The 57,671-nt window shown below is 60.0% G+C and carries 50 protein-coding genes (1 of these 50 running past the window's edge); 30 read left to right on the forward strand and 20 right to left on the reverse strand.

Annotated features, from left to right (window positions below):
• From GX444_08855 to GX444_08910, 12 genes are all read left to right on the forward strand, one after another.
• Window positions 1-395: hypothetical protein (locus tag GX444_08855; protein NLH48699.1), on the forward strand; the 395-nt coding region annotated here is incomplete at its 5' end.
• Window position 396: 1 nt separating this feature from the next.
• Window positions 397-948 carry a hypothetical protein gene (locus GX444_08860; protein ID NLH48700.1) on the forward strand — a complete coding sequence of 184 codons (552 nt, stop codon included), beginning with the start codon at window positions 397-399 and terminating at the stop codon, window positions 946-948.
• A gap of 36 nt (window positions 949-984) precedes the next feature.
• Window positions 985-2,139, forward strand: coding sequence for an acyl-CoA dehydrogenase (locus GX444_08865; protein ID NLH48701.1), 1,155 nt, complete (start codon window positions 985-987; stop codon window positions 2,137-2,139).
• Window positions 2,139-3,305 carry an acyl-CoA dehydrogenase gene (locus GX444_08870; GenBank protein NLH48702.1) on the forward strand — a complete coding sequence of 389 codons (1,167 nt, stop codon included), beginning with the start codon at window positions 2,139-2,141 and terminating at the stop codon, window positions 3,303-3,305. The genes GX444_08865 and GX444_08870 overlap by 1 nt, the downstream gene beginning before the upstream one ends.
• 39 nt (window positions 3,306-3,344) lie before the next feature.
• Window positions 3,345-5,138, forward strand: a complete 1,794-nt coding sequence (locus GX444_08875; protein ID NLH48703.1) for a long-chain fatty acid--CoA ligase — start codon at window positions 3,345-3,347, stop codon at window positions 5,136-5,138.
• 17 nt (window positions 5,139-5,155) lie between these two features.
• The gene (locus GX444_08880; protein NLH48704.1) at window positions 5,156-6,301 is read left to right on the forward strand and encodes a thiolase family protein; all 1,146 of its coding nucleotides are present in this window, start codon (window positions 5,156-5,158) and stop codon (window positions 6,299-6,301) included.
• Window positions 6,302-6,313: 12 nt separating this feature from the next.
• Complete coding sequence (locus GX444_08885; GenBank protein NLH48705.1) at window positions 6,314-7,516, forward strand: thiolase family protein; 1,203 nt, start codon at window positions 6,314-6,316, stop codon at window positions 7,514-7,516.
• The gene (locus GX444_08890; GenBank protein NLH48706.1) at window positions 7,513-7,983 is read left to right on the forward strand and encodes a hypothetical protein; all 471 of its coding nucleotides are present in this window, start codon (window positions 7,513-7,515) and stop codon (window positions 7,981-7,983) included. The genes GX444_08885 and GX444_08890 overlap by 4 nt, the downstream gene beginning before the upstream one ends.
• A gap of 13 nt (window positions 7,984-7,996) precedes the next feature.
• On the forward strand, window positions 7,997-8,452 hold the full coding sequence (locus tag GX444_08895; GenBank protein ID NLH48707.1) for a Zn-ribbon domain-containing OB-fold protein: 456 nt from the start codon (window positions 7,997-7,999) through the stop codon (window positions 8,450-8,452).
• Window positions 8,453-8,547: 95 nt separating this feature from the next.
• Window positions 8,548-10,140, forward strand: coding sequence for a GMC family oxidoreductase (locus GX444_08900; GenBank protein ID NLH48708.1), 1,593 nt, complete (start codon window positions 8,548-8,550; stop codon window positions 10,138-10,140).
• A 74-nt stretch (window positions 10,141-10,214) separates the two neighbouring features.
• Window positions 10,215-10,637 (forward strand): OsmC family protein, encoded by a 423-nt coding sequence (locus GX444_08905; protein ID NLH48709.1) that lies wholly within the window; start codon window positions 10,215-10,217, stop codon window positions 10,635-10,637.
• 24 nt (window positions 10,638-10,661) lie between these two features.
• On the forward strand, window positions 10,662-11,177 hold the full coding sequence (locus GX444_08910) for a GyrI-like domain-containing protein (protein ID NLH48710.1): 516 nt from the start codon (window positions 10,662-10,664) through the stop codon (window positions 11,175-11,177).
• Window positions 11,178-11,188: 11 nt separating this feature from the next.
• Here GX444_08910 and GX444_08915 read toward each other — a convergent pair whose 3' ends face one another.
• The 3 genes from GX444_08915 to GX444_08925 all read right to left on the reverse strand — a co-directional run bounded on the left by GX444_08915 (window position 11,189) and on the right by GX444_08925 (window position 15,750).
• Complete coding sequence (locus GX444_08915; protein NLH48711.1) at window positions 11,189-12,451, reverse strand: HD domain-containing protein; 1,263 nt, start codon at window positions 12,449-12,451, stop codon at window positions 11,189-11,191.
• An 83-nt stretch (window positions 12,452-12,534) separates the two neighbouring features.
• Window positions 12,535-13,356, reverse strand: coding sequence for a class I SAM-dependent methyltransferase (locus tag GX444_08920; protein ID NLH48712.1), 822 nt, complete (start codon window positions 13,354-13,356; stop codon window positions 12,535-12,537).
• A 33-nt stretch (window positions 13,357-13,389) separates the two neighbouring features.
• Window positions 13,390-15,750: a hypothetical protein gene (locus tag GX444_08925; GenBank protein NLH48713.1), complete on the reverse strand. Its 2,361-nt coding sequence runs from the start codon at window positions 15,748-15,750 to the stop codon at window positions 13,390-13,392.
• Between the two features lie 116 nt (window positions 15,751-15,866).
• Between GX444_08925 and GX444_08930 the strand changes: the two genes are divergently transcribed.
• Window positions 15,867-16,721, forward strand: coding sequence for a creatininase family protein (locus GX444_08930; protein NLH48714.1), 855 nt, complete (start codon window positions 15,867-15,869; stop codon window positions 16,719-16,721).
• Window positions 16,722-16,731: 10 nt separating this feature from the next.
• Window positions 16,732-17,457: a class I SAM-dependent methyltransferase gene (locus GX444_08935; protein ID NLH48715.1), complete on the forward strand. Its 726-nt coding sequence runs from the start codon at window positions 16,732-16,734 to the stop codon at window positions 17,455-17,457.
• A gap of 26 nt (window positions 17,458-17,483) precedes the next feature.
• Here GX444_08935 and ygiD read toward each other — a convergent pair whose 3' ends face one another.
• Entirely contained in the window at window positions 17,484-18,284 is an 801-nt protein-coding gene (ygiD, locus tag GX444_08940; protein NLH48716.1) for a 4,5-DOPA dioxygenase extradiol, read from the reverse strand.
• 223 nt (window positions 18,285-18,507) lie between these two features.
• Between ygiD and GX444_08945 the strand changes: the two genes are divergently transcribed.
• Window positions 18,508-20,289 (forward strand): hypothetical protein, encoded by a 1,782-nt coding sequence (locus GX444_08945; GenBank protein NLH48717.1) that lies wholly within the window; start codon window positions 18,508-18,510, stop codon window positions 20,287-20,289.
• Between the two features lie 86 nt (window positions 20,290-20,375).
• Here the strand turns inward: GX444_08945 and GX444_08950 are convergent, their stop codons facing one another.
• Window positions 20,376-22,238, reverse strand: coding sequence for a hypothetical protein (locus GX444_08950; GenBank protein ID NLH48718.1), 1,863 nt, complete (start codon window positions 22,236-22,238; stop codon window positions 20,376-20,378).
• Window positions 22,239-22,408: 170 nt separating this feature from the next.
• On the opposite strand from GX444_08950, the gene GX444_08955 reads away from it, so the two are divergent.
• Window positions 22,409-24,385 carry a hypothetical protein gene (locus GX444_08955; protein ID NLH48719.1) on the forward strand — a complete coding sequence of 659 codons (1,977 nt, stop codon included), beginning with the start codon at window positions 22,409-22,411 and terminating at the stop codon, window positions 24,383-24,385.
• Window positions 24,382-25,941, forward strand: a complete 1,560-nt coding sequence (locus tag GX444_08960) for a hypothetical protein (GenBank protein NLH48720.1) — start codon at window positions 24,382-24,384, stop codon at window positions 25,939-25,941. Before GX444_08955 ends, GX444_08960 begins: the two co-directional genes overlap by 4 nt.
• Before the next feature lie 7 nt (window positions 25,942-25,948).
• On the opposite strand, the gene GX444_08965 is transcribed toward GX444_08960, so the two are convergent.
• On the reverse strand, window positions 25,949-28,171 hold the full coding sequence (locus GX444_08965) for a hypothetical protein (protein NLH48721.1): 2,223 nt from the start codon (window positions 28,169-28,171) through the stop codon (window positions 25,949-25,951).
• Window positions 28,172-29,794 (reverse strand): hypothetical protein, encoded by a 1,623-nt coding sequence (locus GX444_08970; GenBank protein ID NLH48722.1) that lies wholly within the window; start codon window positions 29,792-29,794, stop codon window positions 28,172-28,174.
• A gap of 299 nt (window positions 29,795-30,093) precedes the next feature.
• Here GX444_08970 and GX444_08975 point away from each other — a divergent pair, with 299 nt between their 5' ends.
• The 3 genes from GX444_08975 to GX444_08985 all read left to right on the forward strand — a co-directional run bounded on the left by GX444_08975 (window position 30,094) and on the right by GX444_08985 (window position 32,726).
• Window positions 30,094-31,182, forward strand: a complete 1,089-nt coding sequence (locus GX444_08975; GenBank protein NLH48723.1) for a hypothetical protein — start codon at window positions 30,094-30,096, stop codon at window positions 31,180-31,182.
• 36 nt (window positions 31,183-31,218) lie between these two features.
• On the forward strand, window positions 31,219-31,791 hold the full coding sequence (locus GX444_08980) for a c-type cytochrome (GenBank protein NLH48724.1): 573 nt from the start codon (window positions 31,219-31,221) through the stop codon (window positions 31,789-31,791).
• A gap of 155 nt (window positions 31,792-31,946) precedes the next feature.
• Complete coding sequence (locus tag GX444_08985; GenBank protein ID NLH48725.1) at window positions 31,947-32,726, forward strand: class I SAM-dependent methyltransferase; 780 nt, start codon at window positions 31,947-31,949, stop codon at window positions 32,724-32,726.
• Here GX444_08985 and GX444_08990 read toward each other — a convergent pair.
• The 6 genes from GX444_08990 to GX444_09015 form a co-directional block, all read right to left on the reverse strand.
• Entirely contained in the window at window positions 32,696-33,175 is a 480-nt protein-coding gene (locus tag GX444_08990; protein NLH48726.1) for a GNAT family N-acetyltransferase, read from the reverse strand. The genes GX444_08985 and GX444_08990 overlap by 31 nt on opposite strands.
• A gap of 91 nt (window positions 33,176-33,266) precedes the next feature.
• Entirely contained in the window at window positions 33,267-34,517 is a 1,251-nt protein-coding gene (locus GX444_08995) for a (Fe-S)-binding protein (protein NLH48727.1), read from the reverse strand.
• 2 nt (window positions 34,518-34,519) lie between these two features.
• Window positions 34,520-35,236 (reverse strand): respiratory nitrate reductase subunit gamma, encoded by a 717-nt coding sequence (locus tag GX444_09000; protein ID NLH48728.1) that lies wholly within the window; start codon window positions 35,234-35,236, stop codon window positions 34,520-34,522.
• Window positions 35,237-35,253: 17 nt separating this feature from the next.
• Complete coding sequence (locus GX444_09005; protein ID NLH48729.1) at window positions 35,254-35,493, reverse strand: sulfurtransferase TusA family protein; 240 nt, start codon at window positions 35,491-35,493, stop codon at window positions 35,254-35,256.
• 14 nt (window positions 35,494-35,507) lie between these two features.
• The gene (locus GX444_09010; GenBank protein NLH48730.1) at window positions 35,508-35,999 is read right to left on the reverse strand and encodes an NADH dehydrogenase FAD-containing subunit; all 492 of its coding nucleotides are present in this window, start codon (window positions 35,997-35,999) and stop codon (window positions 35,508-35,510) included.
• A gap of 258 nt (window positions 36,000-36,257) precedes the next feature.
• Window positions 36,258-37,184: a lysophospholipid acyltransferase family protein gene (locus GX444_09015; GenBank protein ID NLH48731.1), complete on the reverse strand. Its 927-nt coding sequence runs from the start codon at window positions 37,182-37,184 to the stop codon at window positions 36,258-36,260.
• Between the two features lie 234 nt (window positions 37,185-37,418).
• On the opposite strand from GX444_09015, the gene GX444_09020 reads away from it, so the two are divergent.
• Window positions 37,419-38,915, forward strand: a complete 1,497-nt coding sequence (locus tag GX444_09020; GenBank protein ID NLH48732.1) for a hypothetical protein — start codon at window positions 37,419-37,421, stop codon at window positions 38,913-38,915.
• A 24-nt stretch (window positions 38,916-38,939) separates the two neighbouring features.
• On the opposite strand, the gene GX444_09025 is transcribed toward GX444_09020, so the two are convergent.
• Window positions 38,940-40,610 carry a radical SAM protein gene (locus tag GX444_09025; GenBank protein ID NLH48733.1) on the reverse strand — a complete coding sequence of 557 codons (1,671 nt, stop codon included), beginning with the start codon at window positions 40,608-40,610 and terminating at the stop codon, window positions 38,940-38,942.
• Between the two features lie 158 nt (window positions 40,611-40,768).
• Between GX444_09025 and GX444_09030 the strand changes: the two genes are divergently transcribed.
• From GX444_09030 to GX444_09065, 8 genes are all read left to right on the forward strand, one after another.
• Window positions 40,769-41,746 carry a HAMP domain-containing histidine kinase gene (locus GX444_09030; GenBank protein ID NLH48734.1) on the forward strand — a complete coding sequence of 326 codons (978 nt, stop codon included), beginning with the start codon at window positions 40,769-40,771 and terminating at the stop codon, window positions 41,744-41,746.
• The gene (locus GX444_09035) at window positions 41,743-42,429 is read left to right on the forward strand and encodes a response regulator transcription factor (protein NLH48735.1); all 687 of its coding nucleotides are present in this window, start codon (window positions 41,743-41,745) and stop codon (window positions 42,427-42,429) included. The genes GX444_09030 and GX444_09035 overlap by 4 nt, the downstream gene beginning before the upstream one ends.
• 82 nt (window positions 42,430-42,511) lie before the next feature.
• Window positions 42,512-43,840, forward strand: coding sequence for a hypothetical protein (locus tag GX444_09040; protein NLH48736.1), 1,329 nt, complete (start codon window positions 42,512-42,514; stop codon window positions 43,838-43,840).
• A gap of 33 nt (window positions 43,841-43,873) precedes the next feature.
• Entirely contained in the window at window positions 43,874-44,860 is a 987-nt protein-coding gene (locus GX444_09045; GenBank protein ID NLH48737.1) for an NAD(P)-dependent oxidoreductase, read from the forward strand.
• A 26-nt stretch (window positions 44,861-44,886) separates the two neighbouring features.
• The gene (locus tag GX444_09050) at window positions 44,887-46,431 is read left to right on the forward strand and encodes a hypothetical protein (GenBank protein ID NLH48738.1); all 1,545 of its coding nucleotides are present in this window, start codon (window positions 44,887-44,889) and stop codon (window positions 46,429-46,431) included.
• Window positions 46,428-47,489, forward strand: a complete 1,062-nt coding sequence (locus GX444_09055; GenBank protein NLH48739.1) for an MBL fold metallo-hydrolase — start codon at window positions 46,428-46,430, stop codon at window positions 47,487-47,489. The genes GX444_09050 and GX444_09055 overlap by 4 nt, the downstream gene beginning before the upstream one ends.
• A gap of 88 nt (window positions 47,490-47,577) precedes the next feature.
• The gene (locus GX444_09060; protein ID NLH48740.1) at window positions 47,578-48,516 is read left to right on the forward strand and encodes an ExsB family transcriptional regulator; all 939 of its coding nucleotides are present in this window, start codon (window positions 47,578-47,580) and stop codon (window positions 48,514-48,516) included.
• 96 nt (window positions 48,517-48,612) lie between these two features.
• Window positions 48,613-49,002 (forward strand): nuclear transport factor 2 family protein, encoded by a 390-nt coding sequence (locus tag GX444_09065; GenBank protein ID NLH48741.1) that lies wholly within the window; start codon window positions 48,613-48,615, stop codon window positions 49,000-49,002.
• A 1-nt stretch (window position 49,003) separates the two neighbouring features.
• Here GX444_09065 and GX444_09070 read toward each other — a convergent pair whose 3' ends face one another.
• From GX444_09070 to GX444_09095, 6 genes are all read right to left on the reverse strand, one after another.
• Entirely contained in the window at window positions 49,004-49,954 is a 951-nt protein-coding gene (locus GX444_09070) for a class I SAM-dependent methyltransferase (protein NLH48742.1), read from the reverse strand.
• 117 nt (window positions 49,955-50,071) lie between these two features.
• Entirely contained in the window at window positions 50,072-52,390 is a 2,319-nt protein-coding gene (locus GX444_09075) for a hypothetical protein (GenBank protein NLH48743.1), read from the reverse strand.
• 215 nt (window positions 52,391-52,605) lie between these two features.
• Window positions 52,606-54,741, reverse strand: coding sequence for a hypothetical protein (locus GX444_09080; protein ID NLH48744.1), 2,136 nt, complete (start codon window positions 54,739-54,741; stop codon window positions 52,606-52,608).
• Window positions 54,742-54,881: 140 nt separating this feature from the next.
• On the reverse strand, window positions 54,882-56,057 hold the full coding sequence (locus tag GX444_09085) for an acetyl-CoA C-acetyltransferase (GenBank protein ID NLH48745.1): 1,176 nt from the start codon (window positions 56,055-56,057) through the stop codon (window positions 54,882-54,884).
• 200 nt (window positions 56,058-56,257) lie between these two features.
• Complete coding sequence (locus tag GX444_09090; GenBank protein ID NLH48746.1) at window positions 56,258-56,908, reverse strand: MBL fold metallo-hydrolase; 651 nt, start codon at window positions 56,906-56,908, stop codon at window positions 56,258-56,260.
• A 13-nt stretch (window positions 56,909-56,921) separates the two neighbouring features.
• Window positions 56,922-57,542 (reverse strand): LUD domain-containing protein, encoded by a 621-nt coding sequence (locus tag GX444_09095; protein NLH48747.1) that lies wholly within the window; start codon window positions 57,540-57,542, stop codon window positions 56,922-56,924.
• A 102-nt stretch (window positions 57,543-57,644) separates the two neighbouring features.
• Between GX444_09095 and GX444_09100 the strand changes: the two genes are divergently transcribed.
• A protein-coding gene (locus GX444_09100) for a hypothetical protein (protein NLH48748.1) crosses the window boundary here: on the forward strand, window positions 57,645-57,671 show its 5' portion. The gene runs 534 nt beyond the window's last position; 27 of the gene's 561 nt are visible here — the first part of the coding sequence; it begins with the start codon at window positions 57,645-57,647; its stop codon lies off the right edge, out of view.

The following is a 57,671-nucleotide window of genomic DNA, read 5'->3' on the forward strand; positions in this document are numbered from 1 at the left end:
AGGCGTTCCAGCGCGAAGGGCCGCCGCTCGACCGGTTCGAGCGAGCCGGCCGCGCCTTTTTCAACCGCTTCTGCCGCCGCCATCACGAGCTCGTGGTGCTGATCCTGCGCGAGGCCGTGGGCGTCAACGCGGCCATCGAGGAACAACGCAAGGCGATCTTTCAAGGCTTGATCGACGACATCGTCGGCGCGATTTTCAGCGTCACCGGACGGCGCGACCGCGCCACCGCGCGACGCGCCCAGGTGGTGGCGGTCAGCCTGCTGGGCATGCTCGAACGCGTCGCTTATCACTATTACATCTGGGAAACCGGTTCGAAGGATCGCCGCAAAGTGGCAGAGGAAGCCGTCGCTTTCATCCGCGCCGGCCTGAGCAGCGTCCTGGCGGCGGAGCACTGACATGCCGCCGTTGAAAATCGCCCTCCACGCCCATTCGACGATGTCCGACGGCCGGCTGGCGCCCGCGCAGCTCGCCGACCATTACCAGCACCTGGGGTTCGACGTCTTGGCGATCACCGACCACGACTACCTGTTGCGTCCGAACTGGCGCGACCTTTTGCCGCCCTCGCGCGACGGGCTACTGATTCTGCCCGGCGTTGAGTTGACCATTCACGAGCGCGGCTACATTCACGTTAATTGCATTTACGGCGAGCGGGAAACGTTGCACGTTTTCAATCATCCGGCCGAGTACGACCTGCCCTTCGGCGATTTGCAACAAATCTTGGCGGCCGTGGCGAAGAAATTGCCGCTTGACGCGATCGAAATCAGCAGCAAAGGTTTTTACACCCCGCAATGGAACGATCCGCGTCTGCCTTATCCCAAGGTCGCGTCCGACGACAGCCACACCGCTTTGGGCTGCGGCCGCGCCTGGATCGAGCTCGAATGCGCTCGCGATCCCGATGAAATCATCCGCGCCATCCGCGCGGGTAAAGCCGTGCCGCGATTCGTCTGAACCGCGGCCGATCCACATTCTAGCGGGGAGAACTCCATGGAATTTTCGTTTACGCCGGAACAACTTGCGTTTCGCGAACAGGTGCTGAAGTTCGCCACGAAGGAACTGGCGCCGTTGGCCGAGGAAACGGACCTGAACGCCGAATGGAGCTGGGATGCCTGGCGCCGGATGGGCGAGTTCGGCATGCTCGGCCTGCATTTTCCCGAGGAATTCGGCGGCAGCAACGCCGACGTCGTCACCGCCTGCCTGGCGGGCGAGGCGCTGGCCGAGGGCGGCGCGGACGGCGGCCTCTGCCTCGCCTACGGCGCGCATTCGTTTTTGTGCGGCGACACCATTTTGCGTTACGGCACGCCGGAACAAAAACAGAAATTCCTGCCCGGCCTCGCCTCCGGCAAACTGGTCGGGGCGATGGCGTTGACCGAACCCGACGCCGGCTCCGACGCCGCATCCATTCGCACCCGGGCCGAGCGTCAGGGCGACCTCTGGAAGCTCAACGGTACGAAGATGTTCATCACCAACGGCCCGATCGCCGACGTGATCGTGGTTTTCGCGGTCACCAACAAGGATGCCGGGCCGATGGGCATCAGCGCCTTCATCGTCGAGAAAGGGACGCCCGGGTTCTCGGTCGGTAAGGTTCTGCACAAGATGGGCGTGCGCACCAGCCAGACCTCCGAACTGATTTTCGAGAACGCCCAAGTGCCGGCCGCGAATCTGCTCGGCCAGGAAGGCATGGGCTTTCTGATCGCGCTGGGCACGGTGGAATGGGACCGCTCGGCGCTGCTGGCCCCGGCGGTCGGGGCGGCGCTGCGCAGCCTGAAGGCGGCGACGAAATACGCCGACGAGCGCAAGCAATTCGGCAAGCGCATCGCCGAATTTCAAGCCGTGCAGCACAAACTGGCCGATCTGCGGATTTACTGCGAGGCCGCCCGTTTCCTGGTCTATCGCGTCGCCTGGAAGAAGGACCAGGGCGAACCGCTCAACCACCTCGATGCCTCGGTCGCGAAGCTGTACGTCGGTGAAACCGGCATGCTGGCCGCCAACGACGCGGTGCAGATCTTCGGCGGCTACGGCCTGATGCACGAGTATCCGGTCGAACGCTTTTTCCGCGACAGCAAACTCGGCGCGATCGGCGGCGGCACCAGCGAAATCCAACGCATGATCATCGCCCGCAGTCTCCCGGGAGGTAAATAATGAACTTCGACTACACCCCCGCCATGAATGCCGACCTGAAGGCCTTCGCCAAATTTTGCCGCGAGCAGATCGCCCCGCACGCAATGGAACTCGACCAGATGCCGGCCGAACGCGCCCAGGCCTTGTTGCGCGAAAACCTTCAAAAATTGGCTGCCGGCGGCTTTTTAGGTCGGCAATATCCCACCGCGTTCGGGGGCCAGGGCCAGCCGTCGGTGGAGACGGTCGCGCTGCAAGAGGAACTGGCACAGGCTTGCCCCGCGACGTTCTTGTCCGCCAGCGTTTCCGTCGATATCTGCGGCGCGGCGTTGCTGGCCTACGGTTCCGGGGCGCAAAAAGACCGCTACCTGACTGCCTTGGCCCAGGCGCAAAAAATCGGCTGCTTCGCACTGACCGAACCCGAAGGCGGCACCGATCTGCACGCCGTGCAAACCCGCGCCGAACCGACCGCCGACGGCTGGGTGATCAACGGCACGAAGTCGTTCATCACCAACGCGCCCATCGCCGATTTCGCGATTCTATTGGCCAAGATCGTCCGCGACGGCAAGGAGGACGGCACCGGCCTGTTTGTCGTCGACCGCGACACGCCCGGATTTTCGCGCGGCGAACCGTTGAAAAAAATGGGGTATCGCGGTTCGCCCACCGGCGAATTGCGGTTCGCGGATTGCCGGGTTCCGGCCGACGCGCTGCTCGGCGAAGCCGGCAAAGGCCACGACCAGGCGATGAAGGTGCTGGTCGGCAGCCGGATCGGTTTCGCCGCCGGCGCGATCGGTCTCGCCCGCACCTGCTTCGACGAAGCAACGAAATACGCGCATCGCCGCAAGGCCTTCGGGCACAAGATCATCAGTTTTCAGGAGGTCGGCTTCAAGCTTGCCGACATGAAAATGCTGATCGACACCGCCACGCTGCTCGTGCGCCGCGCGGCCTGGCTGCTGGACAACCGCGATCCGGAGGCCGATCCGGTCGGCCGCTGCGCCAAGGTCTTCGCGACGGAAGCCGCGACGAAAATCAGTTCGTGGGCGGTGCAGGTCCATGGCGGCAACGGCTATTTGAGCGAATTTCCGGTCGAGCGCCTGTATCGCGACGCCCGGCTCGGCGAGATCGGCGAAGGCACCAACGAGATTCAACGAGTAATGATCGCCAAGGACTGCCTGTCCCGTTGGACTTAGAAACCCTGGAAGTCGGCCATCCCGAGGCAAGGAGGGAACATGGCTGAACCGCGAAATCTCGTTGAACTGTTCCTGGAGGTCGTCCGGCGGCGCGGCGACGCCGTCGCCCTGCGCTACAAGCGGGACGGCCGCTGGCTCGGCATCACCTGGAACGAGTGGGCCGCCGAGGTCAAACGCCTGGCCTGGGCATTCGTGAAAATGGGGCTGCCGCCGCGCGGCGTGGTCACCATCGCGGCGAAAAACCGCCACGAATGGGTCACCGTCGATCTGGCCGTGCAAATGGCCGGCGGCATCCTCGTGCCGATATACCCGACGCTGCTGGCCGCCGAGGCGCAGTACATCACCAACAATTGCCAAGCGCGCATCGCCGTCGTTGAAGACGCGAAACAGTTGGCCAAGGTGGCGGTCGGCGCGGACACTCTGCCGCACCTGCAACAAATCATTTTAATCGACGGCGCGGCGGACGATCCCCGCGTCCTTTCCTACAAAGCCTTCCGCCGTCTGGGCGACGATCTCGACGAAACGGACCTGGCCGCGCGCTATCGGGACATCGGTCCGGGCGACATTGTCACCATGGTTTATACGTCGGGCACCACCGGCCTGCCCAAGGGGGCGATGCTGACGCACGACAACTTCCTGTTCATCAGCGACGCCGTGCTTCATTTCTTCGAGATCGCTCCCGGCGACGTGGTGTTGAGCTTCCTGCCGCTCAGCCATATTTACGCGCGGGCCGGCGAATTCTATCCGTCCCTGCGCGCCGGCATCGAAATCTGTTTCGCCGAAAGCATCGACAAACTCTCCGAGAACCTCGTGGAGGTTCGACCGACGATCCTGTGCACCGTCCCGCGCGTGCTGGAAAAGGTTTACGCCGCGATCATCGCGAAAACCGCCGTCGCGCCGGCGATCACCCGAAAGCTGTTCACTTGGGCGCTGGCCGTCGGCCGCGAATCCGCCCCGTATCGCGAAAAGAACCAGCCGTTGCCGGCCTGGCTGTCGCTCCAGCATCGCCTGGCCAAAGCGCTGGTTTACGACAAAATCGCCGCCCGCTTCGGCGGGCGCGTCCGGCTGCTGGCGGTCGCCGGCGCGCCGATGAGCCGCGAAATCGCGGAATATTTTTATGCCCTGGACGTGCTGACGCTCGAAGCCTACGGCATGACCGAGTGCTCGGACCCCGCGACGCTCAACACCCTGCGCCGGCACCGCTTCGGCACCGTCGGCCTGCCCTTGCCCGGCGTCGAGATCAAAATCGCGCCCGACGGCGAAATCCTGATGCGCAGCCGGGCGGTGTTCGCCGGCTACTTCAACCTGCCAGAGGCCACCGCCGAGACCCTGGTCGACGGCTGGCTGCACACGGGCGACATCGGCGAATTCGATCCGGACGGTATGTTGCGGATCACCGACCGCAAGAAGGACCTGATCGTCACCTCGGGCGGAAAGAACATCGCCCCGCAAAAAATCGAAAGCATGCTGATCGCCGATCCGTTCATCGCCCAGGCCGTCGTGCTGGGCGACAAACTGAAATACCTCACCGCCCTGATCGTCCCGGCCATGGACGCCCTCGCGCCGGTCGTCCGGGAGCAAGGATTCGCCCTGCCCGAGCGCGCGGCGATCGCGACCTGCCAGCCGGCCGTCGACCTGATCCGCGGGCGGATCGCGGAAATCAACCAGCGGTTGGCAAAGTTCGAGACGGTGAAGGATTTTCGTTTGCTGGATCACGACCTGACGCTGGAGAGCGGCGAACTGACGCCGACGCTGAAGGTCAAGCGCAAGGTCGTGCAGCAGAAATTCGCGTCCCTGATTGCTGAAATGTACCCGGAAATCCCTTCCGATTGACAAAGGAGGTAAGGCGGATGACCAGACGAGCAGCGATTTGCGCCGTGGCCCAAACGGCCTTTGAGCGCGACAAATGGTATCAGCGACAACAGAACATGGGCTGGGAGGTGGTGGAGCCCCTGCTGAAAGCCACCGGCCTGGATTTCGCGGAAAACACCGGCATCAATCACATCGTCACTGTCTCCGACGATCTGTTCGACGGGCGCACAATCTCCGACGGCGCGATGACCGACACCGTCGGCGCGCACTATCGCTGTGAAGAGAAGGTGTCGCAGGACGGCGCGCAAGCCGTCTACTACGCCATGGCGATGGTTTTGTCCGGCCAGGCCGACGTGGTGATGATCGTCGCGCACTGCAAGGAAAGCCAGCCGGGCAGCCGCAACCTGGTCACCCACATGGCGTTCGATCCGTTCTTCACCCGGCCGGTCGGGCTCGATTACCTGACGGCGGCGGGCCTGCAGGCCGAAGCGTATGCCCGCAAAACCGGCCTGACCGAAGCGCGGCTGGCGGACCTCGTCGTCCGGGCGCGGCGCAACGCCGCCCGCAATCCATACATCAAGGACCTGCCCGCGGTCACGGCGGCGGAAGTGCTCGCTTCGCCCTACCTGGCGGCGCCGCTCCGCGAACTGATGACCTACCCGGTCAGCGACGGCGCCATCGGAATGATCGTCGCCTCGGAAGAACGGGCGCGCCAACTGACCGACAAACCGGTTTGGCTCACCGGCGTCGGCAGTTGCTACGACAGCTTTTTCCTCGGCGACCGCGATCTGACCGCGAATTTTTCGTTGAAAAAAGCGGCGGCGCGCGCCTACGGCATGGCCGGGCTGACCGATCCGGCGAAACAAGCCGATCTGTTCGAGGTCAGCGATCGCTACGCCTACGAATTGCCGCTCTGGGCCGAAGGGCTCGGTCTGTGCGGCGACGGTGAAGGCGATCGTTGGCTGGCGGCGAACGGTCCGGATGCCGCGAATCTGAACCTGACCGGCGGCACGCTGGCCGGCGTTCCGATGTTGCTCGGCGGCCTGGCGCGCGTGGCCGAGGCGGCGCGGCAGTTACGGCACGAAGCCGGCGCGGCCCAGGTCAAGAACGCCAAACGGGCGGTCGCCCAAGGAACGACGGGGCCGGCCGGACAGCACCACACCGTCGTGGTCCTCGAAAGCTAGGAGGGCAGCACCATGAAACGAAATCGCAATGTTGGTATTGTCGGCATTGGCCAATCCATGCATTCGAGTCACCGCGAAGAGGTCAACCAACCGGAGATGATCCACGAAGCGGTCGTGCTGGCGCTGCAAGACGCGGGGCTGACTATCGACGACGTGGACTGCGTCGTACACGGCAACATGGAACTGTTTGAAATGGTGCACCAGCCCGACCTGTGGCACGTCATCGGCGACGGCGCCTATGGCAAACCGGGCCTGCGCGTCACGACCGGCGGCACCACCGGCGCGACTCTCGTCTGCGTCGCCGACGCACTGGTCTGCAGCGGGTTGCACGACATCGTCCTGGCCATCGGCTTCGAAAAACTACAGGAAGGCCACACCACCGGCGGCATCACGAACATGGCCGATCCGCTGTGGGGCCGTGAAATCCAGACCGGCGCGCTGACCGGCATGACTGCCGACCAGGTCATCGAGGAATTCGGCGCCGACCGGGCCAAGCACGCGGCGATGAAGCATCGGGTCATCATGGACAAGCACGCGATGAAAAATCCCCACGCCCATCGCCGGCTCAGCCTCGCCGACGAGATGATTCCGGCGATGATCGCCAACACGCCGCCGCTGGTCGGCGAACTGCGCCTCGTCCATATGTGCTCGCAAAGCGACGGCGCCTGCGCGATGATCTTCGCCTCCGAGGCGGCGATCGAGAAACACCACCTGGACAACCCCGCCTGGATGGTGGACCACGTCACCGTGCACCGCGAGGAAACCTTCAACCTGTTCGTGAAAAGCGCGGAACCCACGACGCAGCGTTACGCCGCGCAAAAGCTCTTCGCGCGCAACGGTATCACCGATCCCCGCCGGCAGATCGACGTGTTCGAAATGTACGATCCGTCCAGTTGGTGGGGGCTGGATTGGCTCCGCGAATTTTACCTGCTGGAAGGCGATGAGCACCTCAAGATGATCGAAAACGAGGAAATCGCCCTGGACGGCCCCTATCCGATCAACCCGTCGGGCGGCGTGGTCGCCACCAATCCGATCGGCGCGACCGCGATGCTCCGGGTCGCCGAGGCGGCGCTGCAGGTGCGCGGTCAGGCCGGCGAGCACCAGGTTAAAAAGCCGGTCCGTCGCGCCCTCGCCTCTGGTTTCGGCGGCACCCTGTGGACCGTTCTCGTGCTCCTGTCGAAGGACAAGCCCAATCTCGGGGAGGAACAAGCATGACCGACGTCAAACAAAATCTCATCGTTCTGCGCCAGGTGCTGTCGATCCCGATGCGCTTCGCCACCGGCCCGGTGATGGGGCGCTTTCTGCGGGAGTTGCGCGACAACCAGCGGATCATGGCCAATCGCTGCGGCGTCTGCGGGCGGTTCCAGTTGCCGCCGCGCGAGGTTTGCGCGATCTGCCGCGCCCCGGTGACGGAATTCGTCGAAGTCGGTCCGGAAGGCGTCATTTCCGGTTTCGACCTCGTCTATTACGCCAGTCCCGATCCGCTCACCGGCGAAGCACGCAAGGCGCCGTATACCACCGTCAACGTGCTGCTCGACGGCGTCGTCGGCAAGGACACGTTGTGGCACCTGCTCAACGAGACCGATCCGGCGAAGATCAAGCACGGGCTGCGGGTGCGCGCGGTTTTCAACGAACACCGCACCGGTTCGATGCACGATATCAAGTATTTCGAATTGATCTGAAAGGAGCCGCGACATGAGCGAAGCCAACGAAAATTGCTGGGTTGTCGAAGGCAAACTGGCTTTACCCTATCAATATTTCGCCGGCGCCGTGGGCAGCCGCTTTCTCATCGCCCTGCGCGACGAGAAAAAAATCCTCGGCCAACGGTGTCCGAAGTGCAACAAAGTGACCATTCCACCGCGCGCCACGTGCGAGCGCTGCTTTACCGACATCTCCGAAAACTGGGTGGAACTCAGCCCGGTCGGCGAAATCGCCGGCTTCACGGTGGTGCACCATCAGGAGTCGCACTATCCGCTGCCGACGCCGTTCGTGCTGGCGCTGATCAAGCTGGAGGGCGCGGATACCCCCTTCGTGCACCTGGTGGCCGAGCTGCCGCCGGAGGCGGTGAAAATCGGCCTGAAGGTCAAGGCGGTTTTCGCGGAAGAGCGGATCGGTTCGTTGCTCGATATCCGCCATTTTGCCCCGGTTTGAAAAAAGCGGCGGCTGGCGATCGCGGGTTGCCAGCCGCCTTTTCATTCTGTATTAACTAAACGTCCCTCCAAATGCAGCCAATTGCGGAGATTCCAATGGAAGAGGTATTTGACTTTATCGTGATCGGTTCCGGCTTCGGCGGCAGCGTCAGCGCGCTTCGGTTGGCGGAAAAAGGCTACCGCGTCTGCGTCCTGGAAGCCGGGAAACGATGGCGACCGGAGGATTTCCCCAAGACCAACTGGGACGTGAAGCGCTTTCTCTGGGCGCCGGCGTTCGGCTGCCACGGCATCCAACGCATCTGGCTGCTGAAGGATTTCATGGGCCTGGGTGGTGCCGGCGTCGGCGGCGGCAGCCTGAATTACGCCAACGTGCTCATGGAACCGTTGCCGCCGTTCTTCCGCGATCCGCAATGGGTGGACCTGGACCCGGATTGGCAGAAGACCCTGGAACCGCACTACCGGATGGCGAAAAAAATGCTGGGCGTCGCCCAGTTCCCCAAGGAATCCGAAGCCGACAAGGTGTTGAAGGAATACGCCGCCGACATCGGCCGTAGCGACCACTTCACCCCCACGCAAGTCGGCGTCTTTTTCGGCGACCCGAACGTCACCGTTCCCGATCCGTACTTCGACGGCCAGGGCCCCGCGCGGACGGGTTGCGACTTCACCGGCGGCTGCATGATCGGCTGCCGGGCCGGCGGCAAGAACACCCTCGATAAGAATTACCTCTACCTCGCCGAAAAACTGGGCGTGCAAATCGTTCCCGAAACCTTGGTCACCGCGATCCGTCCCGACGGCGACCAGGGCTACTTCATCGAATCGCGCCGCGCCACCGCCGCGTTCGCCCGCGATCAAAAAGTCTGGCGGGCGAAGCAGGTCGTCGTCAGCGCCGGCACCCTCAGCACGCTGAAACTGCTGTTGCATTGCAAGGAAATGGGCTACCTGCCGAAGATCTCCGACCGCCTCGGCTACAAGTTCCGCACCAACTCCGAGGTGCTGACCGGTATGCGCGCACTCGACAAGAACAAAAAATTCTGCGACGGCGTGGCGATCACCTCGTACCTGAACGTCAACGATTCGACCAGCATCGAGGTCACGCGCTACCCCGAGGGCTCCGACGTGATGGGCTTCCTGGCGCAACCGCTGACCGACAGCGGCACCAAATGGACCCGGCCGCTGAAATTTTTCTGGACCTGCCTGACCCACCCGACGCATTTCCTGCGCAGCCTCTGGGTGCCCGGCTGGGCGAAATCGACGATCATCCTGCTGGTGATGCAGGTTTTCGATAACGGCTTGCGCATCCGGCTGAAGCGGAGCTGGCTGATGCCCTGGCGCAAGCACTTGGCGTCGGAAACGCCGGAAGGCGGCATCCCGACCTACATCCCTGAAGCCAACCACGCCGCGCGCGCCGTAGCCAAAAAAATCGGCGGCATTCCCCAGGGCGCGGTGTCCGAGGTGCTGCTCAATCGGCCGCTGTCGGCGCACATGCTCGGCGGCTGCCCCATCGCCTCCGGGCCGGAACACGGGGTGGTCGACAAATTCGGCCACGTCTTCGGCTACCGGGGCCTTTATGTCGTCGACGGCTCCAACATGCCGGCCAACCTCGGCGTCAACCCGTCGTTGACCATCACGGCCATCGCCGAACACATGATGTCGGCCGTGCCGCCGAAGGGGACCGGCGCCGTTTCCTGATTGATGGTTTTGACAAGCACCGCGGCCCGCAACAATATAGCCGCGTCTTGTCGAACCGAAACCAGGAGACGCTCATGCCCACCGAACTCACCATTCAAGCGATTCATCAGGGCGGGATGCATTTCATCGCCGGCGACGGCGACCATGCGGTCAGCATGGATTACCCGCTGAAGCCCGGCGAAAAAGGCGCGGGCCTGACGCCCCTGCGTATGCTGCTGTCGAGTCTGGCCGTCTGCGGCGGCAGCGCGGTCGGGCTGCTTTTGCAACGGATGCACCAGCCGCTGACTGGCCTGACGGTCAATGCGCGCGGCTTGCGGCGCGACGAACACCCGACGGTGCTGACCGAAATCTCGCTGGAATTCGTGATCAAGGGCGCGGTGGACCCTGCCGTGCTTGCCAAGGTGCTGAACCAATGCGAACAGCAACTGTGCCCGGTTTGGCACATGCTCAAGGCCGGCACGCCGATCACTTACTGCTTTCGCGTCGTCAACGACTAAGCTACCGAAGATTGGGAGGAACCCATGGCGATTCATTGCCAAATCGAGGACATGCCGTTTCGTTATGCAATGGTCATCAAGGCGCAAGCGAAGATGATGCAAATGCCCAAGTTGATCGGCCAGGCTTTTCAGCGAATCGCCGAGTACCTGCAAGCCCAGGGCGTGGAGATGAAGCAGGCGCCGTTCACCAAATATCACGGTTTTTCGTGGGACGATGTCGGCAAACAGAACCCGCTCAAGATGCTGTGGCGTGTCTTTACCTACACCTGGCATTTCGAGATCGGCTTCCCATTGGAAGCGCCGCTGGCCGCGCCGGCCGGAATGGAATGCGCGGAATATCCGTTCGATCGGGTCGTCGCCTGCCTGCACGAGGGCCCGTATCAGAAAATCGGCGCGACGTACAAGGCATTCTACAACCGCATGCTCGCCGAGCAGATGCGACCGCTGGATTTCTCCTTCGAGATCTATCTGAACGATCCGCGGACGACGCCGCCGAAAGAGCTGCAAACGAAAATCATGGTGCCGTTGGCCGAGGCGTAGGGCGCCTTGGTTTATAACGCCAGATGGAAGGATTGATACTCCTGGCTCGCCAGACGTTGCGCCGCCTCGCGCGCGCGATCGTAGACGGGAAGATCGGCCAGTAGTCGCTCGACCAGGCTTTCGTCCAATTCGTTTTCGGCCGCCATTTCGCGCAGGACGGCGGTGACTTCCTCCAACGACATGGCGATGCGATACGGCCGGTTTTCGGCGAGCGCGGTAAAGACATCGGCGACGGCCAGAATTCGCGCGCCCAGCGGAATGTCCGCCGCCTGACGCCCAAACGGATAACCGCTGCCGTTGAGCCGCTCCTGGTGCAGCGAGCCCCAATCGCTGATCTGCCGTAGCATGGGAATCGGATCGAGAATCCGGTAGGTGTGAAAGACGTGCGTGCGCATGACGAAGCGTTCTTCGTCGGTCAATCGGCCGGCTTTCTCCAGAATTTCGGCGGGAACCGCCAGTTTTCCCAGATCGTGCAGAAACGCCGCGACTTGCAGTTGCTTGCTTTCGGCGTCGGAAAAACCGACCGCGAGCCCCAATGCCACGGCGACCGCCGCGACGCCGCTCGAGTGCGTCGCCGTGAATTCGCTTTTAAAATCGATGATTCGGCAGAGCAGCTTGGCGAACGCCAGCAGTTCGTCCAGACCCAGGGACACGTCCTGGCCGGAACAATCGCGCTTCAGCAATTGTTCGAGCGAAAAGGTCGCCGCTTCCAGCCAGAAATAATCGCGGCGGGCCAGCGAGGCGAAGGCGTCCGCCATCTCCGGCGCGAAGCGGGTGCCGCGCCCTTCGCGGATTCGCGCCGCGATCGCCGCCGCCTGGGCCAACACCGGCTTTTGCGGGTCCAGCAATACGGCCGCCCGGTCCGCCAAATAAATGAGGTAACTGGCCGGAGGAACCGTGGGGTCGCCGCCCGGTTCTGGGCCGTTGCGCCAATTGGCATGATGATGCCGAACGATCGTCGCGGCGTTTGCCAAGGGTGGGAAATCGGCCAGCAGCAGCGCGCCGGCGATGCAGTGGCGTTCGGTATCCTCTTCCTCGAACCGCAACAGCGCCAGGCGATCGAGAATGGAAAACGCGCCGATGTCATGCAGCAAGGCCGCGGTGACCGCCTCGCATTTGCGGGCCTCGGACCAATTCAATTCCTGCGCCAGGCGCAGGCAAAGATAGGCGACGCGTTCGTGATGTTGCGCTACTTCCGCGGACATCAAATCCACGGTTTTCGCCAAAGGCGCCAGCAAATCGAATAGACTGACGCGAAACGGATCGAACCGCATGGGCGGGCCCTCCCGGTTGCGACGTCGTCGACGAAAGAACTTTCCAGTAAAGGATACGGCCACTGCCGCCGCGCGGGCAAGGGCTAAATACCGCGATCGATCCCTGCACGACGGGCCCGCAACAAGTAACAAAGCGGCACTTTGCCGTCTTTTTCCAGGTGCCCGAACAGATTGGCGATGTCGTGGGGATACTCCGTCAGCGAAAGCAGCGAGAATCCCGCACCAAGCAACGCGTTGACGACGTCCGACAGCTTCTGGGGAAAATCGTACTTCGCGGTGGAGTCGTATTTCGTATGGCCGACGTAGTCGATGCCGTCGCAGCTCACGGCCGGTTCGCCGGTGAAATAGGAATACTCGACGCGGTAGGGATCGTGAAATGCCTCCTCGCCGGGAACGGGCAGCATCATCGTGAACGGATGCAGGTCGCTGATGACCAGATCGCCGCCGGGCCGCAGCAACCGCGCGGCGATGCGAAAAACGCCCGGTAAATCGGGCAGCCAGCACAGACCGCCGATTGTGAACAATACCAGGTCGAACCGCCCGTCGTGCGTCGCCGCGATGTCGTACACGTCGGTCCGTTCGAATTCGGCGGCAACGCCGGCCAGTGCGGCCAGTTTCCTGGCCTCGGCGACGGCCTCGTCGGCGATATCGAAACCGACGCCGCGCGCGGCGCCCTGCCGCAGAATCGAGATCAGTTCGATGCCGTTGTGGCAGCAGAAGTGGGCGACCGCTTTGCCGGCCAACCCGATCGCGGCCAGTTGGGCGGCCAGTTCCCGATCCAGCGCCGAAAAATCCGGCCGGGCGAGATCGCGCTCCAGGCTTTCGCCGCGTTGCGGTCGCATCACGCGTACGGCCCGGTTCCAGGCCTCGCGATTGGCTTCGGTATAAAAACGGCGGTCCTTCACTCGGTGTTTTCCCTTGTGGCCGGCGGCTTTTTCCTACGGCCCGACGACAAATCGATATCCGGTGTTGAACGGCCCGTTCGGCAGATCTTCCATCGTCGCGGTGACCGACAGAACCAACTCGTGTTCCTCGTCGACCGCCGGCGTCTCGAACGAAATCGGCCTCACGCGCGAGCCGCCTTGCGGCACCACAAGCGTGAATTCGTCGCCGGCGATTTCCGTTTGCGTGGTTTCGTCCACGACCGTCCAAGCGACTGTTTCCGACGCGCCGGGAAGGAACGAATCGTTGAGCGCCACCAAGGTGCGCTCGACCGCCGTCGCCGCCGGCAAGGCCACCGGGCCGAACGACCCGTCCTCATTGGGTCCGACCCGCGTGTATTCGAAATCGAAAACCGCGATCGGATGATAGGATTCGCGCAGGTGTTTGACGAGCCGCTCCTTCTCCTCGATCGTATACAAGCCGTGATAATAAGGCGCCCAAGGGTGCTCGTTGCCTTCCGGATCGAAATCGTGCCACGCCCAATTTAGTTTGTACGGCCGGATGTCCGAGAAACCGAGAATCCGCATCGCGCGGACCGCCGATCCTTGCAAGGCCTTGGCCATGTCCAGCGTCTGGCCTTCCTCGGGAGTCCGCCGGTCGACCATCGTTTCACCGACGCCCGTCGGCACCCCGTCGATCAGAAACGGTTCGTAGTGCGCGATGGCGTCGGTAAACCACTCGTTGCCCGGATAAATGGTGAAATAGTTCAGGAACGGATAGTGCCAGTTCACCGTTTCCGGCTTGGCGGGATAAAACCACCAGAGGAACGAACCGTCGCCGTCCCAACTCACCGGGCGCGGCGTGGTGACGACGCCGTCCGAACGCCGGACCGCATCGGCTTCCTGGGCGGGAATCCGCAAGGAAAACACCTGCTCCATCCGCAGCCCGAAACCGTACATGAACATCTCGTTTTCCAGCGACCACATGACGATCGCCGGATGGTTCCGTTGGCTCACCACCCAATCCGCCAGCCAGCGGCGGCCGTTTTCGACGTATTCCTCGCCGCGATTGAACGGCGGCAGAATATCCACGCGGGCGTAAATCGGCGATTCGGAAATCACCATCAAGCCCATTTCATCGGCGAGAGCGAACAGGCATTCCGCGGGCGGCGCCTGATGAAAGCGGACCAGGTTGATGTTCAAATCCTCTTTCAGGCGGCGAAAGGTTTCGGGCGCGGTTTCGCAGGAAAGGTACCGCGGTCCCCAATAACGCGGCCGCGAAGCCTGATCGTCTAAATTATCGCCGAACAAATTGAGCCGCTCGCCGTTGAGCATGAAATGCCCGTCCTCGATCCAGACCTCGCGAAAGCCGAAACGATCCTCGCGCAAATCCAGCGGCGCGCCGGTCGCGTCCATAACCAGGGAACGCAACGTATAGAGCGCCGGGTTGACGGGGGTCCACCGCTCCGCCCCGTCCCAGTCCGCGACAACGACCACTTTCGCCTTTTGACCGGCGGCGATCTCCAGGCGCCGGGCGGTCGTTTCCAGTTCCACCGCGGCCGAATTCGAAACGGCGCGGCTCATCACCCAGACCGCGGTGTCGTGATCGGTCGAATTCACCAGGGTGTATTGGATCGTCAGGTCGTCGCGGCGCGTCGATGGGATGATGAAAACATCGTCGAGGTAAATCGCCGGCAACTGCTCCAACGTGACCGACCGATAAAGGCCGGTGATGTCCGTGAGGCTGTAATAGCCGACCGGATAGCGGGTGATGCCGTCGTCGCCGAGCAGCGCCTGGCCGTCGTTCAACTCCACGCGCAACGCGTTTTCACCGGTCCGCACGGCGGTCGAGGCGTCGAAGGTAACCGGCCAATAGGGGCCGGTATGCGTGCCGATTTCGGTGTCGTTCAGAAAGACTGTCGCCTGGTGATGAATGGCCTCGAAGCGCAGCCGCGTCACCGGCGGCGGCGCGGGCAAATCGATCGACAATTCGTACGTGCCACGATGGATCGTGCGCGTTTCCCAGCCCTCGCCTTCGGTGATCTGTAAAAATTCGTCGGGCGTTCCGGCCAGGTATTCCGGGCAAGCGTATTGCTCCCAATCCGGCCAGGAAGGCAGCGCTTCCCAAAAACAGGGCACCGTCACGTCGCGCGCCGGATAACCTTCCGGGGTAAAGGACCAGGTGCCGTCCAGGCTGGTCGTTTGCCGAAGCGGCAGCGCGGGTTCATTCCAAGGTGGCGGTGACGAATCGTCGTTGTCGTCGTCGTCATCGACGTCGCCGGCCGTATCGTCATCGACCGGGCTCACGGAAGAATCATCGTCGCCGTGATCGTCATCGCCCGAGGAACCATTGCCGCCACAGGCCGAAAAGCCCACCGCAAAGCCGATCAGGAAAATCAATATCCACCAGCGCTTCATTGTTTTTCTCTCCGCGGTTGCTCTGCCGTTCATGGTATCATCGACCGGATTCCGGCTCAAAGGCGATCCGCCGTTAGCGGGTCCGAAAGAAAATCTTTTCCGCAAGGAGCCACGGCATGGCGAACGAGGATCGGCAGCCGCCAAAATTCATTCAATTCGAACGCGCCCGGCCGCATGAAGTGCGCGCAATGATCGACCGAACCCCAATCGCCTATGTTCCGTTCGGGGCGCTGGAATGGCACGGCGAGCACGCGGCGCTCGGCTTGGACGGCATCAAGGCCGAGGCGATCTGTCGCGCCGCGGCAAAGATCAGCGGCGGCGTGTTATTTCCGCCGGTTTATTGGGGCGCTTTTCACACCCTGTCTTTTCCCTTCACCTTTTGTTATTCCAAACGCGCCATGAAGAAACTGGTGCGGCGCACCTTGAACTCGTTGGCCGATTGGGGGTTTCGCTCGATCATTCTTCTGACGGGGCACTACCCGGCGGCGCAAATTACGCTGCTTCGCGCGGAATGCCGGCGGTTGAGCCGCGCGCGCGGCATCGGCGCGCTGGGCATTCCCGAACAAGCGCTCGCCCTGGACCTGGGATATCTCGGCGACCATGCCGCCAAGTGGGAAACCTCCCTCCTCATGGCCATCGATCCGACATTGGTGGATTTATCGCGGTTGCCCGACGATACCGGATCGTTGCGCCAGCGCGGCATCGAACAGGGGATCATGGGAATCTGCCCGAAAAATACGGCGACGGCCGACTTGGGCCGGCAGGTGCTGGACACCGTGGCTTCGCGCCTGGCCGCAACCGGAACGCGGATGCTGACCGAGGGTGAGCGACCGGCGGAAGAAATCTATCGCGCCCACCTGGCGGCGTTTCGCCGCCCGCTGGCCGCCGCGCGCCGGGCCTTCGGCGTGGAATCATCCTGGGAAGCCGTCCGATTCGTGCTCGGCAGCATCTGGCGGCAAAAACATTTGTAAAGGCAGGCCAATGTACGAAACGGATCTGGCTCGCATTCACCACGAAGGATTCGGCGATGTCGCGCGCGCGGCGGCCGCCGTCTTGCTGGCTCATCTGCAAGGCGCCGGAATGAATGATGGAACCGTGGTCGATCTCGGTTGCGGCAGCGGAATTTCCGCGAAAATCCTGTCGGAAGCCGGCTACGATGTCCTCGGCATCGATTTGTCCGCCGCGATGCTGGAAATCGCCGCCGCCCAGGCGCCGCTGGCACGGTTTATCCGAGCGTCGATTCTGGACACGGAACTGCCGGCCGCCGTCGCCGTCACCGCAATCGGTGAAATTTTCAATTACCGGTTCGACGACCGGGCCGGTCCGACGGCGTTTACCCGCACCGCGCGACGGATTTTTCAAGCCTTGAAACCGGGCGGCATTTTCCTGTTTGACGTGGCGACACCCGGCCGCGTCGTGCCCAATCCGCGCGAACAATTCCGGGAGACGCCCGATTGGTCGATTTATTTCCGGGTCGCGGAGGACCCGGCGACCAAAACCCTGACGCGCGATATTGTGGTTTTTCAACGGTTGGATGAATTCTATCGCCGCAGCGCGGAACGCCACGAACTGACGCTCTTCTCACCCGTCGAAATCGAAGCGATTCTTCATCAAGTCGGCTTCCACTCGATGATGCTGACCGCTTACAACGATTTGACGCTCGGCAACGGGTGGATCGGTTTTCTGGCGAGGAAACCGGCGCGTTGATCGACGATGACTAATTTCGCTTCGTTTCAGGAAAAATGAATCGACCGCATCGACAACGAACCCAAATCGAAGCCTTCGATTGGAAAACTGATTTGCTCGCTTTCACCGGCCGCGCCAACGGCATAAAGCAGCGGCAGGTAATGATCGAGCGTCGGGTGTGACAATCGACCGTCTTCGCTATCCACCAGATGCGCCAACCGGTCGCCATCGCCTTGCGCCACCGCTTTTTTTACTTCGTCGTCAAACCACGCCGCCCAGGTCGGGGTCGATCGATCGCCCCGCAGATCGGCGCGTAAGGCATATCCGAGATTGTGCACGACATTGCCGCTGCCCATCACCAACACGCCGTCCGCGCGTAGCGGCGCCAGTTTTTTGCCCAATGCCAGATGAGCCGCGGGCGGCAGCCGCGAATCGATGCTGAGTTGCACTACCGGAACATCGGCTTTTGGGAACAGATAACGAAGCACGGTCCAGGTACCATGATCGAGCCCCCAGTCCAGCGTCACCTCGGCTTCATCGGCGGCCAACAATTCGGCGACCCGAGTCGCCAATTCCATCGAGCCGGGGGCCGGATACGACAACTGGAACAACTCGCGCGGAAAACCGCCGAAATCATGAATTGTCCGCGGCATTTCATCGCCCGTCAGAAAAACACCCGGCAGATACCAATGGGCGGACACGGAAAGAATGGCCCGTGGCCGCGACAATGACGAACCGATGGCGCGAAATCCACGGCTCCATGGATTGTCCTCAATGGCGTTCATCGGCGAGCCATGGCCGAAAAATAGAACCGGTTGGCGAACCGGTGATCGAGCCCCAGGGTTCATGATCCCCCCGAATCATCCGTAGACTCTCGGAATATCGCCGAGAGCGGTTACCCTCTGATGAATGTAACCAAGCGTTTGTCGATCGCAAGCAAGAAATGGTTGCCTTTGATTGCCAAGGGCACTATGATTCCAGCGAGAACAGATCGGTTTGTCGGCATTTTCGTTTTTCATTCGGTCTGCGCTCGTTAGCACAACAAATAGATTTAATCAGGAGGATTAATAAATGAGCACCAGAAGCACCGTATTTTTCATCCTATTATGCATCGCGATCGTCGGCCTGCTCGCCGGTGCTTGTGGCGGCGGCGGCGATGAAAACGATAATTCGCGGGTGTTGGATGACGATACCGGCGACGATGACAATCTGGATGATGACTTTACCGACGACGATGACGACGACAACGATGATAATGACGATAACGACGACAATGACGACAATGACGATAATGACGACAACGACGACAACGACGATATCACCTATGACCCGATCGTCTGCCAAATTCCGGATCCGGAATCGCTGGGCGAAGGCCTGATGATCGGCGGCGATACACCCAGCAGTCAGATCGATGTCTACGTCTACGACGACGGCACCTGCGAACCGATCGAAGGCGCCACCATTCTTCATGGTTCCGACACCTATACGACCGATGCTTCCGGCCATGCCGTGGTGATCATGAAAAAAGGCGTCGAAAAAGTGACCGCCTGGGCGCCGAATTCCTGGGCTTGGAGTTATCAGGCGGATGCGGATGTCATGTATTTCCGTTTGCGCCCGGATGAATACAACCGGACTTACAACGATTCCGATGACGGCAGTTTCCTTTACGAGGGCGATCCCCTCGAGTTGACCAATCCGGGATTATTGGGCCTCTTCACCCAACCGCTTTATGCCGGGATCACCATCCCCGGCGTTTCTCGCCGCCATGTTCTTTCGCTCGATGATTTGAGTCTTTTCGCCAATTCGAAGTTTGAATTGACGATCGACACCGGCAGCGGTCCTGAGGTAACCGAACTGCCGTTGAACGTTTATTTACCGGCATTGGACCTTTCCATTCCCGACGTCTTCACCATTCAAGGCGAAAACCCTTATTTTAATATTCCGGTTGACGCCGCATTATCCGAACATCCGCTTGAAGGTTTGATCGCGCGGGTCGACGTCATTGAGGCGATCCCCGACATGGCGAGCTTACTGGAATTGATCAGTTGTATCGGCGAAGGCGGTGACATCATCGCCTGCATCGTGCCGCTACTGAATCCGCTCATCAACGACGCGTTGTCATTCGAGTACGTCGGCGTCGATCCGGCGTGGAACGGCACGGGAGCGCCCGACCTGAACACTTTCAAGCCTGCTTACAGCATCCCGTTGACGGTGGCCAACGCCTCCCCTGACTACGATTATCTGGCCGCTTTTGCCGCCGACATTCCGAATCGGGCCCTGCTGCCGATGGGCCTTTCCATCGCGGAAGACGGTGCGGCCTCGTTGAAATACAACGTGGTGCCCGACGCCAAGTACCTGATCGCCGCCGCCCGGACCGATCTGCTGGCCTCCGATTTCACCAGCGCGAATTTCTCCTTTGCATTCACCTATTCGGATCGCATCGATCCATGGACCTCAGGGGTCACAATCGACGCCGACACCGATTTCCTGCCGGAATTCGACGAGGCAAATACCTATTATGACGACACAACCGGACTGGTTTCCTGGGAATTGGCCGACACCGAATCCATCACTCCGGAGCTGTACATGCTCGTCTATATCCCGGGTGCTTCCTGCCCCGGCTGCAAGGTGATTTTCGCCCAGATGCCGCCTTCGGTCACGGAATACCAGATTCCGACCGAGGAGATGGGAATCACTCCGGCCGCGGATGACATCATCCTGCTCTTCGGGTTCAACTTCAGGGATAGCATCAACCCCGATGCCTACGCGCCGGTCAACATCCTGGGCGAATACGTCAATGCCATCAACATGTGGACCAACTTCGACATCCTATCGTTGATTCCGACTTACTGAGTCAACGCGACCGCTGATCGCAACTTGCCTCGCCCGACCCGTTCCAGGGTCGGGCGTTTTTTTTTATCTCAACGGCTCGGACAAAATCATGGTTCGCAGGCCAAAGCCTGAAATGTCGGTGTGACGATCGGCAGGTAGGTCACGCGATCGCCAGAGAGATCGACCACCGCGACACCGCGCGAACCGGCCGCGATGTAGGCATAATCGCCGGCGATCTGCAGATGATGAAGTTCTCCATCCAATTGCCAGGATCGGATGGCCTTGATTTTCGACAATTCGGCGACATCCAGGAGGGAAAGTTTGCCTTCGTATTCCGCCAGGCCAAGCCGTTGTTTATCTTCGGTGAAAGCCACTCCATAAGCGGATCCTTCGGTGGAGTAGCTCGCTTCCTGAAAAGGTTTGCCGGGGTCACGGTAATTTACGACCGTCAAACCGCGATTGGCGGCGGCGAGATACGCGCGCGAATCGTGGAGCGCGACGCCGATCACCGGGCGTAAAATCGTGCCGTGGCGCAGGAAAAAGAACAGCGGGTTACTCGGTGGCGGGAAAACCGCTTTGCGGATCGGCCTGGCGGGGTCGCCGACATCGTAGATGAAAAGGCCGTTGACGAGATCGGCGGCGACCGCGATCGGCCCTTCCTTGGCCACGCTGATCAGGTAGCCGAAATCGCTGCCCAAGCGGCTGTATTCGTTGGCCAGATGCTTGGGTATGTCCGGTCGAAGGTCCAGAACCCCGAAGCCATGATGACCGTAAGCCAGATAGCCGTAATCGCCGTCAATCGCGATATCCCACGGATGATCCTCGGGAATGAAAATGCCCAGCGGCCGCGGCGCGGTCGGGTCACCGATATCAAATACGGAGGCACCGCCCAACACGTCGGCGATGATCGCCCGATTTCCCCGAATGGCGACGCGGGCGGTCAGTCCCTTGGTATCGGTCGCCGACAGAAACTTGGGCGAGCCGGGCGTTGAAATATCGTACAAACTGAACCCGGCGCTTTCATTGGCCACCGCCAGGATCTTTCCCGCGACGGTTACCCGGCGCGAAGCCGGCGGCACCTGATAGTAGCCGAGCGTCTGGGGAGAATCGGCCGCCGCGGCATCGAAAATCAGGAAACCGTTCGCCCCATCGGAAACGAAACCGATGTTCTCGCGAAAAATGATGTCGTAGGCGCCGCCGGGCGTGGCGCAGGTTTTCAAAACAGTCGGGTGTCGGGGCTCGGTGATATCGACGATGACCAAACCCAGATTGATATTGGCCAGCCAGGCTTGATCGCCCCGCAACGCGACTGTATAGGTGTAGCCCGGCAACGGTACATGGCTTACCGGGCGCGGAGTTTTCGGGTCGGTAACGTCGACGATTCTCAACCCATCGGAGCCGTTGCTGAGATAGGCAAAATTGTCGCGGATCTCCATCCAGATCGGCGGTGGGTCCGGCTCGTAGATTTCTTCCGGCAACTGAACCGGCAAGTTACCGATCCGGTGCGGCGACTTCGGGTCGGCGATATCGTACACGTCCAATCCGCGCCGGCCGTCCAGAATATACGCAACGGTACCGACAATCTTGGCGGCGCTGACCCACCCTCCATCTACGGAAGTCAGCGGTTTCAGGTCGGCGGGGTCGCTCACATCCAGCAAAGTCCAGCCGGCCATTTCATTAGAAAAAAGGAGCAAATCCTTTTCCAGCGCGCAGTGCATCCCATAGCCCATATTGGAAAATCGATCCAATTTTCGCGGATGCAAGGGATCCGAAACATCGAATGAGGTCAATCCGGACGGACCGGCCGCCAAAAACATGGTCGTTCCTGATTGGCAAAAACCATGGGCAATGCCGCCGATGTACTGCTTTTCCAGCAGTTTCGGGTGCGCCGGATCGTGGATATCCAGCACTCCCATTTCAGTGCCCAGACCGATGTAGGCCGCGTTTTTATAGACGTGCGCCGTCCGCACCAATGGCCCCCACCAGACTCGGACCGGGCCTTTTAAAAGCGCCCAGGAAGCCCATTCGGTCACTTTATAGGGCCAGTAAAGAGGATTCCCCCAAAGGATCAGGAAAAACAAAAAAAACGCGGCAAGGCAAAGCGACAGGATCGCCAACAACTTTCGTCCGAAGCGCGATCGTGAAGAGCGGGAATTTGCAAAACGCATGCGGATTTTCGGCTCCTCACAATCAAAAAATGGCCGGTAAAACCGACTCGCTTCGACGCCGACAACCAAGCGCGCTCATTCTGGTCCATCCGCACACTCATTTCAAGTTCTTGGCAATGAATCACTATTTCCCACCAACATTTCCGCCGGCCGACCACCAAATTTTAAAATGCTTGCAGGACCAAAACCAAATGCATAAACTGACTTCCTTCAGGAGTCGGCAAGTGATAAACGTCTCGAATTTCATTCAAAATAACACGACACTCCCCCGGATCGCGTTGTTCGTTTTTCTGGGATCGACCTCCGTTTTATGGGCATTTTTACTGCTCGGGTTCCTGCCGCTTTATCCGGATTTGGTTTTACGGCCGGACAAGGGCGGGATTCTCGGCATTCCTCATTTTGCGGAAAATCCGGCGGCGAAAGGCGCGCTTGAAACCTGGCCGTTCAACGAATACGCGATCCTCGACCCGGTTGAAGCCAATCGCGGTTTCAGGATGGAAGTCGAGATCGGGGATTACATTCTTTTGCAATTGAGCGACGGCCAAGGGAATAAAACAGCGCTGCGCGCCAGCGTCATTCCGGAAATCCCATCGGCACTGATCCGTTTTACCGGCGATCGCGTCGCGTTTGTTTCTCCCCTTTCGCTGCCGACGCTTTCCCGCGATATTCCCCATCGCCTCAGCGGCTGGTTCGACGGCCGTCAGGTGCACTGGCATTTGGATCAAACCAATCTGGGCGTTGTTCCGTTTGCAACCCCATCCGCCCAGTGGTTGATTGTCGGCGGCCTGAAAGGTTCGCGAATCATTCGCTACGGAACCGGAATGTCGACGCCGGTGGAGATGAAAACCGATCCTTGGCGATATAAAAAAATCCTGCTGCTGCCCTTGGCAGCGCTTTTATTCGCGTTTCTTCTCCTGGCCGCGCCGACCGGAAAAAAGATCAGCCTTCTGGTCTTTACCGCCGCCGCCGCGTTATGCACGCTCTATCTCCTTCGCCCCTCCATTTTCATGATTCTGGTTTTTCTGGGGTTATCTGCCGGCTCGGTATTCTATCTCTTCATCGGTTGGGGGCTGTTCCTCATACGGCGCCGTTCCCAATCCCTTCCGCCCGGCATCGCCTTCCGAAAACTGGTCCAAACCGGCATCGTTTTATTGGTATTCGCCTGTTTTTTCGGTTTGCCGGATTATCTTTCCAACCGATCCACATCCCTCATTCGCGTGGTCGAACCGAAAGTCCAATGTTCTCAACCGGCGACCATGGAGGCCGCCGAAAAGTCGTCCAATTTAAAAAAGATCGTCATTTACGGCTCATCCACGGCAGCGGGAGAAGGTCTGGCCGACCCGACCGCGGAAAGATTCGGCGGCATTTTGCAGCGTTGGCTGACGGACACGGCCGTCGTCGAGGTGAAGGCATCGGGCGGCGCCACACTGACCGGCATTCTGGAAACGGAAAAATCGACCGCCGGTCGCGCGGACCTGGTAATCCTCTATTCCACCTTCAACGATGCGATGTTTTCCAATGGCAGCCTGCTGACCACCTTGGCCGGCGGTCGCGTCTTCGACCTCTATAAGTTCAGTTACGACGCGTCGGATTACATCGCCGCAAATTACCGGAATTACCAACCCGCTTTCGAACAAAAGGTACGCCGCTTTATCGAGAACGCCAAGGTTTCGGGGGCGCAGGTCCTGTTGGTCAGCGAACTTTGCGCCGACCAGGTTCTGTACCGGCGGTCCGCCCACGCGATCACCCGGTTTTACCGATCCATGAAAAACATCGCTGCCGAGGAAAAATGCGAATTCCTCGATCTTTCCCCCGATTTCTTCTCGCTCCGCGATGATGTGCTTTTCATCGATGCGATGCACCTGAACGAAACCGGGCACTGCCATCTGGCCGCCGCCCTTTTGCCCACGGTGAATCGCTTGTTGGCAAACCGGGAGCCGGCTCCATGATCGCGAAGGTCTGGAAAACCATTCGTTTGGCTCCGGCGTTGATCGGACTGGGATTGCCGATGGCGCCCCTCGGCCTGACTCGCTACCGCTGGTGGGCCGGCGCGATCGTCATTTTACTGGGGATCATTGCCCTCTGGAGCCGCGAACGTTATCGCCGATTGTACCGCGGCATCGTCGCTTTTTATTTGCTCGCCGCCGTCGCGATGATCGTCCGTACGGCGGAAATCATCGCTTCGATCACCCCGCATCCGTGGTGGCGGATTTTGTTGACCGCCGGCGCCCTTGCCGTATTTTTCGTTGGCGCCGATCAAATCGAAAAGAAATACGCCAAACTACCGGCGTATCAAGAGTCGCATCCCTGGGCGCTGATCGGCCGTGATTTGTTGCTTTATCTCGGCGCCGTCGCGATCCTGCGATTGGGACAATACAACCTGTGGGCCAACCCGGCGTTTTTCTCCGGTCTGTTGGTCGCCTTCCCGATCATTCACTTCCGCCCCCGGCCCGTCGTCGCGGCGCTTTTCGCCGCGATTTGCGCGATCATCATTTTCGAGTGGCACGGCTTCATGAATACCCAATACATCCCGCGCATACCGAAAAATCCGCCGGCCGGCATTCAGGTGGAGATGTTGCCTTTCGGCAATCCGCAAGCCGGCCAAGGGGCGCGCTTTTTTTCTGCCGGGAAATGCCCCGAAACGTATGGTTCATACTATATGGGTGAAATGGTCCGGACCTATCGTTTGAATCCGGACGGCTCGACCGTCGACCTGGTCCTGCCCGACGAGAACCACCCGAACGAATCCGTCTGCGCGGTGGTTGAATTATGCGATGAGCGCGTGGTCATCACCGGCAGCGATGAAGATCGCTTCGTTCGGTTTTCCGATCTGCTTACCGGCGAGACACTCAAGGATATTCCGATGCGGGGCCAACCGACCTTCCTGGTTTTGTCGCCGGATCAAAAGTCCATTTACGTCAGCATCATCAATCCGGGCGGTCTGGTCCGCATCAATCTGGCCACCCGCAGTATCGACCGGGAGTTGATGCGCTTCAACCAAATCGATCCGGCGTTTTCGGGCACCAACAACCTCATCATTGTCGGCAACCGCATCGTCAGCGCTTATTCTTCCTACTACACAATCGACAACCGGCAAGGCGAGGTCTTCAGCGTCAACCTGGATCTCGAGGACTATCGGCCCTTGTTCCCGTTTTACGGCTCCTGGGGAATCGTCGCGCCCGAGGATGAAAACCACGTTTTCTTCAAAGTGTATTCCCGCCCGGATTTGTACCGGGTCGCGCTGGACGGTTCGGGAGCACAGCGAATCGCCGACGTGCCGGCCGGCTATCATTACCTGGTCTATCTGCCGAAGGTTTCCGCCGTGGTGATCAACCATTGGATCACCGGCGACGTGATGGCGCTCTGCATCCCGAATACCGAAAAACGTTTTCACCTCGATTTCGGCGCGATGGGGCGGCCGATGACGGTCTTCGGCAATCGCGTCATGACCGCCACCCCAGCCGGCTACGCCACGATCACCTATCCGGAAAACTTGTGCCGGTGAGCCGTTTTTAAGGATATTGAAATTCCAAGGTGGCATCATTGCGGTCGGCCGGATCGAAGATCACGCGATACGCGAAATTGCGGTTCGGCTCCATACTGACGATATCGATCAACACCAATTCATTTTTTTCCGGCAGATGAATAAGCAGACACGGGTTTTCGATCGGCGGCGACGCGAACAACTGCGCCCGGTCGGCTTTTCGAACCGTTCGCAGGACGGTCAACGCGCCGAATCCCTTGGTTTCGTCGATGAACGAAAAGACGGCGATCGGCTCTTCCTGCCAGGGCACGCGGATGGGAAACGGTCCCGTGAACGGGTACAGATCCAACCGAAGCTGTTCGGGAGAGCAGGAAGCGTCTCGGCGCCACTTCCCCTCATGCCGGGTCAGACCGGTCGCCGGCGAAGCGGATAGACTGAGCGATCCCAGAACGGGAGCGTCGATATATCGTCGGCTCATTTCCGTTTGGTTCGCGTCTTGCGGCAAAACCGCCGGCATCGCCGGACCGGCGAACATCATCATCAACAGTTCGGACATGGAAGGAGTGCGATTGAAAACCGAGCGGTCGGCGATCTGCTTGCCCAGCGCCCGCAAATTCCAAGGGGTCGGCAGTTTCATTTCAAAAACCCAGGGAAACCAATTCGGCGAATGCAAATCGTCGCGTTGCGCGGATAAATAGAAGGGCTCCTCCGGCGGCATGAATTCGTGATCTTGCTGCCAAAGGGAACGATAGAGCGGGTCTTCTGGAACGAGCGGCCGAATCAACAGAAAATGCCAGGCAACCAGCAACCCGATCGAAAAAAACACGCCCAGCCAACGCAAAAACCTGGCGCGGCTTTCAAAGAACCAGGAAAAACCCAGGCCCATTAATACCAGCAACGGCAGGTAAGCCATGACGACGATCGACCATTTGTCCTGCTGGGTCCAATCCTCGTTGACCGCCAGGAAACCGGCGATCGGCAGGAAAAAAAGCAGCGCCGCCCCGAGAGGCGCCCACCGGCGCGCGCGCACCCAGGAATAGATCCCCAACAAAACAAATGCCAGCAGCGGAATACCCAAATGCCGCTCGATCGAAAGCGGCAACAAAGTCAGGTTGGGAAATGGATTGTAGTAGGAGCGAATCAAGGTTTCCCGAAACGGCCAGTTTAGAAAAGCGGGAAAGCGAAACGGAATCCCGAAAAAGTGATAGGTCACCGCCGGAATGTACGAAAAATGCTCGTGCGTCAGCGCGCTGCCGAATGCCAAATGGTAACGCAGCAGAAAAGGCGCGAGGCCGATCGCCAAACCGACCGGCAACCAGCCGAGACGCCGAACAAATGTCGTCTCACTCCGGCGGATCAGATATCCAAGCGGGATCAAGGCTGGAAACCCCAGAATGTTCAGCGGTTCCACGCCGACGAGTAACGCCAGGAAAAAACCGACCATCAGAGGATGCAGCGTTTGCCCGTAGACCATCAGGGCGATTACGCCCGTCAAAGACAAATTCAGCCGGTTCTGATCGGGATCGAGCAACAAGCATGGCAACAGCGCGCCAACCAAGGCAACGAGCATCGCCGCTTTTCGATTCATGCCGAGGCGCGTCGCCAACGAGTGGACCGCCAGCGGGACGGCCGCCATGATCAATCCCCATTGAATCCGCAACCCCAGAATCCCGAACAACACCAAGGCGGGTGATAAAACCGCCGTCACGCCCATCCGCTGATGCCCCGCATAGTACAGACTGTTGTTCGCTCCGGCGGCTTGCCCGAACGGGGGCATGCCGGCGATGGCCGATCCGAACTCGTGTCCGCCGGGAAGCAAACAGGGGAAATAGGTGCAGGTGAAATGAAAGTCCATCACCGTGTCGAAAAACAGGAATTGGTAGAAAAACGAGAAGAGCGCCACACCAAACAGCCAGGGATGGTCACGCCAGGCGTTTTTCAATTGCCGGAAGTAGGTGCCGGGGTGTTCCCAGGGCGTCTTCCGCGCCAACCATCCGCTCCCCGCGATGCAGACCGCGGCTATCAGAAGCGCCAGCGGCCAGGTCAACGGCACAAACAGCACGGCGGCCGAGAGGTAGAGGACGGCCGGAACGAAAAACGTCGCGAGGCCAAGCCACAAAACGAGTTTTTCCGCCGGGGAACTGTCGACGCGAGCGACGGTCGAAAACGCCCGGAATAGAAACAACGCCGGGAGAAAAAACAAGCAGGCGAACGCCGAAAGCCAGCCGAGCAGTTGAAGAAAAATCACCATTCATTGATCTTTCGTTATGAACCCGTGATAGCTGGCCAGCCAATAGGGCAAAATGAAATCGACGCCCGGATCCACCTTTTGCGGATTGTCCTCCCCGCATGCGGTGATGACGAACGGGCTCCACTGAAAAATGAAATCCGCCGCGCAATAACCCGTCACCGGGAACGGATCGAGCGCCTGATAGTCCACGCTGCCGATGAGGTCGCGCAAAAACGGGAATTGGTCTTCCAGATCGTGCAAAAACACCGAGACCGGATCCAGCGTATAGGTGGATGGATCCTTCGCCTCCAGGTAGTAACGGAAGTGCGGCGCGGCCGGGAAATCGCCGAGATCCTGCTCGCTTTGCACCTGGTATTCGTCCTTCGCCGCGCTCGGCTCGTAGCCGCCCTGCCCCATATAAACGCCGGTAAACCACGGATTGTGCGTCAGGCGCGTGAAGCCGTGCACCTGGGTGTTGAAAATGTCGAGCAGAAACGCGTAATCGTCCGGACTGAAGTAGACCTTGGCCAGCCGCAACAGGTTGTACCAGGTTTCGTGCGCCAGGCAGTTGCCGAAATATTCCATGTAACGATTGAAGAACGAAATCGTCTCGATCCGCAGGATCGTCCGCTTTTTATTCAGCAGCCAGGATTGCAATTCGGTTTTGATCCGCTCCTCGCCGGTGATGTGATAGCCGACCGTCAGCCACGAGATCTGAAACGGCGGCAGAACCTGCGGGCCGGCATCCGTCGGCAGCCCTTCCTCGTCGAGGATCATCCAATGGTGGTCCATCAAGGTGTTGAGCACCTCGCTGACGTCCGCGCGGATCATTTCGCGCGTATCTTCGTCGTCGATCAGATCGTAGGCCAGGGACATCCCGAAAAACCAACCGCTGTACATGTCGCGGCTGGTTTCGCCCCACCAGAAATCGCCGGCGTAAGGGCCTGAATCGACCTGGTGGCACCGATCGTTCGCCGCGCACCATTCGTCGCCCTGATAAATCAACGGATCCTGTTGGCCCCGGTAGCGCGCGATGAATCCCGGTGTATCGGTGATGTGCAGATTTCCATCCAGCGCCTGGACGACGCGAACGGCGTTTGCCTTGGCCTGCGCTTCCTTGGTGACGTGATAGCGCATCGCCTGGCTGCCGAGGTAGAGCCCGGTCCATTCGCAGCTATCGCCCCAATCGTAGTATTCGGAAGGTGTCGTGCGCTCCGGATCGGCGAAAATGACGCCGACCGTGTCCCCGTAAAACGGTTGGTGATGGTTCAAATGCCAGAGATCGTATTCCTGGACTTTTTGGCGCAGCGGACCGGGCGTGAGCGTCTCGTTGTAGTTGTCCTCGACCACGTTGCTTTGCGGCCAGGGGGCGACGTAATCATCGGCAAACGTGTCGTCATCGTCGCCCGTATCGTCATCCGATCCGGTATCGTCGTCCGGCGGAGTCGTGTCATCGTCCGGCGGCGTGGCGTCGTCGTCATCGGAACCAGCGTCGTTGTCGTCATCCGTTCCCGCCGTGTCATTGTCGTCGTCGGAAGCATCATCGTCATCATCGCCGCTGTCATGGGCACACGCGGCAATCGACAAGAAAACGAAGAATACGCTTACGAAAACAACGGCTGACCACCAACAATTCCGCGGCATTGGCTTTTTCCTTCGGTTTTTAATTGGGTTCGTGCCACGCGCCCGTCCGCCGATTTCGATCCCGAATATTATAGAACCGATCCATTTGGGGTCGCAACGATCGCCCGAAGATTCGCCGGCGTCTATTTAGCAAGATAAATCTCGGGTTTTTCGACCTCACCGATCAGGTTTTTCCTGATTTTAAATCGCCTGGCTTTCGAATATCTTCCTGGCCGGACAATGAAAACCGTCCTCCACCCAAGAACCGAAAAATTGGATTTCTCCGCGGTCCGATGAAAACGATGGAAAGGAACGATGAAATGCGTTGGCTCGGCCGCCTTCGATATGCCGTTGTGATCGCTTTGCTTGGCGGCGTTTTGGCCGTCATTTATCACTATTCCCGGCAGTCGACTGTTTTCGGGGATTCGGTTCCCGTGATGTACCTGCAAAACACGGGGCTTTATACCGATTTTGCCGCGAAAACCATCGATCCGCAAAACCTCGCGTATGCGCCGCAGTATCCTCTCTGGTCCGACGGTGCGGTAAAAAAACGTTGGATCCATCTGCCGCCGGGAAAGTCGATCGACGCTTCGGATCCCGATGTCTGGAATTTTCCAGCTGGCACCAAAATCTGGAAGGAATTTTCATTCAATGGGAAACGGGTCGAAACCCGTTTGATTGAGGCGCTGGGCGGCGACCGCTGGAATTTCGCGACTTACGTTTGGTCGACCGACGAAGACATCGCCGCGCTCGCGCCGCCCGAAGGCTTGAAAAACGCGGCCATAATCCTGCCGGGCGTCTATCACGACATCCCCAGCGTCAAGGACTGCCGCGCCTGCCACGTCGGCAAACGCACGGAGATTTTGGGCTTCAGCGCCCTGCAACTGTCCGCCGATCGCGATCCCGACGCCGTTCATGCCGAACCGATGCAGGCGACGATGGTCGATCTCGATTTTCTGATCCGGCGGAATTTCCTCCGCGCTGCGCCGAATTCCCGGTGGGAGAAACCACCGCGAATCAAGGCGCGAACGGCAACCGAACGGGCCGTCCTGGGCTATTTGCACGCCAATTGCGGCAATTGCCACAACCCAAACAACAATCTGGGCACGGCCAACATGCAACTGCGACACCTGACCCGGATGGCAACCGCCGAAGAACCGGCCGTGACCACGACCGTCAACCGCCCTGCCGGACATTATCGCTTGCCGAACCGGGCAACGGATTCCTATCTGATCCTTCCGGGAGATCCTGACGGCAGCGCGCTTCTCTTTCGCATGGAGACGCGAAATCCATACCGGCAGATGCCGCCGTTAGGAACCAAGTTGGTCGATACCGACGCGGCGAAGCTGATTCGTCGCTGGACATTGGAGGACTTGCCCCAAGAAAAAAGCGATGCGCCAAACGGGTGAATCACGATTGGCTATTAACCACGCGAGGATAAAGTCATGAATACAAGACGGCGAAAAGTGGTTTCGTTGGGAAGCCTGATCCTGGTCCTGCTGGCCGGCATTTCGTTGCTGGCCGCGGCCAAACCCCCGGCGGCAAACGTCGCGCGCGGCGCCTATCTCGTGAAAAGCGGCGGCTGCGGCGATTGCCACACTCCCTTCAAAATGGGGCCGAACGGCCCGGTGCCGGACCTGGCGCTCAATCTGGCGGGCCACCCGGCGAATCTGGTCATGCCGCCGGTGCCGAAACTTCCGGAAGGACCGTGGATGACCGTCGTTTCGGCCACCAACACCGCTTGGGCCGGTCCGTGGGGCGTCAGTTTCACCGCCAACCTGACCCTCGACAAGGATACCGGCATGGGCGCTTGGACCGAAAAGAATTTTCTCGACACGATTCGCGAGGGTCGAGTGATGGGTAAAGGGAGGCCTCTGTTGCCGCCGATGCCCGTCGTGCCCATGCAGAATCTGACCGACAGCGATCTGAAAGCGATTTTCGCCTACCTGAAAACGATTCCGGCCATCGGCAATCGTGTGCCGGAACCCGTTTCCCCAAAGGGAATGGAAGAAAAATAAATCATCGCGATCAGAAAAATAATGTGTACCTCACATCGGACTCGCAGCCATTGGATGGCAATCACGTTTCTTGTTTTCCCTACCCGAGCGAAATCCAATTGTGCCCGGTACGCGGAAACGTTAAATTGCTTCGAACATTCATCAGGGTTTTTGTCATGTCGAATCTCGTCAAATCCATTAATTTCGACCGGGTCGCCCACTGGTACGATGCGTATGTGACCGCCGATTTCGATCTGCCGTTCTGGGCCGCGGAAGCGCGCCGTCATCCGGAACCGCGCCTCGAGCTGATGTGCGGGACCGGCCGGATCTCCCTCGCCATCCTGCAATCCGGCCTTTCGCTGGCCTGCGCGGACTATTCCGCACCGATGCTGGCGGTGCTTTCACATAAATTGCGACAACGCAACCTGACCGCGCCGGTGATCGAAGCCGACGCGCGGTCGCTGAACCTGAATGAAAAGTACGCCTGGATCTTCATCGGCTTTCATTCGTTCGCCGAAATCAGCGATGCGGAGGCGCAAGCCGCGACCCTGCACGGGATCGCCCGCCATCTGCTGCCCGGCGGCGTTTTCACTCTCTCGCTGCAAAACCCCATCGTGCGCGGACCGCAACTCGACGGTCGATGGAAAGAACTGGGGGTTTTTCAGTTGGCGGGGGAAAACAAGGTGCGGGTCTCCGGCGCCTGGAAATTCGATTCACCGACCGGGCTGGTGACCGGGGCGCAGCACTACCAGGAAATCTTGCCGAACGGCGGGATCGTCGCCGAGCAGGAAATTCCGATTCATTTCCGTCTGCTTGGCGCCGGCGATTTCGAGCGGATGGCCGCGGCGGCGGGCTTTCGCGTTCTGGACCGCTGGGGCGATTACAACCGTTCGCCGTTCGACGAGCGGCAAAGCCCGTTCATGATTTACAATTTGTCGCTTTCGCCGAGAACATAATCTACTTCAAAAAGCAGATAATCCGTCCGGTTCATACCGAGCGCCCGGTAGGTTTCTTGCGCGGAACGATTTTCTTTTTCGACATAAAGCCGGACCCCGCAAACATTCTCGGTCTTCCGGGCCATGGCGGAAACGTGCGCATACAAAGCCCGATAGACTCCCTGCCGGCGTTCCGCGGGAACGACATAGACCGATTGAATCCACCAAAAAACGCCGTTGCGCCAGTCGCTCCATTCGTAGGTGATCATCAGTTGGCCGATCACCGCGTCGCCGCGCCTCGCCAACAGGTAAAAGCCCTTACGCTCGTCCCCCAATACCGCCCGCGTTCCGTCGGACACGCGCGCGGCGTCCAAGATCTTGCCCTCGGTTTCCTCGGCCATCGCCAGGTTGTGCGCCACCAGGCGCGGCAGATCGCCGTTTTCCGCGCGTCGAATCACCAAGTCGTTCATCGTTCCGCCTCGCTCGTTCGGGTTCAGGTGCGGTGATAAAAAAATCCCTCGCCGGCGGAAAGCCGGTCGAGGGATCTCCGACCCGAGCTTCTTACTTCTGGACCAAAGCCTGCGACACGAGGTCGGAGAGAAAATATACCTGGACTCCGGTCTGATAATGCTCCGCCAGATCGGTAAGCTGAGTATGGCAGTTTTCGCAGGCCGTGGCCAGCACCGACGCGCCGGTGGCCTGGAACTGCTCGGCTTTCACCTTGGCCGATTTCATCCGGAAGTCCTTTTCGCCCATCGCGACCAATCCGCCGCCGCCGCCGCAACACCAGTTGTCCTGGCGATTGGGCGTCATCTCGACGAAATCGTTTGTCAGTTGCGAAAGGATGTAGCGCGGATCCTCATAGACACCGCCGTTGCGCGCCAACTGGCAGGGATCGTGATAGGTCAACTTGCCTTTGATCTTGCTTTTGTCCAGCTTGATCCGGCCTTCTTTCAAATACCGGGCGATCAACTCAACGAAGGAGATGACCTTGAACGAATGCTCGCCGGTCATGTACTTCATCACCCGGTACGCGGTGCCGCATTCGCAGATTGCCACTTCCTTGATACGCAGCCGTTTGGCTTCCTCGATGATGCGATCGGCGATCTGCTTGGTCTTGGCCGGGTTGCCGACGAACGCGCCGAAATTCACCGCCTCATAATACGATAACGACCACTTTTCACCGGCGGCGTTCATGATGGCGGCCGCGGGAATGATCGAATGCTTCCCGGCCAGCGCCACATAGAGCACGTTGGCGTCCTGGACGTCGAGCGGAATCGCCTCTTGCCCGGCTTCACTACGCCACCGTTCCAACACTTCCGCCTCGAGGTTATGAACGGCCGTCGCGAACGAATCCTTCGTCGCCTCGATATTTTCGCCTTTGGCGACCGACATATCGGCCAACATCGAGAGAATCTTCGGTTCCTGATCGGCGACAATCAGCAGTTGCTTGGCGATCGACTGAATCTGCTGGGTGTCGATGCCGAACGGGCAGTAGGTCACGCAGCGCCGGCAGCCCGTGCAGGTGTAAGCGGTGTCATAGACCTTCTGCATGCAGTCGTCGGAGAATTCGACCGCTTCGCTCAGCCAGGGCGCGATTTTCCCCATGCCTTTGAAGTATTTTTCGTACAGGCGGCGGATATTCTGGGCCCGGCCCACCGGCGAATACTTGATGTCGGGCATGGACGCGTAGGCATGGCAGGATTCGATGCACACGCCGCAGCGGGTGCAGTTGTCCAGGTACATCCGCACCGCGCGATTGAGGCGCGCGGCCAGGGTTTTGATCAGTTCCTGTTTGTTGGTTTCTTCCATGATCAGACCCTCCGGAGCCAGTTCAACGGCACGGCGAAGAACGTATGCATGATTTTGCTGAACGGCAGCAGCAGCAAAAACAGGTTGGCCAGCAGGACGTGCACCGCGATGACCACGTAATGCGAACCCATCAGGAATTCGCGCGGGTTGGCGAAAGTGAAGCGCACCAGGCTGTCGAGGTATTTGCCGAAATCCTGCTTGGTCAGCACGAACCCGTCGGCGCCATTCCAGGAATTGGCCCAACTGATCGTGTCGCCGGTGATGAAAATCAGGAACAGCAGAAACAGCATGAGGTAGTCGGCCGGCACCGAGATTTCCCGCACCGGCGTCCGGAAACGGCGAAACAGGAAATAGACGACCGACACCGTCACGATCACCCCGATCGCGCCGTTGCCGAGCATGTGCTTCGATTCGGGGGCGAGAAGATTGATTTGCGGCAGCAGATCCAGGTGGCTGAGGATCAAACCGAGAATACCCAGGTGAAACAGTCCCAGAAACATCCACAGCAACGGCTGGTAACGGCGCACGGTCGGCAAGGTAAACGCTTCGATCGTGCCGACCAATGTGGGGGACGATTTTTCGGGAAATATTTTCAAAGTGTGGGTCGGCTTGGGCGATCGCCAGATGCCGACAATTTTCACCAGAACGCCGATGATGCACCAGGCGAAGGCCAGGTACACCATCGGCACCATGACGAAATAGAAGATTTTATCGGTCATGGCCGGTCCGTCCCGCTTTACTTCAGGCGTTTGACGAAAATTTTAATCAACCCGCCGCCCTGCTCGGTGCCGACCACTTCGTTGCCCGAAGTCTTGGCCCAAGCCGGGAAATCGGAAAGCGAACCCGGATCGGTGGTGTGCACCTCGACGACCTGGCCGACTGCAACCGACTTGATTTCCTGGCTGATTTTCACTACCGGCATCGGGCACGGCAGACCTTTGAAATCCAACACCTTCGTGACCGTGTAATCCGCCATTGTTTACTCCTTCGTTAGATGAAAAGTTGAATGCTGGAATCCTTGGCCTCGGCCAGAAAGGTGGCCACGCCGCAAAATTCGATATTCGGATAGTCGATGATTTCCTCGTGGGTGAAGCCCATCAGGTCCATCGACATTTCGCATACCTTGATTTGCACGCCCAACTGGCCGGCAATGTCGAAGAGTTGGTCGAGCGAGGGGGCGTTCTTCTTCTTCATCAGGTCTTTCATCATCGCGGTTCCCATGCCGGCCATATTCATTTTGGAAAGCGTGGTCTTATTCCGCCCTTTCGGCAGCATCCACCCGAACATTTTCGACATGAAATCCTTGCCTTTGGGGTTGAACTCGGGCTTGCGTAGCGCCGCGGTACCCCAAAAAGTGAAGAAAAGCACAACCTTCATGCCCATGGCCACCGCGCCGGTCGAGATGATCATGGCGGCCAGTAGTTTGTCGAGGTCGCCGGAAAAAACGATCATCGAAAGCTTGTTGTCCGGCCCCGGCCGCATCGCATCAACTTGTTGTTTTAACTCGGCAAATTGTTTTTCAAATTCGGCGCTCATTTCTTTTTCCTTTCGCCCATCTTTTCAAGAGCCGCATGATAGCGTTTAGAATATATAGCTAAATCCATATATATGCAAGCATTAATTTCCTGTTTTGTAATTTTTTTGTTTAACCCGGATCAACATAAGGGAAAATTAATGACGAATTCCGCAACAATCCAGCCTGATGGACTTTTTATTTTATTGGCGGAACATGACTTCGCCCTACTCGGCGTAAGGATTGGGGGCGCCTTCGGGTTGGGTTTTATAACGTCGATGGATCCAGTGCCAGATTTCGGGATGTTCGTAAATGACTTTCTCGACCGCCCGGACCTGGTTTTGCGTATTGATGAGCAATTCCCTTTCCGGATCTTCCGGGTGCGGCTCCCACGGCACTTCCTCGGTGATCACCAGCTTGAAGCGGCCGGTGCCGATGCGATAGGCATAACCAACAATCACCGGAGCGCCGGTCTGTTTGACCACCCAGGCATTGGAACGAACGGTCGACGCCACATGCCCCAGCCAATTGACGAAAACGCCCTGGCTGCGCTTCATGTTCTGGTCGACGGCCATGGTGACGCCCTCGCCGTTGCGCAACCCTTCCATCACGCGCTGCATGGAATCGCGGTGCGCGACGGTGCCGAGGTTCATCGCCAGCCGCGATTCGACGATGAGGTTTTCCACCACCGGGTTGTGCATTCGCTTGGCGACGATCGAAATCGGATAGCCCGCCATGCCGATCCGGCCGGTGGCGATTTCCCATTCGCCGATGTGGCCGCCAGTGAAAATGACGCCTTTTCCCCGGTTGTAGGCGTCGCGCAGCAGTTCCTCGTTTTCGATCGGGAAGGATTCCCGCCAGAAGGCATCATCCATTCGCGCCAGACGTGGATAGTTGAGCAGGTGACGGCACAGGTTGATCAGCGACGCCTTGTAGATCGCCTCTTTCTCCGCGCGGGTCTTGCGATCGCCGAAAACGATGTCCAGATTGGTCATTGCCACGCTTTTTCGAATGCGCAGCCGGTACATCAGCGAGCCGAGCGCGGCGCCGAGGCCCTCCACGTTTTTCCAGGAAAGTCCGCACGCGACCTTGATCAACAGCCACACCAAGGCCCGCTGCAGGTGATGCCCCCGGACGGGCGCAAGCGAGGTCATTTTCTTGGCGTATTGATGAGTCTGTTCGCGCGTCCAAGGAAACTTTTTCGTGTCGGTGGATTCGATGGCCGGTTCCTTTCCTGGTTAGAAAATTTCGCGGCGGCAGCCAGCGCAAAATGGAGCGATCGGACCGGTTTGTCAACACCCTCGTTCGTTCCGCGGTCTAATTCGTTGACACCGCGATCCGCCTGGGTTATAGCTTGCCCCGCAATGCCGGAAACGAATCCCCCAACAATGAACAATTCCCTGCCACGCTGGCTGATTTTTTTTCTCGGCTTGCCGCTCTGGGGCGGTATTTTCTTCACCGGCTGGTATCTGACCGTTCTGGGGTATTTCTGGCAGACGGTGCAATTGTTCGGCGCGGTGATCGTCCTGCTCATCAGCCGGGTGATTCTCGACCGCCTGAAAATCGGCCGAACCATCAGCCGCGTCATCCGCTTTCTTTTTTGGCCGGCCGCTCTGGCATCCTGGCTGACCATGATCTATCTGGCCGTCGCGCTCTCGCCCTGGAAAACGGGCCTGCTGCTCGGCGCGCTGCTCGTCGTTTTTTTTCTCGAGTCGTTCACCCGGCGTCGCCGGCCGCTTGCCGCCGGATTGCTGCTGCTTTTCTTCATCGCCGGCGCCAACGTCTGGCACCTCATTCTGCTCGGCTTGCCGGCGGCGGCGGTTCTGTTGTTCGTCGTCTGGAAATACCGGCCGGCTTGGTATCCGCGCGGTCCGCGTTGGTTGTTGTGGCTGCTCGTGCTTTTAGTGGGCACCGTCATCGTGCCGTTCAGCCTGGGCGCTCCCCGTCGCTGGCCAAACGACGTCGCCAGTCAGGAGCACGTGCGGACGGTTTACGACACGACCGACCGCCGCGATCCCTTCGCCGCACTGCTCGGCCGCGAGATCCGCTTCGGCCTGCCCGATTGCCAGGGGCGCGTACTGGTCGGTACGCGCGGCGTGCCCAACAATCTGGTCCGGCTCGAGCCGAAAAAAGTCGCGACGCCTCCGATGGAACCGATCGGCGATTTCATCGGCCTGGATTGCGCGCGGCGCCGCGTTTACGCCGGCAACTGGCGCAATCCGCAGGACACGCTGGTGCTGCACATCTTCGATCAGGATTCGCTGAAAGAGTTGCACGCCATCAACATCAAACGGATGACCCGCACCACGCAACTGCGCTATTTGCCGTCGACCGACGCGGTTTACATTTCCTCGGACAATTCGCCGCGCCTCTTCGTCTACCATCTCGCGACGTGGCAGACCGAGACGGTGGACCTGAAGGGATACATCGTCGATTTCGCGGTCTTTCCGCAAAACGACCTGTTGGTCACGACCGCCTGGGGCGGCTTGATTCAATTCTACCAACTGAGCACGTACGCGCTGCTCGATGAAATCCGCTTCGCCGACTTCGTTTTGCAGTTGAACCCGACACCCGACTTGCAAACGCTTTGGGCGGCCGGCATCTATTCGGGAAAGCTGGCGGAAATCTCCCTGGCGGATCATCGCATCCGGCGGCAGTTCCGGTTCCGGCCCGGCATCCGCTTTGTCATCGCCGATCCGGAGAGCGATCGAATGTATCTCGGCAACTACTTTACCGGCGAAATCCTGGCACTCGACCGCTTTTCGCTGCAAGTCGAACGGCGCTATTTCGTCGGCAATCATCTGCGGAATCTGGCGCTGTTTCCGCAACCCAAGCGGTTGCTCGCCGCTTCGGCCCGCGGACTGACCGAAATCGAAATTCCCTAAATCGGCTTGAACTGCGAAGCCGCGTTACCCCGAAACGGGAGCGGACTTCGGCGCGGGAACCAGGGCCGGCGCCAGGCTCGGGCTCCAGGCTTTTCCCACGGTGTTCGGCCGGACCTTCGTCACCAGCGTTTGCGGCTGCCGCAGGTTGCCGATCAGGCGGATGCGCACGGCCTCCACGGCCGCCAGGGTTTGCGCGCCGGCGATCAACGCTTTTTGTTTGGCCGTCGCCGGGCCGAACGTTTCGTCGAAGCGGGCGATGACCCGCGCGGCGTAATCACGCTCGAAGCGGTTGTGCGCCCGGCGGCGAATGACGTGCAGCGCCGGATAATAATCGCGGCAGGTTTTGTCGAAGTAGCGATGCCGCGCCGCCAAGCGCGGATCGGCGGTGCCGCGCGTCGCCAGGAAGCCCAGCAGATTGGTTTCGATCGTCCGCAACACCGAGCAGCCTAATTCGTCCCAGGCGCGGCGGAAGGCGGCACGCAGGTATTCCGCGGATTCCTCGGCCGTAAAATTCGGATGGCGGAACCAGATCTGATGCTGGCCGTGCCATTCCTCGTAGGGCAGATCCTCGCGCAGCCAGCCTTTTTCCTTCATGCCCTGGTAGAGCGCAGTGCCCGGTAGCGGCCCGAGCTGCATGAACTGGATGAAATCGGGGCCGGCTTCGATGGCGAAGTCGATGTCGCGATGGATCGTTTCCTTGGTGTGGTTTTCGGCGAAGAGAATGACCGAGCCCAGCACGACGATGCCGGCGTTGCGCAGGTCGCGGACGAGGCGCGGGAAATCGACGCTCAGGTTTTTCTCGTAACCGCTGTGCCGGCCTTCCATTCCCAGCCAAAGAAACGTGACGCCGAGGCGCTGCATGAAATCGACGCCGACTTCCTGAATCGTTTCAGCCGAACTGAAAATCGAGAAGGTGTAGTGTTTGCCGTGCCGCTCCATTTCGGCCAGCAGTTCCACGGCGCGCTCGCGATGCTTGAGAAAGTTTTCGTCCATCACGAAAAAGTCGGTGCAGCCGCGCTCGCGTTCGGCGCGTTCGCAAACCCGGTAGATGTCCAGCCCGGTTTTCAGAAACGGCGTGTACTCCCGCTGAAAGAAGTGGCTGGTGGCGCAAAAACGGCAGGCGTTGACGCAACCGACGCCCGGCATGAGCACGACGCCATCCGGCCTCAGGGGAATGCCCATCAGATGCTTGTTGAACGAGGCGTCCACGAGCGGATGAACGATCGGCCGCTCCGGGTCCTCGCCGAGCAGTTTCCGCATGAAACGAACGCCCTCGCCGCGGCAGATGTGATCGTGTTCGATCATCGTTTCGATGCCGGGAATGCTGGTGCCGTGCCCGCCCAAGATGATTTTCGCGGCCGGCGCGTGCCGGCGGATCAACTCGCCCAGGCGCTTGGCCTTGGTGAAATTGGGAACGATGAACGAAACACCGATGTAGTCGTACCCGCCCCGGCGGATTTCCCGGATGAACCGGCGCTCGCTCGGGAAATCAAGGATCGTGGTTTCGGCCTGGATGTTTTCAGCGATCAGATAAAGGCCGAAGCTTTGATGATGAAAACGCAGCGAGAAGAGCCCTTGTTCGCGGGTGACCTGATTGTGGAACAGCTCGACAACGTTTTCCTTGCGACCGTATGCATCGTCGACGCCGAAGGGGCCGAAAACGGAAGTCAGCAAAATTTTCGGCAAAGAATGCATGATAAATCCTTTCCCATTTCTTTGCGGTTGCCTGCACCGGCCGGGATTATCAAGGAAAGTCGGCAAACCGTCGGTCAAAGTATTGTAAAAGTTCGGCCAGGCGTGGCGGGCGATCCCGGAGTCGGGTATGCTTTTGTCATCGCAAAACGGAGCCTTCGATGAATCGTTTTCCGGCCCGGGTGTGGCGATTTCTGATTCATCCGATCAGCCTGATCGTGGTGGTGCAAAGCGCCTGGACGCTGACGCTGGTGCTCTGGATTTATTTCTTCGTGCGCCGCTACCGGCAATTGTCGATGCTGGCCAGTTCGACCGGCGTACGCGTCCAGGATCTGGTGTCCTGGGCGTCGCTGGTCGTGGGCATCGGGCTGCTGGCGCTGATCTTCTCCGGCACACTGGCGATCATCATCTGGCTGATGCGCCAGTTTCTCATCAACCGCCAGATGCGCAACTTTCTTTCGTTCGTCAGTCACGAGTTGCGCACGCCCATCACCTCCATCCGCCTGACGCTGGAAACCCTGCGCGACCGGTCGCTGAAGGAAGAGCAGCGCGACGAGTTCATCGACAACATGCTGCAGGACACCGATCGCCTCTCGCAACAGATCGCGATCATTCTCGACGCCTCGCGCCTCGAACGGCGGCGTTTGCCGATGCGGCCGGAGGCGGTCGATCTGGATCGGCTGGTCGCGCAATACCGTGAAAAGCGCATTGCCGCGCCGAACGGCGGCGGGCACGTGCTGGAGCTGGGCGAGACTCAGCCGAGCGTTGTCTGGGCGGATCGCGAGTTGTTGCAAACGGTGCTGGACAACCTGATCGACAATGCCGAGCGTTATTCGCCGCCCGGCACGACGATCACTCTTTCGGTGCAAATCTCGGGCAAATGGGTGTTGTTGCAGGTGCGCGACCGGGGAATCGGCGTCGACCCCAAGGAACGGCGAAAGATTTTCAAACTGTTTTATCGCGGCGCGACCGCGCCCGGCGTCGCGCGGCGCGGCAGCGGCCTGGGCCTGTTTCTGGTCAAGGGCATCGTGACCCTTCACCGGGGCAAGGTGGACGTGTTGAGCGAGGGACCGGGACGCGGTTCCACCTTCCGGGTGTGGTTGCCGCGTTTCGCCCCGAAGCGGAGAGAACGGCCATGAAAATTCTGCTCGTCGAGGACGAGGCGCACATCGCCAAGGCGCTCGTCGTCAACTTCCAGGCGCAGGGTTACGAGGTCGAATGGGCGGCCACCGGCGAGGAAGCGTTGGCGGCCTGGCGGTCGACGCCCTGCCAATTGATCGTTCTGGACGTTATGCTGCCGGGCATCGACGGGTTCGAGGTCGCCCGGCGCGTCCGGCGGGAAGACGCCAACGTGCCGATTCTGATGCTTACCGCGCTGGCCGCCGACGAGGATCGGATCGCCGGGCTGGAGTGCGGCGTCGACGATTACCTCGTCAAACCGTTCGTGTTGAAGGAATTGTTGCTGCGTGTGGCCGCGCTGTTGCGCCGCGCCCAGTGGATGCCGCCGCCCGCGACCGTTTTTTCGTTCGGCCAGGCCGAAATCCACCCGGCGACCCTGGAAGCCGTCGTGCGTGGCAAAACCCACGTTCTGACCCGGATCGAGTGCGACCTGATGCGGCACTTCGCCGCCCACCCCGACCGCCTGATCAGCCGCGAGGAATTGCTGTCCAGCGTCTGGGGCTATGAAGCCGACACGGCGACGCGCACCGTCGACACCTTCGTGATGCGGGTGCGTAAGATCGTCGAACCGGAACCCGCCAAGCCGAGATATTTGCGTTCGGTTCGCGGACAAGGCTATCGCTACCATCCGGCCGGGAAATAAAGCCGCGACCGCGTTGACAAGCATCCGCCGCAATGCGACTAAATATCCGACCGCGATCAGCAACCCGCTCGGGAGCGCAGCCGTGAAAAGAGTTCTTCGGTTTTCCGTTTTGATCGTATTGCTTTGGCTCGCCGCCGCGGGAGCGGCCGACGAAGGCCACCACGCCGCCGTTTCCCCGGACGGCAAGGCCCGGCTGTTCTACCTCGACGGCGTCCGAGTGCTGCAACTCAGCGGTAGCCATTACGAAATGGGCTACAACCACGGCTATCTGCTCGCCCGGGAAATCATGGACATGATTACCGTATACGGATTTTTCGTCGTCGATTATTTCGGCCTCGATTATGACGAGCTGCTGGTCAAGCAAAAACAATTCGCCTGGGGCGAGTACGGGCCGGAACTGGAAGGCATGCTGGCCGGCTTGCGCGCCGCGTTGCCGCCGGAAAAGCTGCTCATCGCCCCGCCCGGAAAAGCGCCGCACGCGGTCGGGCTCGACGACCTCAAGGGCATGAACACCATGGGTGACTGGTTGGCCGGCCTGGTTTCCTGCTCGAGCTTCAGCGTCTGGGGGAAAGGCCGCGCCGATGGCTCGACCCTGCTGGCGCGCAATTTCGATTGGCTGATCGATCCCGGCAACGTCGCCATGGACCGCCAGGTCGTCATTGCCTACGCGCCGGATTACGGCCCGCACTGGGTGAACGTCACCATGGCCGGCGATCTCGGCTGCATCAGCGGCATGAACGAATACGGCGCCAGCGCGATGATTCACGTCTCGCTCAACGGCTACCCGCCGACCGACGACGCCGGTTTCGTTCCCGGCACCCTCGCCTTGCGCCGGGTGATCGAAAGCCTCCGCCCCGCCAGCACGCCCGCCGCGGCACTGCCGCCACTCCGCGACGCGCCGCAAATGGGGCAATACCTGTACCACCTCTGCTTTCCCGCCCCCGGCCGCGCGGACGACGACGTCGCCGGCGTTTTCGAATACGACGGCAACGGCCGCCACCGCGACGGCTACGTCACCTATCGGCGCCCCGCCGACAATCCGCGCCTGCCGCGCAACCGCTTCCGCGACCAGCGGCTCGACTACACCAATACGCTGATCAACGTGAATCACTATTTGAAGCGCAAGACGGAAATTCCGCAGCTTTACAGTTCGGGCCGCTACCTGACGATCAAATGGATGCTGCCCAAGGCCAAAGCGGACGGCAATGTCGAGGTCGACGAGGCGCGGGACATCATGGCCGCCGTCGGCTATCAACCCTCGCTTTTCATGGGGCCTTGGATCACCTTGCACACCGTGGTTTTCGAACCGCAAACGCGGCGGTTGCACCTGTTCCTCGCGCAGGACGGCCGGCCCGGATATGACGGCAAACGGTTCGACGCGCCTTTCGAAGCCTTTTTTGCCGCCCAGTAAAATTTTTCGCCCGACGGAAAGGGAGTCGCCCCCATGAACATCGCGCTCACCGGCGCTACCGGATTTTTAGGGTCGCATTTGGCGCAAGGCCTGGCGGTGGACGGCCATCAGCTCACCTTGCTGGTCCGCGATCCCGGCAAGTTGATCGGCCCGCTGCAAACGTGCCGGATCGTCCAAGGCGATCTGCTGGACCCCGTCTCGGTCCGTGCGGCGATCCGCGACGCCGACGCCGTCCTGCACGCGGCCGCGTTCGTCGGCGAATGGGGTTCGCATGACGATTATTTTCGTCCCAACGTGACCGGGACGCAAAACGTCCTGGACGCCTGCGTCTCGGGCAAACCGCGCCGTTTCATTCACATCAGTTCCAATTCGGTATACGGCGACGGCACCGCCGACCACATCGCCACGACGGAGGACACGCCGTCCCGACTGACCGGCCAGCCCTACGGCGACAGCAAGATCGAGGCCGAGCGCCTGGTTTTCGCGGCGCACGAAGCGGGCCGGATCGTCGCGACGGCCATCCGGCCGGGAATGATCTGGGGGCCGCGCGACCGCCAGTTCCTGCCGAAAATCATCGACGCCCTGGCCAAGGGCCTGATGATGTTCCTCGGCGACGGCTACAAATTGCTCGGCCTGGCGCACGTGGACAACATCATGGAGTTGACCCGCCTCATTCTCGCCCGGGACGTTTCCCACGGCCGCGCCTACAACATCGACGACGACGACCGGCGCACCTGGCGCGATCTGGTGCGGGCGCTTTGCGGTCGCTTGGGTTATCGCGAGCCGCGGCTGTGCATCCCGGCCTCGTTCGCCAAGACGGCGGCCGTCGCCTCCGAATTTCTCTGGAAAACCGCCGGCGCCAAAAAGCCGCCGCTGATCTCCAAAATGGGCGTCACCCTGATGTGCTACGACAACGATGTTTCCGTCGAACGCGCGAAACAGGAATTGGGATATGCGCCCCAAGACCGCTTCGACGAACGCCTGGACGCCTATTTGCAGGCCTATCGCGCCGGGGAATAAACCGCCGGCCACGAAAGGACGATCGGATGCGGACCCACTCACCGGGCAGTCAGAGGCTTTTGCTTGTGTTCTGTCTGGCGATCGGTTGCCTCGTCCTCGGCTGCTACGCCGACAACCCCGACTCCTCCGACGACGATTCTCTGACTTGCTACGCGGATTGGGACAACGACGGCTACGGCAGCCCGTTCCTGACGCAAAAGGCATCCTCTGCCTGTCCGCTCGGCTGGGTGACGAACGACGATGACTGTTACGGCGGCGGCTACACCACCCACCCCGGCATGCGCGACGTGCCCGACGACGGCTTCGATCAGGATTGCGACGGAAGTGATTCCCTGGCTTCCGACGCGATCGCCGTCTTCGTCTCGCCGAACGGCGACGACGGCAATCCGGGCACCATGGCCGCGCCCAAGCGCACGATCGGGGCCGGCGCGGAGTTGGCGGAAACGAAAGGCAAATGGGTGTTGATCGCGGAGGGCGAGTATTACGAAAGCGTCACGCTCTATTCCGCCGGTCTGGTCGGCGGTTACGAAGCCGGGACTTGGCAACGCGATCCCGGGAAACGAACGACGACCATCCAGGCCGTCGAGGAAACCGCCGTCACCATCCTCGCCGCCGAAGAGGAACCCGTTTATCTGACCGGCTTGAGCGTCATCGGCGGCGATGGCGATGACCATTCGCACGGAGTAGTCATCGAGGCCGGCCGTGCCGTGATCCGCGATTGCCGAATCAGCGGCGGATCGTCGCAGTTCCTCGCCAGCGGAGTAACGATCCGCGCCAACGCCTATGCCGACCTGATCGGCGACGAATTGTCGGGCGGCGATCTGACCGAATACAGCTATGGGCTTTTCATCGAGGAACAAGGCGACGCCGTGATCATGTCGACCACCGCGGCCGGCGGCCTGGGCGCCGTGCAGTCGATCGGCATCTACACCCTGGCCTCTTGCGTGCTGTCCGTCGCCCGCGCGTACGGCGGAGGTTCCTTCTCCAACCAGACCTACGGTTTGTGGGCACGGGCCGATGTGAAGGCGATCAACAGCATTTTGCGAAGCGGCGAAGGACAGGCTCATTCCGCGGCGGTCTTTCTTCGCGATTCTCAAGGGCCAGTGCTGGCCAACAATCTCCTGATTCAAAGCGGCGCGTCGCAGTTCGGCGCCGGACTTTTCCTGGAAGACGGCGCCGCCGCGGCGGCCAACAACATTTTTCAAAATGAACCGGGAACCGGCAAAACATCCACCGGCGTCGCGCTACGGAATTCCTCAGTGATCCTGTCGCACAATGATTTTTTCGGCGCCGCGGCCGCCACCTATCTCGAGACATCGCAAGAAACGGTCACTGACGTGGCCGAGCTGAACCAATGCCAATGGACCGGCTGCGCCGCCGCCGACGGCAATATCGCCGCCGATCCGCTGTTCGCCGAGCAGGACGAATACCATCTTTCCGCTTTCAGCCCTTGCCGCGACGCCGGAACCGCCTTCGCGCCGGCCGGCGGTTGGGCGGTTTGGGATTTCGAGGATGACGAACGGCCGTACAGTATAGCCGGGGATATCGGCCGCGACGAATTCGTCCCTTGACCGATCCCTACCCCGCGCGTCATGATGCCGAGCCGTTGCCGCTCCGGCGGAAACCGCCCCAAGCCAACAATCAGGTAAAGAAAATGCCGCCGTCCGCCGCCGACCCGTTGCTGCTAAAAATCCCGACTCCGTATCCGGTCGGCCGGATCAACGTGTATTTTCTCGACGGCCCCGAACCGACTCTCGTCGATACGGGTGTCTTTTCATCCGTTTCGCTGGAAGCGCTCGAGGAACAATTGCGGGCCCACGGCCGGCGGTTGGCGGATGTGCGGCATATTTTGGTCACGCACGGGCATTACGACCATGCGGGCGCGGCGTTGCATCTTTCGCGGCGTTGCGGCGCGACACTGTACCTGCACCGGCAAAGCGCCCTCTTTACGCCACGGCAACCGGCGGCCGAGGAAGCGTTGATCGCCTTCCTGACCCGTTGCGGCCTCCCCCGTGATACGCTGGAAAAGGCATTTGCCAATTTCCACGCCGGGCGGCGATTCGCCGATCTCGCCACCGAGCCGCTGGCCGTTCACCGGCTGAACGGCGACGAATGCCTGTCGATTGCCGGCCGTGAATGGCGGATCGTCGCCACCCCCGGTCATTCACCCGATCACCTTTGCTTTTACGACCTGGCCACCGGCAATCTGTTTTGCGGCGACCTGCTGCTGAGCCACATCACGCCCAATCCATTGCTGTATCTGGATCCCGAAAATGACTATCGCCGCGCGCCGAGCCTGATTCATTATCTCGAATCACTCGCCAAGCTCACGACGATCGAGATCACCACCGGCTTTCCCGGCCATGGCCCCCTCATTTCGGATGTCGCCGCGCTGATCGCCGGCACGCGAAAATTCATCGGCGAACGCGCCGAAATTTTCCGGGAAAAAATCACGGCCGGGGCGGCCGATCCCGCGACTTTGGCCTGCGCCGTTTTCGGCAAACTCGATTTGGCCAACCAGTTCCTGGCAATCTCCGAGACCGTCGCCTACCTCGATTTGTTGGAACAAAACCGTCACATCGAAGTGGACTGGAAGGGAGAGTTGATCACTATCCGGTCGAGTTTGTAGAGCGGACATGGCTTGGAAACCGTCGCTCGGTATGTTAGAAAACAAAGATCAATTCCAAACTTCCGACACCAAAATCCGGGGGATCAATATGTCCACAATGAAAGCAGCGATCGAGGCGAAAGTCGCACAAATCCGTAAAGAAGTAGGTCGCGAAAAAGCACTGGTGGCGTTGTCGGGCGGCGTCGACTCCTCGGTCGTGGCCATCCTCGGCCATCTCGCGCTGGGGAAAAGATTGACGGTGTTGTTTATCGAAAACGGCCTGATGCGAGAAGGCGAGCCACGATACGTAAAGGAAACGTTCAAGAAATTCGGCATCCAGGTCAAAGTGCTCGATGCCAAAAAAGCGTTTTTCGCCGCGCTCCAGGGCAAAACCGACCCCGAGATCAAACGCCAGGCGATCACGGACACCTTCTATGCCGACGTCTTTTCGAAATATGTCCGCGATCATTCAATCAAATGCCTGCTGCAGGGAACGATCCTCACCGACATCGACGAAACCGTGGCCGGCATCAAACGGCAGCACAACGTGTTGGCGCAACTCGGCATCGATACGGAAAAAGAATACGGCTATCAGGTGGTCGAACCGTTACTCGATTTGCGCAAGGACGGCGTTCGCGCCATGGCCCGCGCGTTGAAACTTCCCAAGGCCATTTCCGAACGCATCCCCTTCCCGGGACCGGCGCTTGCGGCGCGCGTGATCGGCGAAGTAACTCCCGAACGAGTCGCCAAAGTCCGCAAAGCGACCAAGGTCGTCGAGGAAGAGCTTGCCGCCAGCAAAGCATTCCAGTATTTCGCCGTACTGATGTCCGACAAAGCAACCGGTCTGCGCAACTACAAACGCGAGTTCGGCGACATTCTCGTTCTGCGCTGCATTGAAAGCGTGGATGCTCGCGAAGCGACCGCGACGCAATTGTCATGGAACAAACTAAACCGGATCACCAAACGCCTGTTGACGGAAGTTCCGGGCGTGGTGCGGGTGTTGTACGATCTGACGCCCAAACCGCCCGCCACGGTGGAATTCATTTAAACAAGGCAAACCGGCCCTTTTCGCGATGATCCGCCGGTCCTTTCCCCTTCGGGATGCGGTCCGTAACGCGAGAAGTGCCTCTTTGAGGAGCAGCCGATGGACAAATCCGAGGCCCTGGCGTTTTGTGATCGCTGGTTGCCGCTCTGGACCGGCAATCGCCCGGAAGAGCTGGCCGCGATTTACGCCCCCGACGCTTTCTACCGCGATCCGGCCAAACCGGAAGGGATCCAGGGGCGCGCCGCGCTGCTGCCCTATTTCCGTAAGCTGCTCGCCACGTTTCCCGATTGGTCCTGGAAGGCGGATGAGGTTTTTCCGCTGGATGGCGGCTTTACGCTTCGCTGGCGGGCGGAAATTCCCGTCGGCGGTAAGGTGATCGCCGAAACCGGCCTGGATCTGGTGCTGGTGCGCGGCGAATTGGTATTGCGCAATGAGGTGTATTTCGACCGCGCCGCGCTGCTGGCCGCCTTGGCCGCGCGCGAACGGTGACTCAACCGATTCGTTCGATGCGGCAAGTATAAAACGGATCGGTCCCGAGGGCGCGCCGGTATAGCGCCGATAAATCCTCATTGACGGGCAAGCCTTCGACGCCGCGCCGGATCACACGGTATTGCGCGGCGGGCAGGAAATCCTCGACAAACGGCAATCCCGGCGCGTACACGAAAATTCCGCCCGTCTTGAGCGAGCGAAGGATTTCCATGTACTTGTGGGCATACCGGGCGCCGTCGCCTCCCGGTTGCAAGTGTTGATGCAGGAACTGCAGGCTGAATCCGAGATGCGAAACGATCGTGCCCCAGGTGTCGTTGCCGAAATTTTTCGCGAACCAATCGGCGCTCATCACGCCCGGAATTCGACCGGCCACCCGGTCGATGCCGAACGCCTGCTTGCCTTGCCGCTGCAACTCCCGGACCAATTCCGCGTGCTCGCCGCAACCCAGGTCGAGGATCGGTTCGGCCAGTTCCGCGATCGACAAACCCAGAATACGAAGTTGCGACGAAAGGGAGTACTCCGCGCAGACCACCGCCGGCGGGCTTGCCGCCTGCCCGGGTTGGCGGATCGCTTCAGCCAGGGAAAACCGCAGGCGGCGAAGCGCATTCGGAAGCGTTTCCGGAGCGGAGTGCAAGGCAGCGCGGAAATCGGCGGCGAAGCGGCGCAGCAACTCGTCCAGCTTCGCGTCGGTCGCGACATCGAGAACCAAAAATTGATTTTGCCGCTGGATCCACCGCCGGCCGGCCAGGCGTAAAAGCGGCAGTGGATTTTGCGGCCAGTCGCCCTCTTCCGGCGGCAAGGCGAGAACCGCTTCCAGCCACGCCAGCAGCTCGGTACGATGGACGGCAAGATAGGCCAGGCATTCCGCATCCGGCGAATCGAATGGCGAGGTCGGAACGATCAGCTCACCGACGGTCGCGGGGAACGATCGTCGAAGATGAACCTCGGCCATTTGGCGAAGCTCGTCCGGAATGGCGGTTTCAATCGGCATCGCCACAGGATAGGCCAGGATGCCGCTCCTGGCCATCCCGTGGGTCGCTATCGTTCCTCCGGCCGAATCAGCCGGTGATCAACACCCGCAACCGGAATCGCCCTCGTCTTCTTCGGTTTGCGGCGCCAGATCGCCGGAGGTGTCGTCATCATCATCGGGCGGGAAGAAATCGTCGTTGTCGTCGTTGTCATCATTGTCGTCATTGTCGTCATCGTCGTCATCGGTGCCGGTGTCGTTATCATCGTTGTCGTCGTTGTCGTCGTTATCGTCGTTGTCGTCGTCATCGCCGTTCGGGATACATTCGTCCGTTTCCTCCACGCAGGTCTCGTCGGCGTCGCAGGGCTCATCCCCGTGGGTACACTCATTGTTGCCCTCGTCACATTCCTCGGCGCCGTCACAGAAGAACCCGTCGTCGGGGCAACGCGGATTGCCCACGCCGTATTCGCTCTCGCAGGAACCCGACACGCACATTTCCGCGCCGGTGCACCACAGGCCGTCATCGGTACAGGCAATGCCGTCCAGGTCGGTCCAGGAATCGGCGGAATTCGCCGGATCGCATTCCTGGCATTCGTTGTCCGGGTTCTTCTCGCCGTCGTCGTAACAGACCGCGCCGATCAGGCAGCCGAGGCAGTCCGGGTAGGTCATTTGGGCGAAATACGCCGGATCGAAATCCGCCGTTTGATACGGCCAATACGTCAGGTTGCTTTCATTTTCTTCGTAAGCGATCAGCATCCCAATCGTATCTCCAGGAGATCCATAGAGCTCGCCGCCGGTCAGGTCGATGGCGATTTCCACTCGCACGTTGCCTTTACCGGTCATTCCATAAGCCGCTGAAATGTTGGTCGGTATCGTGGGACTGCAAAATCCCGATTGCGTATACGGCCAGAAGAAATAGCTGATCGTGCCGGAAGTGTCGTCGATCAGGTACGACCCTTCCTCCTCGCAATCAATCGGCCATTCGCCGTCGTTGTTGTTGTCGAACAGCAGATAGACTTCATCATGATTGTGCGCGACTGTGTCGTCTATCGCGTCAATCGCCAGGTAGAGATGATCGGCGTCGGCCAGCCAGTAAGCATAAAAACTGCGATTGCCATAAACGGGAACGAGCAAGGCATTATCCCATTCGGATTCAGCGAATGTCCCGTCGATGGTCGGTGGTGTATCGGTCCGACCGGGAGTGAATTGACTTTGTTGTTCCGCCGGCAATTGCATGACTCCGAAGGTGGTGGGGTATCGATAATCGTACCCGGTCGTCGGCCAGTTCACGGTTTCGCCCGCATTCCATTCCTGATAGGAAAAGGTCGCACCGATTTCCGCGCCCGGCTCGCCGGAGAGCTCATCGCCGGTCAGGTCGAAGCGAAATTCGTATTCCAGATGACCTTTGGCGTTGTAAGACATCCAGGAAACAACGTGGTCAGCCGTCCCCCAGCCGCAATCGGCGCCGCCGAGCACTCGGGCGGCGAATAAATTGGCCAGATTCCCCGCATCGTAACCGATCGAAAACGTGCCCTCCGACCCGCAGGAGGATGGATATTGGCCGTCGAAATTGTTGTCGAAATTGAAAATGATCGCATCATTGTCGATGAACCCGGGGTCGTTGGTCAGCAGCGCGCCGTAAAGAAAATGAGCATCCATCAGGTAGTAAAAAGTCACGTCGCTCGAGGTGCCGACCAGATTCATTGTCGCGGCACCGGTCCATTCGTTCGCATAGATGAGGCCGTCGATCTTCGGCGGGATGTTGGCCCAGGCGATATCGAGTGTTTCGGGCTCCGTGGCGAAAGTCAGATCGGTCCAGGTAGACGGATCAAGGGGCGCCGCGCCGGTCGGCCAATAGTTCTGCGCTTTGAGGGTATTGGTGTCCATGGCCATCAAAGCAAAACCAAGGGTTTCGCCCGGTCCGCTCGCCATGGGTGAGTCCGCCAAATCAACCCGCAGTTCGAATTGCATATGGTCATCCAACGAGGACGCCAGCGTGGTGTAATCAGTGGCTGATAGAGTGCCGCAGGGGCCTCCGGTCGACAACACTAAAAATTCACGAGTTCCGTCATACCGGAAGTAGAGGTAGCCTTCAAAGTTCGGACCGTTGCAATCGGCCGGATAGGAGCCGTTGTTATCGCGATCAATGAAAAGGGCCACGAGATCGGTAGCGCCGGCGACAGTGTCGCCGGTAACATCGAAAGCCACATAAAGATAATCTTCATCGGATAAGAGGTAGGCCGTATAGGCGGGAGTGCCAGTCGAATCCACAACCTGCTCGGCACCATCCCATTCGCCTTCCGAAATGACGCCGTCGATGGTCGGCAGCGTCCGAACCCATTTGGTTTCCAAAGCCTGGACGGAACCGGCGGCGAAAAGAAGAACCAGGATCAGCGTCCACGAAAATAGATACCTTTTCATCTTCAACCTCGATGATTGTTGTTGCCCTGCTTCGCAAAATCGCATTCCGGTTCAAAGATGGTTGCAGTGCCCTGATCATGCTTTCCAGCCTTGCCGATGGCCGGTTAATTCAAAATTCTTCATTGATGAAAATGGAATGCCGTTACAATGTATCTAAAAATTTTCGGGTCTTCAACACAATTTTGCCAAAAGCAGACCGAATAAATAGCTACCGCTCAGCGCCTATTGTCGCCCTTTATGCTGGAAAAATTCAAACAGTAATTTCCCGGGTTCATGCGCAATTTTCGGTCGTTGATCCGGCTCGGGGGCGATCCATAGTATCTCCAATCACCGTAACCGTTCGGCACCGTCAGCTCCGCCTCCACACCGGCCGGAATGGTCAGGTAAGCCCAAAGTCCCTCGCCGGAAGCGGCGCGTCGCCAGCGCACATCCACCGATCCGAACGGCGTCGGCACGCGGCCTTCCACGTGACGCAGGTCCTGCAGATGCGGCGCGATACTCAGGCGCTCATAACCCGGCGTCAGCGGTTTTACGCCCAGTACGTATTGCGTCAGCAGGGTCGTCGCGCCGGCCGACCAGGCATGCGCCTGACTGATGTAGGACATTTCCGGCCGGCCGTCGGGGCCGATGAATTCCCACAGGGTCGACCCCGGATCGGTCGTCGCCATGTGCCCGAAACACCGCGCCAGCAAGGTAAACGCTTCCGCGTCGTGACCGGCGAAAAACATCGCCTCGGCGGCGAAATAATTGACGAACCCGATCGACCGCCGGTTGTGGATCCCGAGATTGTACTGCGCGCCGTCGTACGCCGGATCGACATTCACCAGGCCGTATGGCGAATTCATGTTGCTTTGCCAGTAGGCCAGAATACGGTCGGTGCGTCCGCCAGCCATTCCGGTGAGAATCGCCAGGGCATTGGCATCCAACGGAACGTGGACCGGATCGGTATCGCTTTCGACGTAAATACCGCGCGCTTCATCCCAGGCCATGGCGTCGACCGCCGCCCGCACCGTTTCGGCCCGGGCGAGAAAGTCGGCCGCCTCATTCGGCCGGCCGCTGAGCTCGGCCATGGCCATCGCGAGCCGAAGCGCTTGATAGAAAAGAATATTGGTAAACGTGACCCGACCGCGCCGCTCGATGGTCCAGCACCAGCCAAGGCCGTTTTGGGCGGTCAGATTGAGCAGATCGCCGTCCGACTGGGTTTCGATGTAAGCCAACGCCCTTTTCACCCGCGGGTAAAGCACTGCCAGCCGCGACGGATCGCCGGTATAGAAATATTCGTCCCACGCGGCCAGCACATAAAACAGCGTGTACTCGATGAACCGATACGCGTTCAAGCCGACCGTTCCCACCGGGCTGCAAGCCGGCACGTTGCCGTCCACGCGTTGATGTTCACCGAGATACGCGAGAGAATCGAACGCCGCCGACCAATCGTCGCGCGTCAGAAACAACACCCGGTCGGCCACGTACAAGTCGGCCATCCAGATCAGCCGGTCGCGGCGTCCGCCGTCAACCAGCGCCCATGGCCCGTCACCGACCGTTCGATTGGAGCGAACCGTCCCCTGATCGGCCGGAATCGTGCAAAGGTCGAGCGTCTGCAAACCGGCGTACCAGATCCGGTTGAGCTTTTCGTCGTCACAGAGAAAATAACCGGCCAACTCCGTTTCGGTCGTTCGGTAGGCATAGTATTTGACGCGGGCATAATCCAAGCGACCGGAACCGGCTTCGATCTGCAGGCGAACGTGCCGGAACGCGCCGACCGGCAGCGGATCGAGGTAATCCGCGTCGCCGTCAAACAAGCGGCGGTGATAACCCGGCAGCCAAACGAAGGGCATGCTCAGAGCAGTCAACAACTCGTACGGCTGCAACGCCGTGTCGGTCAGGTAGCGGACATCCTCGGCGAAGCGGGCGCTCGTTTGCAACCCTGCCGCGTCGCGGACGCCCAACTCCAATCGGCCGGCCACATCGAGGCCGAAATCGAGTTCGAGCCAACCGCCGGCCAGCGGGATTTGCTCTCCGCCTGCCGTCAGCCGCGCTGGGTCCAACTCTTCCGGGTCGCCGTTCACCGGGTGGCGGATCACCCGGGTCGGGTAGACCCATTCATCGCGCGGCGCGAGCAGCCAGGCCGCCGGATCGCCCTCCAGCGGGCCGCACTCGGCCGGCAACACGTCGGCGGAATCGTCGTCGTCATTTTGATCGTCGTCTGCGGGCGTCTCATACCCATGATGATCGCCATCGACGGCGTCGTCGGCCTCGTGGCAGCCGGAAAAAATTCCGGCCGCTCCGAGGGCAATCAATAAACCGATCACCAGCGCAAGGATGAACGGGAAATACAATTTCTTTCGGTGCATGCCGAAAAAAACACCTCGCTTACGTTTTCGCCGACTGCGATTGATCTCATCTGACTTTACCGAAAATGTCTGAAGTTGAAAGGTCGGTTAAGCGAAAAAGGCGGAGGACCGCCTCCGCCTTCTATGGTTCCAGCGAACGATCAGATGCGTTCCAGAATGACCGTTTTGCCCATGCCGCCGCCGACGCACAGCGACGCCAGGCCGACCGTCAGGTCGCGCTTCTGCATTTCGCTCAACAAGCTGACGACCAACCGGATGCCGGTCGCGCCGACCGGGTGCCCCAGGGCGATGCCCGAACCGTTGACGTTGGTGATCGAACGGTCGAGGCCGAGCAGCTTTTCGCAGGCCAGGTACTGCGCGGCGAACGCTTCGTTCACTTCGAGCAACTGGATGTCCTTCAGCGTCATGCCGGCCTTTTTCAGGGCTTTTTGCGTGGCGGGCACCGGGCCGTAACCCATCAGTTCCGGTTCCACGGCGGCCACTGCGTGCGCCACCAGGCGCGCCAACGGTTTGATGCCCAGGGCCTTGGCTTTTTCGGCGCTCATGATCACCGCTGCCGCGCCGCCGTCGTTGAGACCGCTGGCGTTGCCGGCGGTGACGGTACCATCCTTCTTGAAGGCCGGCTTCAGCGAGGCCAGGGTTTCCGCCGTCGTGCCGCGCCGCGGATGTTCGTCGGTATCGAACACGATGGTGCCTTTTTTCGAGGGGATTTCGACCGGCACGATTTCATCTTTGAACCGGCCGGCGTCAATCGCCGCCAAGGCGCGATTCTGACTGGTCAGGGCCAGTTCGTCCTGCTCCTGCCGGCTGATGTTGTGCTTGGCCGCCAGATTCTCGGCGGTGATGCCCATCAGGAAGTGGCCGAACGGATCCGCCAGGCCTTCCATCAGCGAATCGACCGCTTTGCGGTCGTTCATCCGGCAGCCCCAACGCATGTCGTAAAGCACGTACGGGATGCGGCTCATGTTTTCGGAGCCGACGATCAGCACGGCGTCGTGTTCGTCCAGCATGATCTGCTGCGCGCCGAAAACCAGCGCCTGCATGGAACTGGAGCATTGCCGCTGAATCGTGCAGCCCGGCACCTGAAACGGCACGCCCGCTTTGAGGCCGACGCAGCGGCCGAGGTTGATTTCGTCGGTCCGCATCATGCAGTGCCCGGCGATCACATCGCCCAGAATCGCCGGATCGATTCCGGCGCGCGCGATGGCGGCCTTGGCCGCGATGGCGCCCAGGTCGACGGCGCTGACGTCCTTCAAAGATCCGCCAAAGGAACCGATGGCCGTACGCGCGACGCTGACGATCCACACTTCTTTCATGTACCCCTCCCGATAAACAAACGGTTTCTGCAGAATGTATTTTGGTTGCACTATTCAAAAGGTTTCGGAGTTGCAATTTTGGCCGGGTGCGAGCGGAAAATCAAGGATGAAAAAAGGCGGCTGCAAAAGCGGCAAAAACGGATACCAATGCACGTCGGCTCAACCCGGCCCGATCTTTCCGTGGCGGATCATCGTTTCGTTCAATAGTGGTGGCGCAGGACGATAATTTCGCCGACGTGCGGCAGTTTGTCGGCGGTCATTTCCAGTTCGTCGGCGGCCAATTGCTTGACGTTGCTTTTGCCGGCGAGGAAATCGGCGACCGGTGAAATCGGGAATTTGCACTTGTCGGTTTTAAAATGCATCGGAATGAAAATGCGTGGATTGATCCGGCTCACCACCTCGGCGGCCGTTCGCGCATCGATCGTATAAAACCCGCCGATCGGCCCCATCAGCACATCGACTTTGCCGATTTCCTTGAGTTGGGCGTCACTGAGTTTGTGGCCCAGATCACCGAGGTGGCAGAGAATCATCCCATCGGTTTTGATGATGAATATAAGGTTACGGCCGCGTTTCGCCCCTTGCACCTCGTCGTGGAACGTTTCCAACGCGCGAAAAACGATGCCGTTTACATCCGCGTTTTGGCGGACCTCGATGAACGGTTTTTTGAAGCCGGCGGTGTAGTTGTGATCGGCATGGTCATGGCTGATGACAACGATATCCGGCTTCACGTCGATCGGCCGATAGGCGATGCCGCCGCCGAACGCCCCGGGTTCGTAAGGGTCCAATACGATGACCGTTCCGTTGGCCGTCGTGATCGTGAAGCTGGAATGACCGTTCCACCGAATTTTCATGACATCCTCCTCATTACAGCCCCCAACCGCCCCGCACCAGCCACACCCCGGCGGTCAGGCCGAAGCTCGGCCGTTCGATAATCACCGTGGCGCGACAGATTCGTTGCGGGCTTTGGCAGTCGTGGCAGCAGCCGTCTTCGGCGCAAGGCGTTTTCATCTGCAATTGACGGGCGCGCTGCGGCGCGGCGATCCGCTTGATCCGCAGCCAGGCCGCGTCCAGGCCATCCATGATTTTGTTTTCGCCAAGGACGAACAAAACCTGCCGCGGGCCGAAAACGCTGGCCGCCAGGCGGTTGCCGGCGCCGTCGGTCAATAAAAGCTGGCCACCGATCGTGGCGGCGTTGGCGCTGGTGACGAACAATTCCGCGCGACCCTGGTCGAGCCGGGCCTCCCAGTCGCGTGGTTTGTCGCCGGCCGCCGCCCAATGGTCGATGAATTGCGCCGGCGATTCCCGCGCCACGGCGTCCAGCCCCAGCTCGCGCAGCGTGGCACTGCCGCCGAAACCGACCGACCGGACGGTCGCCAGCCGCCGGCGAAAAGCCTCGCGGACCTGTTCGGGATCGGCGAACACCTCGACCGCAAAGCCGTTCTTGGCGAAAAATTGCGCGGCGATAGCCAGACGATCCGGTTCCATTTTGACCTCGCAAAGTATCAATATTTTGTAACCATCTCCGCGGACGGTGGCAAGCGAATTTCGGCTTGTCCCGGCGAATCGTTCGTGTTAGAGAAAAGGCCCATGGAAAACCAGAAAAACACAACGACA

It is taken from the genome of Myxococcales bacterium (assembly GCA_012517325.1).
Classification (GTDB): domain Bacteria; phylum Lernaellota; class Lernaellaia; order Lernaellales; family Lernaellaceae; genus JAAYVF01.

What these genes read in the sequence shown, in the direction of transcription:
- GX444_08860 (NLH48700.1), top strand. Translation starts at nt 397, where the DNA reads ATGCCGCCGTTGAAAATCGCCCTCCACGCCCATTCGACGATGTCCGAC.
- GX444_08865 (NLH48701.1), top strand. Translation starts at nt 985, where the DNA reads ATGGAATTTTCGTTTACGCCGGAACAACTTGCGTTTCGCGAACAGGTG.
- GX444_08870 (NLH48702.1), top strand. Translation starts at nt 2,139, where the DNA reads ATGAACTTCGACTACACCCCCGCCATGAATGCCGACCTGAAGGCCTTC.
- GX444_08875 (NLH48703.1), top strand. Translation starts at nt 3,345, where the DNA reads ATGGCTGAACCGCGAAATCTCGTTGAACTGTTCCTGGAGGTCGTCCGG.
- GX444_08880 (NLH48704.1), top strand. Translation starts at nt 5,156, where the DNA reads ATGACCAGACGAGCAGCGATTTGCGCCGTGGCCCAAACGGCCTTTGAG.
- GX444_08885 (NLH48705.1), top strand. Translation starts at nt 6,314, where the DNA reads ATGAAACGAAATCGCAATGTTGGTATTGTCGGCATTGGCCAATCCATG.
- GX444_08890 (NLH48706.1), top strand. Translation starts at nt 7,513, where the DNA reads ATGACCGACGTCAAACAAAATCTCATCGTTCTGCGCCAGGTGCTGTCG.
- GX444_08895 (NLH48707.1), top strand. Translation starts at nt 7,997, where the DNA reads ATGAGCGAAGCCAACGAAAATTGCTGGGTTGTCGAAGGCAAACTGGCT.
- GX444_08900 (NLH48708.1), top strand. Translation starts at nt 8,548, where the DNA reads ATGGAAGAGGTATTTGACTTTATCGTGATCGGTTCCGGCTTCGGCGGC.
- GX444_08905 (NLH48709.1), top strand. Translation starts at nt 10,215, where the DNA reads ATGCCCACCGAACTCACCATTCAAGCGATTCATCAGGGCGGGATGCAT.
- GX444_08910 (NLH48710.1), top strand. Translation starts at nt 10,662, where the DNA reads ATGGCGATTCATTGCCAAATCGAGGACATGCCGTTTCGTTATGCAATG.
- GX444_08915 (NLH48711.1), bottom strand. Translation starts at nt 12,451, where the DNA reads ATGCGGTTCGATCCGTTTCGCGTCAGTCTATTCGATTTGCTGGCGCCT.
- GX444_08925 (NLH48713.1), bottom strand. Translation starts at nt 15,750, where the DNA reads ATGAAGCGCTGGTGGATATTGATTTTCCTGATCGGCTTTGCGGTGGGC.
- GX444_08930 (NLH48714.1), top strand. Translation starts at nt 15,867, where the DNA reads ATGGCGAACGAGGATCGGCAGCCGCCAAAATTCATTCAATTCGAACGC.
- GX444_08935 (NLH48715.1), top strand. Translation starts at nt 16,732, where the DNA reads ATGTACGAAACGGATCTGGCTCGCATTCACCACGAAGGATTCGGCGAT.
- ygiD (NLH48716.1), bottom strand. Translation starts at nt 18,284, where the DNA reads ATGAACCCTGGGGCTCGATCACCGGTTCGCCAACCGGTTCTATTTTTC.
- GX444_08945 (NLH48717.1), top strand. Translation starts at nt 18,508, where the DNA reads ATGAGCACCAGAAGCACCGTATTTTTCATCCTATTATGCATCGCGATC.
- GX444_08960 (NLH48720.1), top strand. Translation starts at nt 24,382, where the DNA reads ATGATCGCGAAGGTCTGGAAAACCATTCGTTTGGCTCCGGCGTTGATC.
- GX444_08965 (NLH48721.1), bottom strand. Translation starts at nt 28,171, where the DNA reads ATGGTGATTTTTCTTCAACTGCTCGGCTGGCTTTCGGCGTTCGCCTGC.
- GX444_08970 (NLH48722.1), bottom strand. Translation starts at nt 29,794, where the DNA reads ATGCCGCGGAATTGTTGGTGGTCAGCCGTTGTTTTCGTAAGCGTATTC.
- GX444_08975 (NLH48723.1), top strand. Translation starts at nt 30,094, where the DNA reads ATGCGTTGGCTCGGCCGCCTTCGATATGCCGTTGTGATCGCTTTGCTT.
- GX444_08980 (NLH48724.1), top strand. Translation starts at nt 31,219, where the DNA reads ATGAATACAAGACGGCGAAAAGTGGTTTCGTTGGGAAGCCTGATCCTG.
- GX444_08985 (NLH48725.1), top strand. Translation starts at nt 31,947, where the DNA reads ATGTCGAATCTCGTCAAATCCATTAATTTCGACCGGGTCGCCCACTGG.
- GX444_08990 (NLH48726.1), bottom strand. Translation starts at nt 33,175, where the DNA reads ATGAACGACTTGGTGATTCGACGCGCGGAAAACGGCGATCTGCCGCGC.
- GX444_08995 (NLH48727.1), bottom strand. Translation starts at nt 34,517, where the DNA reads ATGGAAGAAACCAACAAACAGGAACTGATCAAAACCCTGGCCGCGCGC.
- GX444_09000 (NLH48728.1), bottom strand. Translation starts at nt 35,236, where the DNA reads ATGACCGATAAAATCTTCTATTTCGTCATGGTGCCGATGGTGTACCTG.
- GX444_09005 (NLH48729.1), bottom strand. Translation starts at nt 35,493, where the DNA reads ATGGCGGATTACACGGTCACGAAGGTGTTGGATTTCAAAGGTCTGCCG.
- GX444_09010 (NLH48730.1), bottom strand. Translation starts at nt 35,999, where the DNA reads ATGCGGCCGGGGCCGGACAACAAGCTTTCGATGATCGTTTTTTCCGGC.
- GX444_09015 (NLH48731.1), bottom strand. Translation starts at nt 37,184, where the DNA reads ATGACCTCGCTTGCGCCCGTCCGGGGGCATCACCTGCAGCGGGCCTTG.
- GX444_09020 (NLH48732.1), top strand. Translation starts at nt 37,419, where the DNA reads ATGAACAATTCCCTGCCACGCTGGCTGATTTTTTTTCTCGGCTTGCCG.
- GX444_09025 (NLH48733.1), bottom strand. Translation starts at nt 40,610, where the DNA reads ATGCATTCTTTGCCGAAAATTTTGCTGACTTCCGTTTTCGGCCCCTTC.
- GX444_09030 (NLH48734.1), top strand. Translation starts at nt 40,769, where the DNA reads ATGAATCGTTTTCCGGCCCGGGTGTGGCGATTTCTGATTCATCCGATC.
- GX444_09035 (NLH48735.1), top strand. Translation starts at nt 41,743, where the DNA reads ATGAAAATTCTGCTCGTCGAGGACGAGGCGCACATCGCCAAGGCGCTC.
- GX444_09045 (NLH48737.1), top strand. Translation starts at nt 43,874, where the DNA reads ATGAACATCGCGCTCACCGGCGCTACCGGATTTTTAGGGTCGCATTTG.
- GX444_09050 (NLH48738.1), top strand. Translation starts at nt 44,887, where the DNA reads ATGCGGACCCACTCACCGGGCAGTCAGAGGCTTTTGCTTGTGTTCTGT.
- GX444_09060 (NLH48740.1), top strand. Translation starts at nt 47,578, where the DNA reads ATGTCCACAATGAAAGCAGCGATCGAGGCGAAAGTCGCACAAATCCGT.
- GX444_09065 (NLH48741.1), top strand. Translation starts at nt 48,613, where the DNA reads ATGGACAAATCCGAGGCCCTGGCGTTTTGTGATCGCTGGTTGCCGCTC.
- GX444_09070 (NLH48742.1), bottom strand. Translation starts at nt 49,954, where the DNA reads ATGGCCGAGGTTCATCTTCGACGATCGTTCCCCGCGACCGTCGGTGAG.
- GX444_09075 (NLH48743.1), bottom strand. Translation starts at nt 52,390, where the DNA reads ATGAAAAGGTATCTATTTTCGTGGACGCTGATCCTGGTTCTTCTTTTC.
- GX444_09080 (NLH48744.1), bottom strand. Translation starts at nt 54,741, where the DNA reads ATGCACCGAAAGAAATTGTATTTCCCGTTCATCCTTGCGCTGGTGATC.
- GX444_09085 (NLH48745.1), bottom strand. Translation starts at nt 56,057, where the DNA reads ATGAAAGAAGTGTGGATCGTCAGCGTCGCGCGTACGGCCATCGGTTCC.
- GX444_09090 (NLH48746.1), bottom strand. Translation starts at nt 56,908, where the DNA reads ATGAAAATTCGGTGGAACGGTCATTCCAGCTTCACGATCACGACGGCC.
- GX444_09095 (NLH48747.1), bottom strand. Translation starts at nt 57,542, where the DNA reads ATGGAACCGGATCGTCTGGCTATCGCCGCGCAATTTTTCGCCAAGAAC.